This is a genomic window from Arthrobacter sp. Leaf337 (assembly GCF_001423745.1).
In the GTDB taxonomy this organism is placed as follows: domain Bacteria; phylum Actinomycetota; class Actinomycetes; order Actinomycetales; family Micrococcaceae; genus Arthrobacter.
Window position 1 is genome coordinate 115,344 of the sequence record NZ_LMPC01000027.1, and the last position, 54,521, is coordinate 169,864.

Sequence of the window (54,521 nt, forward strand, 5' to 3'; positions counted from 1 at the left end):
GCGGGTGGAGTCGCGCAAGGCACCCCGCCGGCCCACGCAGCAGCGGGTCCGTCCCGGCGTGCTGCGCCTGCTGGACGGTATGACCGGAGTGGTGGCCATTGTGCAGAACGGCCGGTCCGACGTGCTGGCAGCCAACCTGCTGGGCCGCGCGCTGTACTCGGAGGTGTTCGACTCCCCCGCATCATCCGGTCCGGACACTCCCGGCCGGCTGCCGAACCAGGCGCGCTACCTCTTCCTCGATCCGCGCGCAGCTGACCTGTACCCAGATTGGCGGGCGATCGCGGCCACCACAGTCGCGATGCTCCGGCTGGAAACGGGGCGGAACCCCCACGACCGGGCGCTGAACGAGCTGGTCGGTGAGCTGACCACCCGCAGCGGACTGTTCGCCGCGTTGTGGGCAGGGCACGACGTGCGGATCCACACCACCGGAACCAAGCGCTTCCACCACCCGGTGGCCGGGGACCTGTCCCTGCAGTTCGAAACCCTGCACCTCCCCGGCGACGAGGGACAGACCCTGTTCACCTTCACCGCGGAGCCGGGCTCCGCCTCCGAAAACGCGCTGGCATTCCTCGCCAGCTGGGCGGCACCGCCCGCCGACACAACCACCAAACCCGAAACATCCACACGGAAAGACAGCACAACACAATGACTGAACAGCACGACACCACCACCGCGAACACCACCGCCGGGAACAGCACCGCCGGGAAAAAGGTCTGGTTCATCACCGGCGCCGGCCGCGGCATGGGCACCGACATCGCAAAGGCGGCGCTAGCTGCCGGCCACGCCGTGGTCGCCACCGGCCGCAACCCCGAAAAGGTCACCCAGGCCGTTGGCGAAAACGTGCATCTGCTGGCCGTCAAGCTCGACGTCACCGACCCCGCCGACGCCGTGGCCGCCATCCAGGCAGCAGTGGACCACTTCGGCCGGATCGACGTCCTTGTGAACAACGCCGGCAACTTCTACGCCGGGTTCTTCGAGGAAATCACCCCGAAGGACTTCCGGGCACAGATCGAAACCACCATGTTCGGGCCCATGAACGTCACCCGCGCGGCCCTGCCGGTGATGCGGGCGCAGCGCTCGGGCCTGGTGGTCACCATCTCGTCGACGGCAGGCATCGCGGGCGGGGAGTTCCTGTCCGCATACGCTGCCTCGAAGTTCGGCGTCGAGGGCTGGGCGGAGTCCCTGGCGCCTGAGGTGGCCCCGTTCGGCATCCGCACCATGATCGTGGAACCCGGGTTCTTCCGCACCGAACTGCTCACCCCGGAATCGACAAGCTACGCCGAATCCACCATTGGGGACTACGCCGAGCGCACCGAACAGACCGTGGCCGCGTGGAAGGGCATGAACGGGCTGCAGGGCGGCGATCCGGCCAAGCTCGCCGACGCCCTCATCCAACTGGCCGAACAGGATGAACCGCCGCTGCGCTTCGCGGCCGGAGCCGACGCCGTCGGCGTGTTCGAGGCCCGGGCCAAGGCTCTCCAGGACCAGGCCGACGCCCACCGCGAACTGTCCAGCAACCTCGCCCACGCGTAGGAAGTGAGAGAGCGTCCCGGGAAAGGCAACCAGAAGTGAGAGAGCGTCCCGGTTAGGAAGCGGAATGCACGACGGCGGCGGTCGCCTCCGCGATGGCGCGCTCCTCGTCGGTGGGAACCACCAGGACGGGGATCAGCGACTCTGGCGTGGAAATCACGCGGGGTTCCTTGGACCGCTCACTGTTCAGCCCGGCGTCGAGCTCTATGCCCAGCGCCCCCAGCTTGTCCCCCACCAGCGTGCGGAACTGGTGTGAGTTCTCGCCGATGCCGGCGGTGAACACCAGCGCCTTCGCCCCGCCGACGGCCACGTGGTAGCCGCCGATGTACTTGGCCAGCCGGTAGGACGCGACGGCGAGCGCCGTGGCCGCGCGGGCATCGCCGGCTTCGGAGGCCTCCACCACGGAACGCATGTCGTTGTTTCCTGCGAGGCCCTTGAGCCCGGATTCGCGGTTGAGCAGGGAGTCGATGTCCTCCGTGGACCAGCCGGCCCGGCCCAGGAACACGAGGATGGACGGGTCCAGGTCGCCCGAGCGTGTGCCCATCACCAGGCCCTCCAGCGGGGTGAAGCCCATGGAGGTGTCCACGGACTTGCCGCCGCGGATGGCCGTGACGGAGGCGCCGTTCCCCAGGTGGGCGATGATGCCGTCGAACTCTTCCACCGGAAGGTCCAGCAGCGCTGCCGCCTGGTGCGAGACATACTCGTGCGAGGTGCCGTGGAAGCCGTAGCGGCGGATTCCGTGGTTGGTGTACAACGAGTCCGGCACCGCGTAGCGCCATGCGAGCTCGGGCAGGGTGCGGTGGAAGGCGGTGTCGAACACGGCAACCTGCGGCATGTCCGGCCACTTCTTGGCGATGGCGCGGATGCCCAGGACGTTGGCCGGGTTGTGGAGCGGGGCCAGCGGGTTGAGCCGCTCGATGGCGCGGGTGATCTCGTTGTCGATCAGCACCGGCTCGCCGAACCGCTCACCGCCGTGCACCACGCGGTGGCCGACGGCGTCCAGCTTCCGGTCCCCCAGCACCTCGTGGATGGCGGCGTCCACCTGCTCCAGCGCCTCGGCATGGTCGCGCGGGCCCTCGATCTCGCCGTCGCCTTCACCGCCGTTGCCCATGCCGATCTTTTCGATCAGCCCCTCGGTCAGGACACTGTGGGATGCCACGTCCCGCACCTGGTACTTGAGCGAGGACGAACCGGAGTTGATGACGAGGACGAGCACTGGGCCTCCTAAGCCGTAGCTGCTGCGGTGGTCGGTGGAAGTTCGATCGTAGCGCCATTGCGTCAGCCGCGGCGGGCGCTTAGAGTCGGCGGACCAATGGGACAACGCACGGAGGGCTTTTCCATGACTGACAGCACCACCCAGCCGGACAGCACCGGGGACAGCACCGCACCGGAGAGCGCGGGACCTGCGGGCAACGCGCCGGACACCGGGTCAAAAAAGAAGGATCCCACGGGCATTGAGGGCGCGAACCCGGCCCTGGACGATACAGGGAACGTCAAGGCCGCCGAGGTGGGCGAGTCCCCCGAGCCGCCCGAGAACGTGGAGGACCTGGACCTCACCCCCGCCGGCTTGGCCGATGAGCTGGCCAAGCCGGAAGACCCGGACAGCCCGGCCGAGCCGGAAAACAGCTGACCGGAGAACAGCTGACCGGACAACAGCTAGCTACGCGTGCGCGGCCGCGGCTGCCGGTTCGGCGGCCGGTTCCACTGACTGCGCCTGCACGGCCGTGATGGCCACCGTGTTCACGATGTCCTCCACGGTGCAGCCGCGGGAGAGGTCGTTCACCGGCTTGCGGAGCCCCTGCAGGACGGGCCCGACGGCGACCGCCCCCGAGGACTGCTGCACCGCCTTGTAGGTGTTGTTGCCGGTGTTGAGGTCCGGGAAGATGAACACGGTGGCCTGCCCGGCGACGGACGAGCCCGGCATCTTGGACTGCGCGATCGCGGCGTCCACGGCGGCGTCGTACTGGATGGGGCCTTCGACGGCGAGGTCCGGGCGGCGTGCCTTCACCACTTCGGTGGCCTGCCGGACTTTGTCCACCGCCTCCCCGGTCCCCGATCCGCCGGTGGAGTAGGACAGCATGGCCACGCGCGGTTCCACGCCGAACTGCGTGGCGGTCTCCGCTGAGGCCAGCGCGATGTCCGCCAGCTGTTCGGCGTTCGGATCCGGGTTGACGGCACAGTCGCCGTACACCAGCACCCGGTCCGGCATCAGCATCAGGAACACCGAGGAGACGATCTTCACGCCGTCGCGGGTCTTCACGAACTCGAGCGCCGGGCGGATGGTGTGGGCGGTGGTGTGCGCGGCGCCGGACACCATGCCGTCCACCACGCCCAGCTGGACCATCATGGTGCCGAAGTAGCTGCCGTCCAGCATGACCTCCAGTGCCCGGGCCAGGTCCACGCCCTTGTGCGCACGCAGCTCCGCGTACTTCTCGGCGAACTGCTGGCGCAGCTCGGACGTGGCGGGATCCACGATCTTCATGCCCGACAGGTCGATGCCCTGCGTGGAAGCCAGTTCGCGGACGTCCGACTCGTTGCCCAGGATGGTGAGGTCGCAGACGTCCCGCCGGTGCAGGATTTCCGCGGCGCGCAGGATCCGCACGTCGTTCCCCTCGGGCAGCACGATGTGCCGGCGCTGCAGCCGTGCCCGTTCGATCAGGTCGTGCAGGAACCGCAGCGGCGTCATCCGCTCCAGCCGCGGCAGGTGCAGGCGCTCCACCAGCTCGGCCTCGTCCACCCGTTTGGCCCACAGCCCGACGGCGGAGGCCACCTTGCGGCGGTGCCCGGACCAGATTTCGCTGCGGACCTCGGAAACGCGCTTGGCGGTGGTGTAGGTATCGTCCGGGCTGGCGAACACGGGGAACGGCGCCTGAGCCAGCAGTGAGTAAATGTTGGGGTCCGGGGCCAGGCCGCCGGTGAGGATCAGCGCAGACGGCACCGGGAATTCGGGCGAGAACGACGACGCCAGGCACGCGACCATCACGTCCGCACGGTCACCCGGGACGATCACCAGGGCGCCGTCGTCGAGCACGTGCAAAAAGTTGGCCACACTCATGGCCGCCACCTTGATGGAGTGGACGTCGCGTTCCATGTCCTGCCGCCCGGCCACCTGGCGGATCCCCAGGGCCGTGGCCACCTCGCCGGTGGTGGGCCGGGCAATGTCCTCCAGCTCCGGGAAGACGTATACGGGCCTACCGGAAGCGCCGGGCTTCACGGCGGCAACGATTCCGTCCACGTCCTCCGGGTCGGCACGGTTCACCATGATGGCCAGCAGGCTGCAGCGTTCCGCCGCCAGTTCCTTGCGGGCAACCTCGACGGCGTCAGCCGCCTCCGCGACGGTGCGCCCCTTAGCGCCCACCACGGCCACGATCGAGGCGGCCAGGTTGTTGGCGAGGCGTGCGTTGAGGTCGAATTCGACGGCGGCATCCTGGCCGGTGAGGTCGGTGCCCTCCACGATCACCACATCGCAGTGGCGGGACATGTCGGCGAAGATCTCCACGCAGCGGGCGTCAATCTCCGCCCGGTTTCCCTCCGCCAGCAGGGAGCGGACCTCGGCGAACGTCAGGCCGCCGCGGCAGCGGTCGTCGTCGAGGTCGAACCGGGCTTTCATCAGGGCCACCATGGGGTCCGAGGCGGCGTCAGCGCCGTGGACCACGGGTTTGAAGAAGCCGATGCGGTCCGCGTGCCGGTGCAGCGTGTCCGCAAGCCCCAGCGCTATCAGCGACTTACCGGATCCCGGTGTGGTCGCGCTGACGTAAATCCCCTTGGCCATGATCCGCCCTTAGGTAGTGACGTGGTGGTGCTCCGTCCCTCCATACTTCCACGGTCAGGACCGCTGGACATCCCTGCTCTGGGGTTGCGGCTCGGAGGCCGTGCGGACCGGCGCCCCGGGCTGCCCCTGGGCCGGCCCGACGGCGAGCTCACGGATGTGTTCGGTGGCGGCCCAGCTGGCCAGCAGCCGCAGCCGTTCATCCGACGGCGATCCCGGCACGGCCGGGTAGACGGTCAGCCTGAAACCGGGGTCCTCGGCGAGATCCATGGCTTCGTACGTGAGCTCGAGCTCCCCCACCACCGGGTGGTGGAACATCTTGGTGCCGGCGTAGTGGCGGCGGACGTTGTGGGCTGCCCAGCGGGTGCGGAATTCTTCGCTGCGCGTGGACAGTTCCCCTACGAGGTCCGCCAGGCGTTTGTCGAAGGGGTTCTGGCCGCTGTAGGTCCGCAGAAGGGCCACGTTGGTGTTGGCGGCCAGATCCCAGTTGGGGTAGAAGTCCCGGGCTTTGGGATCAAGGAAGATGAACCGGGAGTGGTTGGCAGGCCGGGCGGGACTGCGGTACATCTCGGAGTACAGGGCATAGCCGAGCTGGTTGGCCGCCACAATGTCCATGTGCTGGTTGCCGATGAAGGCCGGCGCTGCCGTGATGGCGTCCAGCATGAACTGAAGGGGCGGGCGAACGGTCCCGCTCTGGAGGGGCCGCTGCTTGGTCCTGCTGGACGCGCTGGAGGCCCTGGCAAGGTTGTAAAGGTGGTCACGTTCCGCTTCGTCCAGCTTCAGGGCCCTGGCGATGGCGTCGAGGACACTTTCGGAAGTCCCGGACAGGTTCCCGCGCTCGAGCTTCGTGTAATAGTCCACACTGACCCCGGCGAGCATGGCGACTTCTTCGCGGCGCAGGCCGGGAACCCGGCGTCGTCCGCCAAAAAGCGTGAGTCCGGCCATTTCCGGAGAGATCTTGGCGCGCCTTGAGGCGAGGAACTCCCTCACCGCCATCCTGTTATCCACTCGTTCACGCTACACCGGGGCGGCGGGTCCTAGGGAGGTACTGCCAGAACCCGGATAAGGAGAGCCGTGGCTTGGAAGGGCGCGGCCGGGTTGAATGGAAAACCAAGCCCATCACCACTGGAACGGAGCCAGCATGACCGCCACCGGCGCCCCTGCACACGCCACTGCACCCGGACCTGCTCCCGCACCCAGACAGGCCGTCGGCCGGCCGCTTGCGGTGGTACTCGGGCTGTTGACAATCTTCGGTCCGATTTCCATGGACCTCTACCTGCCGGTCCTCCCGGCCCTCACCGCGGAGCTCCGCAGCACAACGTCCGTGGCGCAGCTGACCATCACGGCGTGCCTGCTCGGCCTGGCCATCGGGCAGGTGGTGGCCGGGCCCATGTAGGACCGCTTCGGCCGCCGGAAGCCACTGATCATCGGAGTGATCGCCTACACGGTCACCTCGGTGCTGTGCGCGCTCAGCCCCACGGTCGAAACCCTCATCCTCGCCCGGTTCGTCCAGGGCCTCGCCGGCGCTGTGGGCATTGTTATCGCGCAGGCCGCCGGCCGGGACGTCTACTCGGGCGGGAAGCTGATCCGCTACTACGGCCGCCTCACCGTGCTCGGCGGGCTGGCCGCCATCATCGGCCCCGTGATCGGCGGCCAGCTCGCGGCCGTCACGGACTGGCGCGGGGTGTTCCTTTTCCTCGCCGCAGTAGGTGTGGCCATCCTCGTCGCGTCCCTGGTGATCTTCCGGGAGACCCTCCCGCAGGCCCGGCGCCTCACCGGCGGCCTTTCCCACACCCTCAATGACTTCCGCCGGCTCCTGGCGGACCGGATGTTCGTCGGCGCCGTCCTGATCACGGGCTTCACCTACTCGGCGATCTTCGCCTACCTGAGCGGGGCAACGTACATCCTCCAGGGCATGTACGGGCTCTCCCCGCAGGGGTACTCGTTCGCCTTCGGACTGAACTCCCTGGGCTTCGTGATCTTCGGGTTTATCTCCGGCCGGCTGGCCGAGCACTGGTCCGAACGGGGAACCCTCGCCGTAGGCCTGGCCATGGCGCTCGCCGGCGCCCTGGGCCTGCTGGCCACGGCGCTCCTGCACCTGCCGCTGATCGCGATCATCCTGTCCCTGTTCACTATGGTCAGCGGTGTCGCCGTGACCAGCCCGCCGGCCACCTCGCTTGCGCTCAAGGAGTACCCCGACATCGCCGGCACGGCCTCCTCGCTCTTGGGCCTGGCCCGGTTTTCCTTCGGCGGCCTGGCGGCACCCCTGGTAGGCATCGGCGGGGCCAACGATCCGGTGCCTTTCGGCATCGTCGCGGCCGCCGCCGCAGCAGCGGCCGCACTCTGCCTGGGACTGGTCCGCCAGCGTCGAACGGTCAGCGGCGCGGGCGGGCCTGGCTGAGCTGCTGGATGAAGCGCCCCAGCGCGGTGACCTCCGAAGGGTTGTCAGCAAGTGCCACGAGGCCGCATGCAACACTGGCGAGTTTGATGTTGCTGCTGTTGCTGTAGGCGGTCAGCAGTTGGAAGGCCTCATCCGATCCGATCCCGAGCCGGCCCATGAGGATGCCCTCGGCTTTCGCGATGGTGCTCCGGGTAGCCATTGCGCCGCGGACGGCTTCGCGCGCGGCCAGCTCCGTCTCCCGTTGGATTGTTGACGTCAGGTCCAGCATGACTCCCGAGATCGTCGACACCTTGCCGGCCTCGTCCAGCGCTGCCTCCCCCGCCGTCAGCACTTTGCGCTCGCGGGACGCGGCATCGATCAGGCGATGGTAGATGGCAACATGACCGCCATGTGCGAACAGTTCGTTGCTGACCTCTTGGATTCGCGGCAGGTCAGCAGGGTGCTTGTGCGCCATCGTCAGCTCCATTGTTGGAACGACGTCACCGCGGCGGTAGCCGTGGATGCTGTAAACCTCGTCCGACCACGTCATGGCCCGGGATTTGGCATCAAAAACAAACGTCCCGGCCAACAAGTTTGACGCCCCCAAAGCACTTGAGTACGTCCGCGCCTGCCCCAAAATTCCGCTCATGGCGTCCCCTGTCATGGGTCGGCTTCCCCCGCCTCCGATCGTACGCCGATCGCGCCTGATTCCTAAGGTTCAGCCCTCACCGGCGGAAAACTGATATTCCCATTCCAGTTCGGGATCAGCGAGGCTATGCTCAGCAGACGCATGATCAGGAGGCTCCGTGAACCCGTTCAAATTCCTGGCGGCCCTGCCGCAGCCCGTGAAGACCTTTTACATCCTGTTCTTCATCGTTTTTATGGTCACCTTCGTCTCAGTTCCCCTGGGCGCCAGGGATGTTACCCGCTGGGCGTCCGGTGCCCTCGGCGCCGTGGCCATCCTCCTTGGGCTGAGCCTGCTGACGAATCTGAACGGATCCGCAACCGCCATGTCGAAGTACCTGAAGGAATCCAAACCGATGGGCGTCGACTACTCCGGATCGTTTCTGGCCAGTCCCGCATATGCCCGGTTCTTCGGCGGATTCTTCGCCGTTGTCGGCGGGATGTTCGTGTTCACGTCCTTGACCAGTTCCGAGATGTGGGGCAGTTAGCCGGACCGGAAAGCACCCCCAAACGCCCTCGCACTACCGCCGGAAACACCAGCGGCTCTTGACAGCATGCCCCAAAATGGGATTACCTAATGAACATTCGGTAAATAAAGCTGGAGGCAATGACGCATGGCTGAAGCAACACTCTCCGGGGCCACCCACCCCATCCTTGAAAACGACTATGCCTCTGAATGGATGGGCATCGAAGTCCTCAAAGTGGACGACGGTCACGCCACCATCCGCATGACCCTCCGGCAGGAAATGCTCAACGGCTTCGGCATGGCCCACGGCGGAATGATCTTCGCCTTCGGCGATACCGCATTTGCCCTGGCCTGCAACCCGGCGGGCCCGCCTGCCGGCACGGCGGGAGCCGACGGCGACACGATCACCGTGGCATCCGGCGTCGACATCAATTTCCTCAAGCCGGCCTTCACCGGCCAGGTGATCACCGCCGTCGCCAACCGACGCGCCCATGCCGGCCGCAGCGGACTCTACGACGTCCAGATTTACGCCGCAGACCCCCACACCGCCGCAGGCACCAACACCGACGCCCCCGCAGGCACGAACGCCGGCACTGCCGCCGGCAGCGCTAATGATGAAACCCCGGGCGAGCTCATCGCCGAGTTCCGCGGCCGCAGCCGCACCATCTCCAAGAAATAGAAACAGGGACCCCCAGATGACCCTCCACGCCACTGAACCAGCAGCTGCCACCGACGCCGTGCTGGACCGCGAAGAAACGATATCCCGCGACGAGCTGGAGGCATTGCAGCTGAGCCGCCTCCAGCACACGGTCGCCTACGCCTATGACCGCGTGCCACTGTACAAGCGCAAGTTCGACGAGGCCGGCGTCCACCCCACCGACCTCCGCGAACTGGCCGACCTGGGCAAGTTCCCCTTCACCACCAAGGAAGACCTCCGCCTGGAGTACCCCTTCGGCATGTTCGCCGTGCCGCAGCACGAGGTGGCCCGCATCCACGCCAGCTCCGGCACCACCGGCCGCGCGACGGTGGTGGGCTACACCAAGAAGGACCTCGCCGACTGGGCCAAGCTGGTGGCACGTTCCCTCCGCGCCTCCGGCGTCCGCCCGGGCATGAAGGTCCACAACGCCTACGGCTACGGCCTGTTCACCGGCGGCATGGGCGCCCACGCCGGCGCCGAGGCCCTGGGCTGCACGGTCATCCCGATCTCGGGCGGCCAGACCGAACGCCAGATCACCCTCATCCAGGACTTCAAGCCCGACGCGATCCTGGCCACCCCCACCTACCTGCTGACCATCGCCGACGCGATGATGAAGCAGGGCATCGACCCGGCCTCCACGTCCCTCAAGTACGCCGTGCTGGGGGCTGAGCCGTGGACCGAGGAAATGCGCCACGAGCTCGAAACCACCATGAACATCAAGGCCTGCGACATCTACGGCCTGTCCGAGGTCATGGGCCCCGGCGTGGCCGGTGAAGCCGTGGAAACCCAGGACGGCAGCCACATCTGGGAGGACCACTTCCGCCCCGAGGTCATCGACGCATTCGACCCCACGAAGGTCCTGGGCGACGGCGAACACGGGGAACTGGTGTTCACCTCGCTCACTAAGGAAGCGCTGCCCATCATCCGGTACCGCACCAAGGACCTCACCCGCTTGCTCCCCGGCACCGCCCGCCCCGCGCACCGCCGCATGGGCCGCATCACCGGCCGCAGCGACGACATGATCATCCTGCGGGGTGTGAACCTGTTCCCCTCGCAGATCGAGGAAATCGCGCTGCGCATCCCCGAGCTCAGCCCGCACTTCCAGCTGGAACTGACCCGGCCCGAGGGCCAGCGGATGGACCAGCTCACGGTTAAGATCGAACGCCGGGAATCCGTCTCAGTAGAGGGCGTGGCCTCGGCCGCCAAGGTCCTGCAGCAGCAGATCAAGATCCACGTCGGGTCCTCCTGCACCGTCAACGTCGTCGAGCCCGGGTCGCTGGAGCGCTCAAACGGCAAACTCCGCCGGATCTACGACCTGCGCCCGAAGGCATAGCGCGAACGTACACTTGCGGCCCCACCGGGCAGCAGCCACGAAGGGTCCGGGTCCCCCCGGGCCCTTTTGGCGTGCCCGGGCCACCGGCTCCTACTGGCCCATCGCCGTGTACATGATGGTCATCGTCGGCATTTCGCTGGTCCAGGCGATCAAGGCCCCGGAGACGAAAGACCGCGACCTGACCCTGGAGGAGAACGCCAGCTAGGGCGGCGCTCACCCTTCATAAAGCGCCCGACGTCGGAAGGTCACCGACATGGGGAAGGTCCCCGGCTGCTGCAGCCGGGGACCATCCTTTTACGGGAGGCATTCAGTGCACTACTGCCAATGCGCGACAGCGCTGTGACGTGCCGATGGCTAACCGCCAGCCGGGCAGCCCAACGTGCCTGATCCCGTCCCGATCCTTGAAACTTTTGAGCCAGAACCGGCTCCGCGCCGATAGTTCCTCTACAAGCTTTCTAGCACCGGGGCACGGCGCAGGCAAGGGATTTCTGGTCCATGACACCGATTGCGCCTAATAACCGAACGTTCATGAGAAAATAGCCGGTATGTCCACAACTGATGCACCCACCAAGCGCGGCCGCCCCGGATACGACCAGCAGTCGGTGCTGCAGATCGCCGTCGAGGTCTTCAACCGCCACGGCTACGACGCCACGTCCATGGGCATCCTTGCCGAAAACCTTGGTATTTCCAAGTCGGCCATCTACCATCACGTCCCGTCCAAGGGCGACCTCCTCAAGCTCGCCCTGGAAGAGGCGCTGGGCGGACTGGAGGCCATCCTCGAGCAGCCGCAGGCCCAGACCGGAACGGCCGAGGCCCGGCTGGAGTTCGTGCTCAGGCGGACGATCTCCGTGCTGGTGGAACGGCTTCCGTTCGTCACGCTGCTGCTGCGCCTGCGCGGCAACACGGACATCGAGCGTGACGCCATGGAACGCCGCCGCACCTTCGACCACAAGGTGGCTGCCCTGATCTCCGCCGCCCGCGATGAAGGTTCCCTGCGCGCGGACATCGATCCCCGTACGGTTACGCGCCTCCTGTTCGGCACCATCAACTCGATCGTCGAATGGTACAAGCCCGGCGGCTCGCTCTCCCCCGAAAAGCTGGCCGACGACGTCATCACAATGGCATTCAAGGGGCTCAGCGCGCCACGCTGACGCTGTTCTCGCCCACATTCTCCCGGCGGCTGCGAGGGCAGTCATTGACGCCGGGAATGGCGGCGACCACCCTGTAGTCATGGCCACGAAGTTATCCGAAGTCATCTTCGGCACGTTCCCCCAATTGCGTTACCAGCCCACTCCCAAACGGGTCCGGGCCATGGTGGACGGGAACGCCGTCGTCGACACTTTGTATGCGCTCCTGGTGTGGGAGCCCAGGCGCGTTACTCCCATGTATGCCGTGCCCGAGGTGGACCTTCAAGCCGAACTCGCGCCACCGAAGCAGCAGCCGGGCCAGATTGCGGAACACGGTTTCAGGCTCGGCCGGGACGGACCGCATGGATTGGATCCGCGCACGGGTTTCGGCCGCCACACAGCGGACGGTGAGGAGTTCGACGTCGTGACCTCCGGGGCGAGGCTGCCCCGTGCGGCCTTCCGGCCGGCCGACCCCGACCTCGCCGGACACGTGGTGCTGGATTTCAACGCCTTCGAATGGCTGGAGGACGACGAGGAGATCATCGGCCACCCCCGTGATCCGTTCCACCGCGTAGACATCCGGGCGTCGTCTCTCACCGTTGAAGTGAGGCTCGACGACGTCACGCTGGCCACCACGAACGCCGCCCAACTGCTGTACGAGACCATGCTGCCGGTGCGCTACTACATCCCGCCCGCGGACGTCCTCCTGGACATCATGGAGCCCAGCCCCAAGAAGACGGTGTGTCCGTACAAGGGGACGGCGAGCTACTGGACCTACCCGCACTCCGAAACCGGGCGGAACATCGCTTGGATGTACGACCAGCGGTTCCGCGATGCCGCCCAGATCCACGGGCTGGTGAGTTTCTTCAACGAACGGGTGGACGTGACGGTGGACGGCGTCAGGCAGGAGCGGCCGGTTACACCGTGGTCCGCGACGCCGCCGGAATCGCCGTGAGGCCGAGTGGTCCTTGATCACCCTGAAGCAGGCAAAAAGATAGGGCGTCCCGCTGAGCCGGGACGCCGGTCCTCTTCGCCCTGGCCGGCTTGGTCACCGGCAGGGCCACAGGGCTAGAGCTGGTACTCCGCCTGCTGAATGCCGAGGGTTTCGTGAACGCAGAGAATATTGTTCTCGGTGTCCATGAACCATGCGCATTTTTCGGAATCGGTAGTACAAATGTGGTGTTCGCCAGTCTTCAGATCAGGGCGATCGTAATCCTGGAACCGGACGCCGCGGGCTTCCATTTCATCAACGGTCCGCTCGATGTCCCTGACCTCAAAGCTCAGCGTGGTGTGCTCGGAGTGCCTGCCATCCTTCACTGGCATCAGCTGCAGCATGGGGCCGTCGCCGCTGCCAAACAATTCGCTTCCGTCATCTGCCACGCCGCGATGAGGCAGTCCGAGTGTTTCCGCGTAAAAACGACGGGCGCGCTCTTTGTCATCCACGGGCAGGACGGTTGTGGCTGTGTTCAATACTAGGGTCATTTCGCCACCTCCTACGCAAAAAATTCTACGCCGGGGCAGGGCGGAAAGATCTTACGAAACCCTCTCTCACATCCTGCCGCCCAAACCCTGACGCTCTCTCACCGGTGAACTGGTCCACCGGGGTGAGAGAGCGTCGGCGGAAAGGGCGCAAGAAGTGAGAGAGCGTCCGGGGTGGGGACTACTTTTCGAGGCTGTTACTTTTCGACGCTGCTACTTTTCGACGAGGGTGAGGACGTCGTAGGTGGCTACGATTTCGTCGTTCTGGTTGGTGAGGACGGCGTCCCAGGCCACCTCACCGTACTCGTCGGTCTCGCGGGGGGTGATCTTCTTGGCGGTCAGGGTGACGCGGATCGAGTCGCCGGCGGCCACCGGGGTGATGAAGCGCAGGTTCTCCAGGCCGTAGTTTGCCAGCACCGGGCCCGGAGCAGGCTCCACGAACAGCCCGGCGCCCCAGGCCAGCAGCAGGTAGCCGTGCGCCACGATGCCCGGGAAGAACGGGTTGGCCTCCGCAGCCTCCTGGTTGGTGTGGGCGTAGAAGGTGTCGCCGGTGGAGTTGGCGAACTTGGTGATCTCCTCGAGGGTGACTTCCCGCAGCCCGGAGCGGACCGCATCGCCGATGTGCAGGGTGCTCAGGTGCTTCCGGAACGGGTGCTGGCCTTCGGTCTCCAGCGTGAAGTTGCGGTCCGCGCCGGTGTGCCAGAGGCCCGTGACGGCGGTGAGCATGTTGGGCGAGCCCTGGATGGCGGTGCGCTGCATGTGGTGCATCACCGAACGGATGCCGCCCAGTTCCTCGCCGCCGCCGGCGCGGCCCGGGCCGCCGTGGACCAGGTGCGGCACCGGTGAACCGTGGCCGGTGGAGCTGCGGGCGTCCTCGCGGTTGAGCATCAGGACGCGGCCGTGGTGGGCGGCGATCCCGGTGACGAGTTCGCGGGCAACCTCGGGATCGTTGGTGCACACCGAGGCCACCAGCGAGCCGCCACCGCGGGCGGCGAGGCGCACGGCGTCGGCCAGGTCGGTGTAGCCGATCACCGACGAAACAGGACCGAAGGCCTCCAGGGAGTGGACTTCCTCAGCTTCGGCGTCCGCCCAGCTGAGCAGCACCGGGGACATAAAGGCACCGTCTTCGACGACGGCCACTCCCCCGTCCGCTTTGGTCACCTTGGGCGAATCGAGCGTGCCGTACGCGAGCTCGCCGCCGGCGTCGAGCATTGCCTGGACAGCGGCCCGGACGTCGGCCAGCTGCTCAAGGGAGGCGAGCGCACCCATGGTGACGCCCTCGGCGCGGGGATCACCCAGCACCACGCGTTCCTCAATGCGGGCACCCACGGCGGCAACGACGTCGGATACCAGTTCGCGGGGCACGATGGTGCGGCGGATGGACGTGCACTTCTGGCCGGCTTTGACGGTCATTTCGGTGACCACGGACTTGATGAAGGCGTCGAACTCCGGCGTGCCCTTGACCGCGTCCGGGCCCAGGATGGCGGCGTTGAGGGAGTCGGTCTCCGAGGTGAAGCGGACGCCGCCCTTCACCACGTTCGGGTGCGACTTCAGCGAGTTGGCGGTGGAGGCGGACCCGGTGAAGGCGACGAGGTCGCGGTAGTCGAGGTGGTCCAGGAGCGTGCGGGCCGATCCGGAGATGAGCTGCAGCGAGCCCTTGGGCAGGATGTTGGACTCCACAATGGCCTTGACCACGGCCGCAGCCACGTAGCCCGTGGGAGTCGCCGGCTTGACGATGGTGGGGACGCCGGCGATGAACGCGGGCGCAAACTTCTCCAGCATGCCCCACACCGGGAAGTTGAAGGCGTTAATCTGGACGGCGACGCCAGGGATACGGGTGAAGATGTGCTCACCGGCAAAGGAACCGTCCCGGGAGAGCACCTCCATGGGACCGTCCACCACCACCTGCGAGTTGGGCAGCTCGCGGCGGCCCTTGGAGCTGAAGGTGAAGAGCACGCCGATGCCGCCGTCGATGTCCACCATGGAGTCGATCTTGGTGGCGCCGGTCTGGGCGGACAGCTCGTAGAAGTGCTCGCGGCGGGCGTTCAGGTACTGGGCCAGTTCCTTGAGCTTCAGGGCGCGCTGGTGGAAGGTCAGCGTGCCGAGTTCCGTCTGGCCGGTGGTGCGTCCGTAGTCCACGACGTCGGCAAGGTCCAGTCCCTCGGTGCTCACCTTGGCGAGGAGCTCGCCGGTGCTGGCGTCCAGGACGGGGACTGCGGAAGCCGCGGCGGCGGCGTCGGGCGTCCACCAGGCGTCCCGGACGAAACTGGGAACGGTCTCCACAGTGTCCAGCGAGGATTTCGGAGCAGTTGCAGTGGTGGTCATCGTTGACGGGTCCTTCCAGCGGGGGCAAGATCATCACGGCCAGTGCATTACTGACCGTCCGTTCGGTAATATGTCTACAGTACATGAATGTGCCGTGCTGCACACTAGCCTGTTGCACACTGGGAAGACCCGACGAAAGAGAAGTGGCCCATGCAGCCCGAAACCGGCAGCGCCGAACTGTGGAAGATCACGCTCGGCGAACTCGACGAGAAGATGGGCGTGAAAATCGTCGAGGAATCCGTGGAGCGCGTTGTTGCCACGATGCCCGTCGAGGGCAACCGGCAGTCGTTCGGGCTGCTGCACGGCGGCGCCTCACTGGCCGTGGGCGAGGCCGTGGGGTCCTGGGCCGCCGTGATCCACGCCAGCACCCTGGGCAAGACTGCCGTGGGGGTGGATGTGTCCGCCACGCACCACAAATCAGCGCGCGAAGGCCAGATCACCATCACGGCCACGCCCATCCACCTGGGCGGAACGCTGACCACGCATGAAGTACTGCTCACCAACGAGGCCGGCCAGCGCCTGTGCACCCTCCGGATCACGAACCTGCTGCTGGACCGGAAAGGCCGTGCAGGGACGGACCGGAAGGGCCGCGCGGAAAAAACTTCATGACTTTGCATCCAAAGAGGGGCTCCCGCCGGTAGTAAAGGCGTAAGCACAAACACAGCCCGACACCGGGCGTCCCTCTGAGGAGTTTGAAATGCGCAAAACAACCTACGCCGCCGGAGCACTGTCGCTCCTGGCTGCACTGACCTTCGCGACCCCCGCCCAGGCCGGCGGCTGGAACCACGACGATGCCCCCGCGAAGCTCTCGGTCCTGCACGGCGTGCCCGGCCTGACCGTGGACGTGTGGGTGGACGGGAACCTCACCCTGGATGACTTCACTCCAGGAACCCTCGCGGGCCCGCTGGAGCTCGCGGCCGGCGAGTACGAAATCGCGGTCACCGCCGCGGACGCCACCAGCGCCGACAACCCGGTGATCGGGCCGGTGGACGTTGAACTCGACAGCGGCGGCAACTACACCGCGGTGGCCCACCTCGATGCCGACGGCGGCCCCACGGCCACGCTGTTCACCAACGACACCAAGGCTCCCCGCAACGACAACAAGGGCAAACTGACGGTGAGGCACGTAGCCGCGGCGCCCGCCGTCGACGTCCTGGCCGGCGGAACGGCAGTGATCGAGGAACTCAGCAATCCGGACGAGGCAACCCTGAAGCTCGAGGCCGGCACCGTTTCCGCGTCGGTTGCCGCGGCCGGGACCACCGATCCGGTGATCGGGCCGGCTGACGTGACCGTCGAGGCCGGCAAGAACACAATCGTCTACGCCTGGGGCAGCCTGGCCGACGGCACCCTGGACGTGGCCGTCCAGGTCGTTGACTCCGAGGACCGTGGCTGCGGCCGCGGCTGACGCATCCCCGAGTAGCAACGCATCGCTAATATCCATCACCGGCGGGGCCGCCTGAACGGGCGGCCCCGCCGGTGTGCTTCAGAGCGCTCCGCCCGCCGCTTCCGGCGTTCCGGAGTCATGGCCTGCGCCGCCATGGCCGCCGCCGTGCCCGTGGTGGCCGCCGCCCCCGCCGCCGTGCCCGCCGCCGGCGTCCCCTACCCGCTCACGGGCCAGGAACATCTCGACGTCGAACATGTTGTCCGCCCGGCGAGCGACGTTCAGGAGCGTGGACATGGATGCGACCTCTTCCACCTGTTCCTTGAGGAACCAGAGCATGAACTGTTCGCCCAGGGGGTCGTTTTCCGCCCGGGCCGCGGCAAAGAGTTCCTTGATGCGGTCCGTGACTTCAATTTCCTGGGCCAGGGCAAGGACCAGGGGTTCTTCCGCCGAGGTGAAATCATTCCTGACCGGCTCAACTCCCGGAATCGAGATCCTGATGCCGCGGTCCAGGATGTACCGGACCATCATCATCGCGTGGTTCCGTTCCTCGAGCGACTGCCGGTAGAAGTGCTTCGCAAGCCTGGGCAAGTCCTGCCCGTCAAACCACGCGGCGATGGCGATGTACTGCTGGGATGCCGCGAACTCGTTGCCCACCTGTTTGGCGAGCAGGTCATTGAATGCTGTGGTGCTCATGGGGCTCTCCTGGAATCGGGGTTCAGGGCTGAGGACCTGCGGCACGGAGGCTCTGCTGGGCCCGGGGCTGCCGGAGGGCCTTCTTTGAGCTTGCTCCGCTGCGGCGGCGGCGGTCAAGACCCCGCTCCCTGGCGGGCTCCCAGGCGGAGGCTCCGGCCCGCTCTCTGGCGGACCGTCAGCGGGCACGGCATAATGTGGTTCCACAGGTCTCACTGCCGCTCGAAGGAGCCATCGATGACGCCTGCCGGCCCGCATGATTGGGACGCCGCTCTCGATCATGCGTTCGCGTCCGGCAAAGAAGCGGCTCTCGCCGAGGCCTACCGGCGCCTGAGTCCGCTGGTGTACACCCTGGCGCTGAGGTCGCTGGGGGAACGCTCAGCGGCCGACGACGTCACGCAGGAAGTCTTTATCCGCGCCTGGAAATCGCGCGCCAGTTACCGGCCGGAAGCCGCCCGCCTGCCCGCCTGGCTGGTGGGGATCACCCGCAACGCGATTTCCGATGCACTGTCCGCGCGGATGCGCCGGCAGGAGCTGGAACACGCCGCCGGGCAGTTCGTGGGTGACGACCGGGTGGCCGGGCCGCCGGCAGCCGACGTGGAAGCCGTGGCCGACCGCATAACCTTGGAGGAAGAGCTGGACCGGTTGGGCGATCCACAGAAGGCGATCATGAAGCTGGCGTTCTACGAGGACCTCACGCACGACCAGATTTCGTCGCGCCTTCAACTGCCCCTTGGTACGGTCAAGAGCCACATCCGGCGCAGCCTCTCCCGGATGCGGACCCGCCTGGAGGTGGGCCATGAAGCATCTTGACGACGAGCAGCTGAGCCTGATGGCCCTGGGCGAACCCGCCCTGACCCCCGCCGAGGCGGACCACCTCGCGTTCTGCAGTGAATGTTCCGGCACCCTCGCGGCCCTGGAACGCACCGTGCGCGCCGCCACGGTGGATCCCGCCCGGGTGGAACTGGCCACGCCCGGCCCGCGCAACTGGGCAGCCATCCATCAGGCCCTGGGCCTCTCCCCCGAACAGGCGGAGGACCCGTTGAGCCGGCAGGGCGCCGCGGGCAGCACGACGACGACGGCGGGCTCCGCGACGCCGCTCACCCCTCCGACGCCGCTCCGTCCCCGGACCGAAGGCACGGCGGCAGGCTCCGCAGGAGAGGCTGGTTCCGCTGGATCCGGGTCCCCTCGGACCGGCGCGGGTGCCCGGCGCTGGGTGGCGATGGCAGCCGCCGCAGGGATCGTAGTGGGCGCGGCCGCAGTGTGGGCCGGCTACAACGTCCTCGGTCAGGGCCCGCAAGCGGGTCCCTCACCCTCGCCCACTGCTCCCCAGCCCGTGGTCATCGCCCAGGCTCCGCTGCAGCCGCTGGCGTCCTACACGTCCACCGGCAAGGCCCTGGTGGAGGAGCTTCCGGACGGCACGCGACAGCTGGTGGTCCAGCTCTCCGACGGCCAGATCAGCGGGTTCCGGGAGGTCTGGGTGATCTCGCCGGACCTGTCCAAGCTCGTCAGCCTTGGCGTGCTGGACGGTGAGCCCGGCGTTTTCGCCCTCCCCGCCGGACTCGACCTCGCGGAATATCCCATCGTGGATGTGTCCAACGAGCCGTTCGACGGCAACCCCGCGCACTCTTCGGACAGCATCGCCCGTGGTGAACTGGCCGCGGAAAACTAAGCCGCACGCCGTCGTGCCTTACACCCGTTCTCCCGTGCAATGAAGGGCCGATCGGCCCGGAAGTGGAACGGCCGGGACTGCTACGTTTGCTGTGCCGAGCGACGAAACACCGCCTGCACTAACCGGCAAGACCGGAAGGGAACAACCATGCTCTCAGACACTGCATCTCCTGTCATCAAGGCGACGCTGCCTGTAGTTGGCGAGCACATCGAGGAGATTGCCAAGCGGTTCTACAAGCACATGTTCGAGGCGCGTCCGGACCTCCAGGACGGCCTTTTCAACCGGGGGAACCAGGCGGACGGCCGGCAGCAGCAGGCGTTGGCGGGGTCCATTGCCGCGTTCGCCGGGTTCCTGGTGGACAAACCCGATCAGCTTCCGGACCATCTGCTGTCCCGGATCGCCCACAAGCACGTCTCGCTGGGCCTGGCCCCGGACCAGTACCAGGTGGTCCACGACCATCTGATGTGGTCCATTGTGGACGTGCTCGGAGATGCCGTGACTCCCGACGTGGCCGCCGCCTGGGATGAGGTCTACTGGCTCATGGCCAACATGCTCATCAACAAGGAACGCGGCCTCTACAACGCCGTGCACCTCTCGCCCGAGACGATCTGGCGGACCTGGCGCGTAGCCCGGCGGATCCAGGAAACCGACGACGTGGTCACGTTCATCGTGGAACGGACCGACGAGCGGGACGTCAAGCCTTCCCTGCCGGGGCAGTACGTCACCATCAAGATGCTGATGCACGACGGCGTGCACCAGCCGAGGCAGTACAGCCTCACGAAGGCCGACGACGGCCACCACCGGCAGTTCGCGGTGAAGCGCGTCCATGGATTGCCGACACCCGACGGCGAGATGTCCAACCTGCTCCACAACGAGATCCATGAGGGTGACGAGGTGGTCCTCTCGGCACCGTTCGGTGACGTGGTCCTCGAATACACCGACCGGCCGGTGGTCCTGGCCAGCGCGGGCATCGGCATCACCCCGATGGCCGGCATGCTGTCCCATCTGGTGAAGTCCGGCTCCCAGCGCCAGGTCGTGCTCCTTCACGCGGATGACACGCCGTCGTCGTTCCCGCTGCGGGCCCAGGTCACCGAGGACCTGGCGAAGCTAACGGACGGGTCGTTGAACACCTGGTTCCTCGAGCCCGGTGATTCATCCGCCGCTTCCGGAACCGAAAGTGCGCCGGCGTTCAAGGGGTTCATGGATGTCAACGCGGTGGAACTGCCGGACGACGCCGAATATTACCTCTGCGGCCCCCTGCCCTTCCTGAAGTCCGTCCGGAGTTCGCTGGTTGCCCGGGGTGTACCGGCCAAGGACATCCAGTACGAGGTCTTCGGTCCGGACCTCTGGCTGGCCGACTTCCAATAGCTTGGAAGACGGCTGCGGGACGGCTCAGCGGCGGGAGCGCCGCCTGGCAAGGACCAGCGCGGCGCCGCCGAGCAGCAGTACGCCTGCCCCGACGCCGGCCGCAGTGAGCAGGCCGTCGGCGCCGGTGGCCGGCAGCTGACCCGAAACGCCCGCCGGGGTGATCGCGGCGGGAACAATCACGGGCGCCGGGTCAACCACGAAGGTGAGGTTCACCGGCGCCGAGGCCACGCCGTCGACCGTCTGGCTGACTGCAAGCGTGTGGGCTCCGGCCCCGAGCCCGGCCGGAACCGGCGAGCTCCACGTGCCATCCGCTGCGGTCTGCACTGCTGCGGCGCCGTCCACTGTGACGGTCACCGCCGCGCCCTTCAGCGCTGAACCGGTGATCCGCTGGGGAACCGCGTCGTGGGCGAAATGCTGGCCGTTCTGGATGTTCGCAACCGCGGGCGACGGCGGCACTACCGTGAACGTCCGGCTCGCCGCCGGGCTGTCGGCGGCGCCGCCGGCGGTCTGCACTGCCGTGACGGTGAACGAGCCGAACCTTGCGGGACCGGTGACGGGTACAGTCCAGGTGCCGTCGGGCCCCACCACCGCCTCCCCGGTGGCGTCACCGGAGAGCTCCACCCTGGCACCGGGAGTTCCGGTCCCTGCAATGCGCTCGAGTGCCGTGAGTGCTGCGGCCTCTCCGGGCGTCGAAATGACGGGTGCCGGCAGCTCGGCCGGCAGCACCGTGACGTCGAACGAACTGGCGCCGGAATGGCTGAAACCGTTGACGGTTTCCGCGGTAAATTGCAGCCGGCCCGCCGGGGAGGGAGCGGTGAACTGCCACTGTCCCGAGGCGTCCACGGGGACGTCCATCGGCGCCTCGCGGGGCATGGTGATGCGCACCTTCGAGCCAGCCGCTACCGCGGAGGCCGGGGCCGCAGGGACCTGCCCGGTGATGGGCTGGCCGAGCGCCACTCCCGTACCGTCGGCCGGACTCGTGAGTGAGGGTTTGTTGAGGAACAGCTGGAGCTGGACGCCGGGAAGCCGGGTCATGGCGTCCTCCAGGGTGGTGGCCACGGCGAAGTTGTTAATCGGCTGGCCGGGAACCACCTGGTCCCCCGCGGAGTGTGTGCCGACGGCGAAGTTGCCGCTGATCCAGGGTCCGCCGGAGTCGCCGCCGCTGGACTGCACGGAGGTGGACAGGAAACCGCGGAAGGCCCGGAGGTCGGCCGGATCCTTGGTGAACCCGCCCACGACGTAGATGCCCACCTCGTCCACGGTGCCGCAGGACCAGCCGGCGGTACGGCCGGAGCGGCAGACTGCCTGCCCCGGCGACGGCGAGGCGGTTCCGATGATCTTCACGGCCGTGGATCCGGGATCCGTGGGTGCGTCCCAGCGGCTGGCCGCGGGCTGGACCTCGACGCCGGGCCGGATGCCCTCAATGACCGCGATGTCCGTGCCCACGTTTCCGGGGTTGGCTTCGTCGCCGGTGATCCAGGAGTTGCCCGGGCCGCCGAACTGGCTGAAGCCCAGGGTGCCGAGCAGGTTGTTTGCCGGTGATGCCGGACGCTCCACGTTTGCCGTGGTAACGGTGCCGTCTTCGGTGCAGTGGCCTGCGGTGAGGACCAGCGGCTCCCCTTCCGGGCTGTAGGCGCCGTAACCGGCGGAGCAGATGACACCGGTGTTGAGGACATAGCCCTGTCCGCCGAAGAAGTCCTCCTCCGGCGCTAGCGGTGCGCCCTGCTCCAGCCGGACGTTGGTGTAGCGCGCCACGAATTCCGACGGCGAGGGCGAAGCCGCTGGGGTTCCGGGAGCCACGGTGTTCGCCAGGGTGCCGCCGGCCTCCGGCTGGTTGGTGCCGCCGGTGCGGATCACGAAGCTGCCGTTGGCGTAGGCCACTGCCTGAAGGCCTTCGGCACCCACCTCGCGGACGTAGTCCTTGAACAGCTGGTCGGTGCTGGCCGCGACACGTTCCGGGGCGGCCGGCTCAGGCTGCGCAGCGGCGACAGTCTGCGCGGATGCCGCAGTCGTCGTGGCAGCCACCAGCACAAAATCGCCAGGTCCGGCCGCATTCAGTTCAGCCACCCGGGCTTCAAGCTCGGGGCCGCCCCCTTCGACCACAATCCGGCCGTCGTTCAAGCTGATCCCCACATAGCCGGGCAACGCACGCAGGGACGCAACGGCGTCGGCCGCGCGTTTGCCCTGGTCACCGGCCGCGTTGAACTGTTCCAGCGTCATGCCCAGGTCGCGGAGAACGGCCTCCGTCAGGCCTGCGTCGCTGATGACCGGTGCGGAACCGCCCGGGGCGGGCGCTGCCGTGGCAGGCGCCGACGTCGAAACGGGCGCTGAAACGGGTGCGGAAACCGTAGGATCGGGGACCGGCGTACCGGACTCCGCGACGGCGGGAACCGCGAGGAAGGTGGCGCCGAACGCCAGGGAAGCCGTTGCGGCCAGTCCCAGGGCGCGGTTGAACGGATGCCGGCCGGAATGATGCGTCAAGGTGTCCCCCATAGTGTGTTCACGTCGTCACCCTGCTTGCCAGCCGCGACAGGATGGCAGCCAACTCGGCCGGGGTGATCCCGTGCCGCAACAGGTAGTTTCGGGTATCCAGGCCCCGGACGAATTTCAGGGCTCCGCCGCCGCGTTTCTCCAGTAGAGGCACCAAAGTGTCCTCATCCAGGTAGCGCTCATGTTTGTGGGGCGGACCGACTGTCCGGTGGCGTTCGTTGATGCCCCGCATGGCAGCCTGGTAGCCGGCCACGATCTCGTGGTCTCCGGCACCGGTGAGATCCTGGAGCATGGCGGCGATCATTCCGCTGCGGTCCCGCCCGGCCGAGCAGTGGATCACTACGCCGGCGGGGGCCGCGGCTATCGCCCTAAAGACGGCCGCAAGTTTGTCCGGGAACAGCCGGGCGTTGGCCGCGTAGCACGCCGGATCGTTCAAGTAGGGGAAACATAGTTCTTTGAACTCCGGGTGGTGCGGGTCCTCGGTGGGGGCGTGCACCACGTCGAACGACGCCAGCACCTCCGCGCTCACCTCGGGGTCGGTGTCCCTCAGCCCTTGTTCCGACGGGTTCCGGAGGTCGATCACGGTGCGGACACCGTCGTCGTACGCCTGTTTCCAGCCCGACTCGGTGACCCATTCCCGGCGCCCCATGCGGAAGACGCTGCCCGAAATGCGCCAGGCATTCACGGCTCCGTCCCAGTGCACGGGCTGTCCAGGCTGTTCCATCCAGACAGCTAACCACAGACCCCCGACATCCGGCACGCGTAACGGCTGAAGATTAGAGTGGCGTCCGGCAATAAACGGGTACTCCGGCCCGTGTCCGGCGGGCAGGCGTCAGCGTAGCGTTGGGCGTACTTGCGGCCTGGCCGCGGCCCGTGGCTCCGCAGCCCCGGTGCACAGTTCAGAACAAAGGGGAAACTGATGAGTGACCGGAAATTACGACGGCGGCGCGCGGCATTCGCGGCCGGTTTGGCAACACTGGCGCTGGCTCTGGGGCTGGCGGTGCCGGCTGAAGCCGCCCGCCCGACTGCCTACGTTGCATTGGGCGATTCATACGCCGCCGGGGTGGGAGGGGGCTCGTATCAGGATCTGGATTGCTACCGCAGCGAGAACGGTTACCCAGCCGAAGCAGACGAGAGCAAGTCCGTCCTTCTGGCCGCCAATGCGGCCTGTAGCGGCGCGACCATAGCGGATGTCACTACGAAACAGTTGAAGAGACTGAACACCGGCATCACTCTCGTGACCATCACTGCCGGTGGAAACGACATCAATTCAACGGCCGTCCTCTTCACCTGCGTGCCTGACCCAGCATCCATTCAATGTGCTGAGGCCTTTGGATCGGCCGTCGCCATGATCGGCCAGGTCGAAGGCCGCGTGGTTGACATGGTGGAGGCCGTGCGTGCTCAAGCCCCCGAAGCGAAAATAGTCCTCACGGGCTATCCGTATCTGTTCGACCCCAGTAAGGGCACGACGCCGCAGGAAGTTGTTTTTATGACGACCGTCAATACTGCAATCACTGAGCTCAACGGAGCCATAGCCAGGGCGGCAGACACGTCTGAAGCAGAATTTGTCGACGTAACAGATGAATTCGCCCCCCACGCCTCAAACTCCCCTGTTCCGTGGATCAACGGCCCGGAAGCGGGCACAACCGAGGCCTTCCACCCCAATGCAGCCGGGTACCTGGGCTACTACAAAGCCTTGGACGCGGCGAACGCCTACGCGACGCCCGCCACGCCCTAGCGCTGCTTGGCCAGCCTGAACTCCAGGCTGGCCCGGACCATGGGCCACTCGTGCTCCAGGATCGAGAACACCACGGTGTCCCGGAGCTGGCCGTCGGCTGTCCTGGAGTGGCTGCGCAGCACGCCGTCCTGCTTGGCTCCGAGCCGCGCAATCGCTTCGCGGGACTGGTGGTTGAGCCAGTGTGTCCGGAACTCGACCGCCGGGCACCCCAGCGTTTCAAAGGCGTGCCGCAGGAGCAGCAGCTTGGAGTCCGGGTTGGTCCCTGTGCCGTGCGAAGAAGCCGCGTTCCAGGTGGAGCCGATCTCCACGCGGGGAGTGGCGGCGTCGATATTCATGTACGTGGTCATCCCGATCACGCGGCCGGGACCGCCGGTGGCCGGGTCGATCAGGCGCGCGGTGAACGGGAGCATGGCGCCCAGCTCCTGGAGTCCGAGCCGGCGGTCGATCTCTGCAGCCATGCCCTCCGGGGTGGGCACGCTCGTGTACCAGAGCTTCCAGAGCTCACCGTCCCGGGCAGCCTCCACCAGGCCGTCGTGATGCGCGTGGCTCAACGGCTCGAGGACGACGTGTTGACCGGTCAGCGTGATGGGTTCAATGGAAGTCACCGCACCATCCTAGGGCGCAGCGGCTAGGCTGTCGGCATGATCACAGTAGCGGGAACCGTCAGCTCTCCCCTCCGGGCAGAGGAAGCCTTCACCTACCTGTCAGCGTTCGAGAACACCGCCGAATGGGATCCCGGGACCCCCGTGGTCAAGAAGCTCTCCGAGGGTCCCGTCGCCGTGGGCCACCGGTACCACGCCGAAGCCGAATTCCGGGGCAAGCGGCAAACGCTCATCTACGAGGTGGTGGAGCTGACCCGGAACCACATCAAGCTGCGGGGCGAAAACAAAACGGTGATTTCCGAGGACTCCATCGACGTCTCGTCCGACGGGACCGGCTGCACGGTGAAGTACACAGCGGAGTTCCAGCTCAAAGGTGCCCTGAGGATCATCGAACCGTTCATGAAGCCGGCATTCATGTCACTGCGGGACCCCGCCTTGGACGGCCTGAAGTCCGCGCTCGACGCGCGGGCCGGGCACTAGGCCGGGCACTAGGCAGCCGGGCGCTCAGCCGCCCACGCCAGGCGGGAACGCCGCCGTCGGGCGCTAGGCCGGCCAGTCGAAGAAGCCCTTGCCGGTCTTCCGTCCCAGTTCGCCGCGGGCCACTTTGTCGCGCAGGATCTGCGGCGGCGCAAAGCGCTCCCCCAGGGTCGACTGCAGGTATTCCGCGATGCCCAGCCGGACGTCCAGGCCCACGATATCCGTGGTCCGCAGCGGTCCGGTGGGGTGCTTGTAGCCCAGCACCATGGCGTTGTCGATGTCTTCGGCGGACGCAACGCCTTCCTCCACCATGCGCATCGCTTCCAGGGCAATGGCCACGCCCAGGCGTGAAGAGGCAAAACCGGGAGCATCATTGACGACGACGGCGGTCTTGCCGAGCGCCTCAACCCACCTTTTCGCTGCGGTAGCCAGCTCCGGTGACGTCCGCTCGCCAAGCACCACTTCGATCAGCGTGGACGCCGGAACCGGGTTGAAGAAATGCAGGCCCAGGAAGTTCCCCGGACGCTTAAGCTCTTGGGCCAGTCCGTTGACGGACAGCGAGGACGTGTTGGAGGCGAGGTAGGCGTCTGCGGCGAGGCGCTCCTCGATTCCGCGCAGGGATGCCACTTTCAGGTCCCAGTCCTCCGGAACGGCTTCCACCACCAGCTGGCGGTCCTTGAAGTCGTCGTAGTCAACAGTGACGGAGAGCCTGGAGACCATCTCGTCCAGGTTGCCGTCGGTGGCGCCGCGCTCGATGCTCTTGGCCGCGGCGGACTCCACACGTTCCCGGGCTGCTTCGGCCGAGGCTTCGTCCCGTTCCACCACCAGGACGTTGGCACCGTTGATCAGGAAGGCGTGGGCGATGCCCGCCCCCATCCGGCCGCCGCCGAGGACGCCCACAGTTGCGGGAAGGCCCGCCGGAAGTACGGAATTGCCCATGGTTACTTCGTCCCGTCTGATTGGTCTGAATTCTTGGCTGTTTTCTTATCTGTTTTCTTATCCAGGAAAGCCTGCATCCGGTCGAACTTCGCCTGGGATTCGAAAAGGATCCCCTGTGCCAGCTGGTCGATCAGCGGGTGCGCCTCGGCCGGTGCGTGGAACACGGATTTGGTGATCCGCACGGCCAGAGGATCCTGTCGCGCAATACGGTCGGCGAGGCTGTGGGCGCCGTCCATCAGCACCGGTGCCTCGTGGATCTCGGTGATGAGGTTGACGGCGAGGGCCTGCTCAGCACGCAGCACCAGGCCGGCCAGCAGGATCTGCTTGGCAACGGGTTCGCCCACCAGTTCCTTCAGCCGCCAGCTTGCGCCGGCCGCGGCGAGGATGCCCAGGCCGGTCTCCGGATTGCCGATGCGCACGCCGGGCGTGCCGATCCGGAAGTCCGCGGCGTAGGCGAGCTCCGCGCCGCCGCCCAGGCAGTAGCCGTCCAGGGCCGCAATGACGGGCATGGGCAGCTTGGCGATCCGGACGAAGATCGTGGAGTTGATGCCTTGGAGGGCGTCGTCCCGGCGCCGTTCACGCAGCTGGGCGATGTCCGCACCCGAGGCGAACACACCGTCTGTGCCGGCGATGATGAGCACCTTGGGGTTCTGCTCAAGCGCGGCGCAGACGGCGTGGAGTTCGTCCACCATCTGCTGGTCGATGGCGTTCCGGACTTCGGGGCGGTTGAGGAGCACCACCACGCGGTCGTCACGCTCCTCGACGAGGAGGGTTTTGAAGTCAGTGGTGCTCAAGTGTCCGTTCGCGCTTTCCGGGGCCGCCATTACACGCGCTCCAGCAGCATCGCGGTGCCCTGGCCGACGCCGATGCACATGGTGGCGAGGCCCATCTTGGCGTCCTCGCGTTCCATCCGGCCCAGCAGGGTGATGGCGATCCGTGAGCCGCTGGAACCGAGCGGATGCCCCAGACTGATGGCGCCGCCGTCGCGGTTCACGATCTCCGGGTCCAGACCGAGCCGGCGCATGCTGGCCAGCGACTGGGTGGCAAAGGCTTCGTTGAGTTCGACGGCGCCGAGGTCGCCCACGCTGTAGCCGCTCCGGCCCAGCACCTTCTGGGTGGCGGGGACGGGGCCGATGCCCATGATCTCTGGTTCGCAGCCGGCGGAGGCGCCGTCCACGATGCGGGCCCGCGGGGTGAGGCCGAGCTTCTGGATGGCCGCTTCGGACGCGACGATGATGGCGGAGGCGCCGTCGTTCAGCGTGGAGGAGTTGCCTGCGGTGACGATCGAGCCGCCCTTGACCACGGGGCGGAGCCCGGCGAGGACGTCCATGGTGGTGCCGGCACGGGGGCCTTCATCGGTGTCCACCACCGTTTCGCCCTTGCGGGTCTTGACCGTCACGGGGACGATTTCGTCCTTGAACCGGCCGGCGGCGATGGCCGCGAGCGAGCGTTCGTGCGAGCGGACGGCGAAGGCGTCGGCGTCTTCGCGGGAGATGCCGTCAACGCGGCCCACTTCCTCGGCCGTTTCAGGCATGGAGTAGGTCATTTTGCCGTCGCGGGACAGCTCGCCCTTCTGGAACAGCGGGTTGGCGAAGCGCCAGCCGATGGAGGTGTCGAAGATGGCGCCGGGCTTGGCGAAGGCCGTCTGCGGCTTTTCCTGCACCCAGGGCGCCCGGCTCATCGACTCCACGCCGCCGGCGATCACGATGTCCGCAGCGCCGGACTTGATCATCTGGCTGGCCATGATGATGGCGCTCAGGCCGGAGGCGCACAACCGGTTAACGGTGATGCCGGGGATGTGGAGGGGCAGGCCCGCGAGCAGGGTGGCCATGCGGGCCACGTTGCGGTTTTCCTCTCCGGCGCCGTTGGCGTTGCCGAGGATTACCTCGTCGATCGAATCGGGGTCAAGGCCTGCGCGGGTGACCGCTTCGCGGACCACGAGGGCGGCAAGGTCGTCCGGGCGCACAGCGGAAAGCGCTCCTCCATAGCGGCCCACCGGTGTCCGGGCACCGCCCACCAGAAATGCCTGCGGTCCTGCTACTGCTGAGGCCATGGAAACACCCTTCACGCGATTAACGGCAATGTCATCTGCGGCGGCCAGAGCTCGGGGCTCAATTTACCGACCGTTCGTTCTATAAAGATTACACTGCGGCCGCAAGGGGTCAACCGGGTTACGCAGTAACCCGCCCCCGCCCCTCCGGAGGCTAGAGAACGGTGACGCCGAGATGCGCTGCCAGGAGCGGGGCCAGCAGGCTCAGCTGGTAGTCGTCGATCACCACGCCGGCCAGGCTCTCGAGTCCATTGATGGTCCGGAAGTCGGTGCCGCGCAGGTCGAAGTCCTTGAGCTTCGCGCCGGCAAGGTCGAGGGTGCCGATAGTGCAGTTCTTCAGCGCCACCCTGGTACCCGTCACGGAGCCCAGGTCCAGCTCGTTGATGATGCAGTCGCTGATCTGCACGTCGGTCAGCCTGGAGCCGCGGAGGTTGACGTAGTCCAGTTTTCCGCCGTCGATCCGTACCGAGGTCCAGCCACTCTCGTACAGCTCCGCGGAACCCCACCGGGGATTGCCGATCTCTACATCACGCAGCGTGGCCCGCGCGGCGGTAAACACCGGGGCGTAGACGTCGGCAAGGATGCAGTCCCGGAACGTCGCACCGCGCAGCTGCGTCTCGTTGAATGAGGCCCCTTCGAATTCACACTCGGCGAAGTCCGTGCCGCTCAGTTCAAGGCCGTCAGCGTCGGCTCGGCTGAACCTGAGGCCGTCATACCGCTCACCCCGCTGGAAGTCCGGGGCGGGTTCATCCCTGAGCTCCTCGAGCCTCACCGCTGAAAGCCGGGGCGCTGTCACCCTGGGCGCTTTTCCTGCGGCCAGCCTGCCCGCCATCAGAGGGACTCGGCCTTGGCCGCAATGTCGGCAAGGTCCTTGGCGAGCGCCTTCCGGGTAATGCTCATGCCGATCTTGCCGAAGAGGGCCATCATGACCTTGCTCAGGACGGTGGGTTTGACCACCTGGGCGCCAAACGTCAGCGTAAGGTCCGTCCCGCCGTCGCGCTCGGCAAGAATAAACCGCGTGGTGTAATCCGCGCCGCCCTGGAGCGCCTTGACGGTAGTGGTGCCGGCCCTGGCGGACGACGGCGGTTCGGCCTGGGAAACCCACATTTCCACAGTCTCGGCCCGGCCCATCATGGTGCGGGTTTCCTTCCACCGTGTGCCTTCGCCGTACCCTCCCTCGCTGAGCATCTGGACAGAGTCGACTCCTGAGAGGGTGGCAGCGGAGCCCGGGATGTCCGAGATCACGGCCCACACTTTGTCCGGGCGGGCATTGACGTGACGCGTGAGGGTGGTCTTGTGGTCCATGCCTTCGAGCCTATCCGGCATCGCCGACAACCGTCACGGGCGACGCCGACCGGACCGTCCCACCTGGTGGATTCACTTCTTGAATTAGTAAGCATGCTTTGTGTTATGGTGAAACCGCTTAGTTTTTTAACCGGCAACGAGAGGTGGAATACACCATGGGTATCGGCGACAAAATTCAGAACGAAGCAGAGCACCTCGGCGGCAAGGCCAAGGAAGCGGCCGGCAACGCCACGGACAATGACCGTCTGCGCGCAGAGGGTCAGAAGGACCAAGTTGTTGCTGACGCCAAGAAAGTTGGCGAAAACGTGAAGGACGAGTTCAAAAGAGACTAGAGCATCCCAGGCGGTGGCTTCGGCCGCTGCCGCGGGCAACGCGGCGGGCATTCCTTTGGGGGATGCCCGCCGTTTTTGTGAGATTCTCGGGTGGATAGCAACCGCCAACGGAAGGTCCGCCCCCATGACGATTATCGACCTCAGCGGGCCCGGCACTCCAGGGGGCTCCCGCAACCTCCGCGGATACCTGGCGGAACCCGCAGGAACGGGCCCGTTTCCCGCCGTCGTGATGATCCATGAAGCGTTCGGCCTCAACGATATTGCACGACGCCAAGCGGACCGGCTGGCAGCCGCCGGGTACCTAACCCTGGCGGTGGACCTCTTCAGCGACGGCGGAGCGCGGCGCTGCCTGGTCTCCACCATGCGCTCGCTCCTGTCCGGCTCGGGCAAAGCCTTCGCGGACCTGGCCGCAGCGCGGGACTGGCTGGAAGAGTCGGGACGCACCAACGGCAAGATCGGGGTCATCGGCTTCTGCATGGGCGGCGGCTTCGCACTGCTGATCGCCAAGGACGGTTTCGACGCCGCGGCCGTCAATTACGGCAGGCTGCCCAGGAACCCGGAAGAAGCGCTGCTCGGCGCCTGCCCCGTGGTGGGCAATTTCGGCAAGGCGGACCGCTCCCTGCCCGGCGCAGCGGCGAAATTGGAAACCGCGCTGGACAAGCTGGGCATCGAGCACGACATCAAGGAATTCGACGGCGCCGGACACGCGTTCATGAACGACGCCGAGGAAGGCCCCCGTCTGCTGCGGCCGCTGTTCCGGGTCATGGGCGTCAAGCCGGACCCGGAAGCTGCGGTGGAAGCCTGGCAGCGGATCGAAGACCACTTCGCCCGGCACCTGAGGACTAGGACCTGAAGGACTGACCCCCGGGCGCTCACACCCGGGAACGACGACGGCGGCGGCCACCGTGGAAGGTGACCGCCGCCGTCGTCGTACTGCCTTGGTGACAAGCGTTAGCTGAAGAGCTCGCTCTTCGGTTCGTTGTTCCTGACCTTCTGCCAGCCGAGCCACAGCACCAGGGCGAAGAACGGGATGGTGGCCAGGGTCCAGAGGCCGAGGTGGAAGACCTCGCCGGTCTTGCTGGTCATGGTGTCGAAACCGATCAGCACCGTGATGGCCAGCAGGGCAACCAGGCCGGCCCAGCTGCTCCAGGTTCCGCCCGGCGCGGGCAGCGAGGAGACCTTGCCCTTCTTCTTGCGCAGCGCGATCTGGCTGGCGAAGATGGCACCCCAGGTGAAGATCACGCCGATCGACGCCGAGTTGAGCGCCAGGTCGAAGGCGTGCGAGCCGCCCAGCCAGATGTTGAGCAGAATGCCCACGAGGTACACCGCACCGATGGCCAGGATGGCGGCGTACGGCACGTGGCTCTTGGACATCCGGGTCAGCCACTCCGGGGCGTGGCCGTTGTTGGCCATGGTGCGGAAGATCCGGCCGATCGAGTACAGGCCCGAGTTGCAGGAGGACAGGGCGGCGGTGATGACGATCATGTTCATGACGTCGCCCATCCAGCCGAGGCCCATCTGGCCGAACACGGTGACGAACGGCGAGGTGCCGGCCACGTACTGGTCAGACGGCAGCAGCATGGCCAGGAGGGTCACGGAACCGACGTAGAAGACGACGATGCGGAACACGACGGCGCGGATCGCCTTGGGGACTTCCTTGGCAGGGTCCTGCATTTCGCCGGCCGTGATGCCGACGAGTTCAATGCCGTTGTAGGCGAAGATCACCGCGTTCAGGACCAGGATCATAACGAGCGCACCCTTGGGGAACATTCCGCCTTCGGCCGCGAAGAGGTTGTTGACCGATGCGTGGCCGTCGCCCACCTGGGCGTTGGTGACCACCATGAAGGTGCCCACGGCCAGGAAGATGAGGATGGCGCCGACCTTGAGGCAGGAGGCCCAGAATTCGAATTCGCCGAACGCCTTGACACTCAGGAGGTTGACGCCTACCAGCAGCAGCAGCGCTGCGATGGCGGACAGTTCAACGGGCACGTTGGGGAAGAAGAACTGGAAATACAATCCGATCGCGATGAGCTCGGCGATGCCGGTCATGGCCCAGTTGATGAAATACATCCAGCCGGACAGGTACGCGCCCTTTTTGCCGAACATTTCGCCGGCATAGCTGACGAAGGAACCCGATGTCTGGCGGTACATGATGAGCTCGCCGAGGGCACGCATCAGCAGGTACGCGATGACACCCGCGATGGCGTAGGAGAAGATCAGCGCGGGGCCGGTGGAGGCCAGCCGTCCGCCGGCGCCCATGAAGAGGCCGACACCGATGGCGCCGCCCATGGCGATCATGGTGACCTGGCGGCCGCTCAGGGACTTCTTATAGCCCTCGGCGCTGAGGGTGGAGTCGACGACGGTGGATTGCACCGTCGGGCTCTCGAGTTCTGTGGGGGTACTTTGTGGCACAACTGTTCCTTGTGGGTCGGGGGATGGCCGGCTCAGGAACGCGGAGTTTTCGTACAGATAATTCGGGTTTATCCCCCGTTTGGGGCAATTATCCGGACAAAACTCACAAGGCGTCGAAGTTCGCGCGGCCTCCCCAGTTTACAAGGCCCGCAGAACCATCAGTGACGCAGACAACAGCTGGAAGGAGTTATGCCGAACTAATTCCCCTACCTGGAGGATGTTCGCAGAATAATATTCTGGTGGTTGTCGATTTGGACGTCATAGCTGGTCAGAGGTTCGGCGCCGGTGGTGGAGCAGCCGGTGTCCAGCTCAAAGGCATTCTGGTGCAGCGGGCAGATCACCACACTCTGGTCGATGGTGCCGTCCGCGATCGGACCGCCCTTGTGCGGGCAGACAGCGGACAGCGCCCGCAGGCTGCCGTCGCGGAGCCGGAACACCGCCACCTGTTCGCCGTCGACGCCGAACGCCCGGCCCTCCCCGAACGGCACCTGCTCGACGGGGCCGAGGTTGAATCCCGCGCTCATCGGACCGGGACCTGTGGCAGCACCGTGAGCGGCAGCGAGGTGCGGAACTGTCCGGGCGTGAGCGGATCGTCGCGTTCGGTCCAGGGATCCACGTAGCTGTCCACGGAAGCCTGCATGGCGGCGTCCAGCCCGGCTGCAAGGCCCTCGGCATCGTCCACCACCACTGCCCGGATGTGGTCGATGCCCACCCGCGGCACGAACGCGTAGGTGCGCTCCAGCCAGTTGGCCTTCTCCCGGTAGTACTGCATGAACCGGCCGGTCAGCACCTTGACCTCCTCAGGGTCGTCAACGGTGGCCAGCAAGTCGCCCTTGCGGATGTGGGCGCCGGCTGCTCCCCCGACATAGATTTCCCAGCGGCCGCCTTCCACGGCAACCACACCGACGTCCTTGACGAGCGACTCGGCGCAGTTCCGGGGGCAGCCGGACACCGCCAGCTTAAGTTTGGCCGGCGCCTCGATTCCCTGGAACCGTGACTCGATGTCGATGCCGAGCCTGGTGGAATCGCCGGTTCCGTAGCGGCAGAAGTCCTTGCCCACGCATGTCTTGACCGTGCGGAAGCTCTTCCCGTAGGCGTAGCCGGACGGCATGTCCAGGTCCGCCCAGACCTGCGGCAGGTCCTCCTTGGGCACTCCCAGCAGGTCGATGCGCTGCCCGCCGGTCAGCTTGATCAGCGGAATGTTGTGCTTTTCGGCGACGTCGGCAATCCGGCGCAGCTGCTGCACGGAGGTCACGCCGCCCTTCATCTGCGGCACCACGGAGAACGTGCCGTCACGCTGGATGTTGGCGTGGACGCGGTCGTTGATGAACCGCGCGTCCCGCTCGTCGATGTACTGGTCCCCGAGCATCATCTTCATCAGCGACGCCAGGCCCATCTTGGATTTCGCATCCTCCGCGCTGCCCGGCGCCAGCGCAGCGAACACAGAAGACACAGAGCGGAGCCCCTGCTTGCGGATGGCCGCCATCAGCGAGGGCTTGTCCAACGGGATGCCCGGGACGTAGTAGCTGGCGGCGGGGTCCTCCTCCACCGCGCCGTCAGCTGCCCATTCCACCACCTGCTTCACCAGCAGCTTGCAGGAACCGCAGCCCTTGCCGGCCCTGGTGGCGTCCATGGCTCCGGCCACGGTGTTGCACCCGCCTTTGACCACATCCACCAGGGATTTCTTGCTGACGCCGTTGCAGTTGCAGACCTGCGCGTCGTCGCCGAGCTCGGCCACGCCCTGTTCCTCCGCGGGGCCGCCCAGATCGAACATCAGCGAGATCCGCTCCTCCGGCAGCGGCAGCCCCTTGTCGAAGGCCTGGGTCAGGTAGGCCACCTTGCGGCTGTCACCGAGGAGGGTGGCGCCCACCATCTTGTTGTCCCGGATGACGATGGACTTGAACACCCCGCGGCTGGGCTCGGAGAACACGATGTGCTCGTCCGTCTCCCGTTCGGGGCCCTGCAGGCCCATGGAGGCGACTTCGACGCCGGCAACCTTGAGTTTGGTGGCGATCCGGGAGCCGAGGTAGGCCGCGGCGGAGTCCGCGCCCGTGACGTGGTTGGCGAGCACCACGGCCTGCTCCCACAGCGGCGCCACCAGCCCGTAGACCTCCCCTCGGTGCTGGACGCATTCGCCCACGGCGTAGATGTCGTCCTCGTCCACCACGCGCAGCTGGTCATCCACCACAATGGCGCGTTCCACATGCAGTCCGCTCAGGACGGCGATATCCACGTTGGGGCGGATGCCGGCGGCCACCACCACCATGTCGCAGTCGATGTCCGGCCGGTCCCGCAGCCGGACGCCGGTGACCTTGTCCGTGCCCAGGACCGCTGTGGTGCGGCTCCCGGTGTGCACCCGGATGCCCAGGGCCTCGACGCTCCGGCGGAGGATCGCTCCGCCGTCGGGCCCCATCTGGGCGTTCATGAGGTGCCCGCCGGAGTGCACGACGTCGACGTCGATGCCGTGGCTCTGGAGCCCGCGCGCGGCTTCGAGCCCCAACAGTCCGCCGCCGATGACGACGGCCCTGCGGCGCCTGTCCGAGGGATGGTCTTCCACCTGCGCGTGCTTCACCATGTTGCGGGTGTCATCGATGGTGCGGAAGGTGAAGACGCCGGGCTTGATGGACCCGCTGGGGGTGTAGAGGCCGTCCATCGGCGGCATGAACGACTGGCTGCCGGTGGCAATGATCAGCACGTCATAGGGAACCACGTGGCCGTTGTTGGCGAAGACGTACTTGGTGAACCGGTCGATCCGTTCCACCCGGACTCCGGCGTGCAGCGTGATGTTGTTGTCCTGGTACCAGTGCAGGGAGTTCAGGAAGATGTCCGCATCGCTTTCCTCGCCGGAGAGGACGTGGCTGAGCATGATCCGGTTGTAGTTGCCGTAGGGCTCGTCGCCGAACATGGTGATGGTGAACTGCTCGGCCCCGCCGCGCGCCAGGATCTCCTCCACCGCCCTGGCACCGGCCATGCCGTTGCCGATCACTACCAGCCGGCGGCGGGCGTCCGGTGTTCCCGGCGGCCGCTTGCCTTTCACCGCGGGAACGGGCCCGGGCATCCTGTGCTGTCCTTTGTGCTGGGACTGGGGCTGCGTCTTGTCGGTGACGGCGGTCATCAGTGTTCCACCATGCCCAGGTCGATCACGACGAAGCCCGCCACGCCCTCGGCCGCCAGCAGGAACACCTCAATCACCGAGCCGCCCTCAATGTCCTCCACCACGCGGAGCGGCACATGGACGTCGCTCTTGGCGCCGATGGGGAAATACCGCATGGGCACGCCGTCCCGCATCAGGACCACGGTGATCAGCTCGGAACTGGAGTTCCCGCCCCGGAAGTAGAGGGTCTGGTTGATGATTCCGTCCGGAACAAAGTGGGCAAGCTCCCGGTGGATGGGAGCGGGCTTGTCGAGGCCCGCTCCTTCAAAGGGGAAAACGCCCTGCAGGAAAAGGTTCTTGGTGATCACGGGAGGGATCCTTTCGGCCGGCTGGGTAGGCCCGGCGGCTGAGCGCGCGGGTGCTACTTGAGCGTGGGAATCACTGACTCCCTTCCATCCTGCTCCGCAGTTGTTTCGGCCCGGCGCGTGCGGAGTAACGATCCTTTAACGCAAACCTCACCGTTTTCCGGGCTGCTGCCGCGCCCCGCCGCTGGACGGGAAGCTACACCAGCGCGCCGTCCAGCATGGAGTACCGCAGCCAGCTCCCGCCGGCGCCCTCCCGTGCGGCGCATTTGTTGAACCACTCCCCCAGGGCACGGTCGTGGCTCACCATGATCAGCGTTCCGCCGAATTCCGAAAGGGCCGCTTCCAGCTGCTCCACCAGCACCGGGGCCAGGTGGTTGGTGGGTTCGTCCACCAGCATGGTTCCGAAGCCGCCCAGCAGCAGCCGGGCCAGGGCAAGCCTGCGCTGCTGCCCCGCGGAAAGGCTGCCCACGGGCACGTGGAATTCGGTGGTCCGGAAGAGGCCCAGCCGCAGCAAGGCCTCCGCATGTTCGTCGATGTTCCCGCCCAGGCCTGACACGAATGCCGGAAGAAGGCGCTGCCCCGGGCGGCGCGGCGGCTCCAGTTCCTGTTGCAGATAGCCGATCCGGCCGTGCCGCACCACCGTGCCCGCGTCCGGTTCCAGTGTTCCGGCGAGGACGGACAGCAGCGTGGATTTGCCGGCGCCGTTGGGGCCCGTGATCAGGATCTTCCGGCCGGCCTCCACCCGGAAATCAGTTCGTTCAAGCCGGCCGTGAACTTCCACGCCGAGGGCTTCCAGGGCGGGGGTTTCGCTTGCACCGGAGCCTTCGGTCGCGCCGGGGCCGTCGGTGGCACCGGGGACTTCCACAGCGGGACCGGCGTTCGCGCCGGATCCGTCCTGCAGGTCCACCGCCAGCTTCAGGGGTACGGGCGGGCGGTCCACCGGGTTGGCCTCGAGCCGGCGGAGCCGCTCCTGGGCGTTGCGGACCTTGCTGCTCGCCGCCTGCTGCCAGGTGCCGGCCTTGAAGTCGAAGCCCATCTTGTCGCCGTCGCGCCGGCGGGCGTAGCCCATTTTCCCGGCCACGGTGTCCGCCTGGAGGCGCTCGGCAGCCATCGCATCGAGCCAGCCCCGGTGCTGCTGCACCCAGCGTTCACGCTCGGCTGCCTTCTCCCGCAGGTACCCTTCGTAACCATTCCCGTAGCGGTTGACGGCGCACCGTTCGGCGTCCACTTCGATGACGGAAACGGCCACCTTGCGCAGCAGCGCCCGGTCATGGGAAACCACGACGACGGTACCCCGGTGGGCGGCCAGCCGCGCCTCGAGCCAGGCCGTACCGCTCGTGTCCAAATGGTTGGTGGGCTCGTCCAGCAGGAGGATGTCCGCGGGATCAGCAAGCACACAGGCCAGCGCCACCCGGTGCTGCTCCCCGCCGGAGAGCGAACCCAGCGTCCGCTGCCGGTCCAGTCCGCCCAGGCCCAGGCGGTCCAGTGCCGCTTCCACGCGCGATTCCGCGGCGTAGCCTTCGCGGAGCTGGTATTCGGTCTGCAGGTTGCCGTAGCGCTCCAGCTGTTCCTCGTCCGCATCGGCCAGGCCGGATTCCAGGCTGTCCAGCTCGGCCTCGACGGCGCGGAGTGACGCCAGTGCCTCGTCGATGGCGTCTCCTACTGTGAACGATGCCGGCAGGCCGGTGGTCTGGGCAAGGTAGCCGATGCGGCCGTGGCTTTGGGCGGTGCCCTCGTTCGGCGGCTCGAGCCCGGCCAGGATCCGAAGCAGCGTTGATTTGCCGGCTCCGTTTTCGCCGACGACGGCCACGTGCTCACCGGCGCCAATCGTGAGGTCCACGGCGGTGAAGAGCCGGCGGTCACCATAGCCATGGGTGACGCCGGTCAGGGAAAGATGTTCAGTCAAGGGAATGTCCTAGCGGGTCCGCAGTGTATGGCTGTCGCCGATATTAGTGCCGGGAATTGTGTGCGGGAATGCAGCCGGATCGAAGGGCTGCGCTTAGGACTTCATCGGTCCAGACTGCCGGGCGGAGGCATGACAGTCAAGCAGTGACACCACAATGACACCATGAATCGCCAAAAGGGTATTGACGTGACACCATGGTGACGCCATGATGGTGTCATGCAATTGACTCAGTACGTCGCCGCCGTCCAGTCCCAGCTGGACGTTGCCGCGGAAGCCGGCGGCCCGGACGCCCGCGCACTCAGCGAGCGCCTCACGGCCACCCTGGAATCAACGGTCAGGCTTGTCCTGCTGGAAGCACTCTCCGACGCTGCCAGCGAGATCACCCTCGAGCTGGCCCCGGCCTCGGTGGAGGTCCGGCTGCGGGGCCGCGATCCCGAGTTCGTGGTGACCAACCCGCCCGCCGCCAACGACTTCGAGACGGTGGTTGAGCGGCCAAGCCAGCAAGGCCGGCAACCCACGGAAGATTTCGACGGCGCCAGCACCTCCCGCACGACACTCCGTCTTCCGGATCACCTCAAGCAGCAGGTGGAAGAGGCAGCCGGCCTCGAAGGCCTGTCCGTGAACTCCTGGTTGATCCGGGCTGTCGCGGACGCTCTCGCCGGCCAATCAACACAACGCACCGTTCGCCGGGATCCCGGCGGGCAGAACTTCACAGGATGGGCACGCTAATGAAGACGTTCGAGACACCGCAGCCAATCGCCGTCGTGGTTGATGTTTCCATCCGGGCAGATATCTGGATCGTCGCCGGCAACCGCGCGGACACCGTGGTCAACGTCCAGCCGCGCAGTGCTACCCGCGCCCTGGACGTCAAAGTGGCCGAGCAGACCACAGTGGAGTATTCGGAGGGTCGCCTCCAGGTCCGGTTGCGGCCCCTGCGCCGGTACGCCTGGTTCAGTGACGGCGGCGCAGTGGACATCACTGTTGAAGTCCCCATCGGCTGCAGCCTCGAGCTGAAGTCCGGCATGGGTGACCTCCATTGCGAGGGCGAATTCAGCTCCGCCGAGCTCTCTACCGACATGGGCCACGTCCGGATGGACCACTGCACGGATCTGCGCGTCCACACCGGCATGGGCGACGTGACAGTGGAACGCGTCGCTGGCCGGGCCGAAATCAAGACCGGATCAGGCAAGGTCCGCATCCGGGAAATCGACGGAACGGCCAGCGTCAAGAACGGCAACGGCAGTACGCACATCGTTGACGCGGCCGGTGAGCTCCGCGTGAGTGCCGCCAACGGAGACGTAGCCATTGAACGGGCGGGTGCAGCCACAACCATCAAGGCCTCCAACGGAGATATCAGCGTCGGCGAGGTGGCTCGCGGGACCCTCACCCTCCAGTCCGCCGCGGGCTCACTGGCCATCGGAGTCCGCGAAGGCAGCGCGGCGTGGCTGGACCTCAGCACCAAATACGGGCGCGTCCGCAACGGACTCGACGCCGCCGCCGGGCCGGGCGATACGGACGCGAAGGTGGAGATCCGGGCCCGCAGTGCCTACGGCGACATCACCGTCCGGCGCTCCCCCGTACCCACCGTGTAAGTACCTGACAGGCAGAAACCCAGCGAAGGAGGAACCATGGCTAGCACCACCCCTGCGGCCGTTTCAGTGGCCGGGCTGCGCAAGGCATATGGCAGCAAGGAAGTCCTTAACGGCGTTGACCTCGCCGTTCCGGCGGGAACCGTGTTCGCCCTCCTCGGCCCGAACGGCGCCGGCAAAACCACCATCGTCCACATCCTGTCCACGTTGATCCGCGCCGACGGCGGGGAGGTCGCGGTGGGAGGTTTCGACGTCGGGCGCCAGGCCGACGAGGTGCGCGGGAAGATCGGGCTGACCGGGCAGTTCTCGGCCGTGGACGGCCTGCTCACGGGCGAGGAAAACCTGGCCCTGATGGGCAGGCTCCGGCACCTCCAGCCGGCCGAGCTCAAGCGCCGCACGGCAGAGCTTCTGGAAACGTTCGACCTTGTTGCGGCAGCCAAGCAGCCCCTTGCCACGTACTCGGGCGGCATGCGGCGGCGGCTGGATTTGGCCATGACCCTCATAGGCGATCCCGAGATCATTTTCCTGGACGAACCGACCACGGGCCTGGATCCCCGGAGCCGCCGCGCCATGTGGGAGATCATCCAGGGACTCGTGGCCCGCGGCCTCACCATCTTCCTGACCACCCAGTACTTGGACGAAGCAGACCAGCTTGCCGACACCATCGCGGTACTGGACCAGGGCCGGATCGTGGCCCAGGGCACCCCCGCCGAGCTGAAGCGGCTCGTCCCGGGCGGGCACATCCGCCTCACGTTCGGTGACCTGGCCGCTTTGGAGCGGGCCGCCGTCGTGCTCGATCCAAGCAACCGCGACGACGACGCCCTCACCCTGGACGTCGCCGGCGACGACGGCGTCCGGTCCTTGAAGGACGTGCTGGACCGTCTGGAGCGCGCCGCCGTGGATGTGGCCGACCTGTCAGTCCACACGCCCAACCTGGACGACGTCTTCCTCGCCCTGACCAGCCAGAAGGAGAACGCACGATGAGCACCGTCAGCTATGCAGCCAGTGACGCGGCAACCATGCTGCGCCGGAACCTCAAACACGTGCTCCGCTACCCCTCGATCCCGCTGTTCGTCGCGGGGACCCCGATCATATTCCTGTTGCTCTTCGTGTACGTCCTCGGCGGGACGCTGGGCTCGGGACTGGGCGGCGGCAGGGATGACTACCTTGCGTACATTGTGCCGGGCGTGCTGATGCTCACCCTCACCGGGGGTGCGACGGGAACCGCCATCTCGGTGTCCACGGACATGACCGAAGGCATCGTGGCCCGTTTCCGCACCATGGCAATCTCCAGGGGCGCCGTTCTCACCGGCCATGTCCTGGGCAGCCTCATCCAAACCATGGCCGCCATGCTGCTGGTGGCGGCCGTGGCGGTGCTGATCGGCTTCCGGCCCACAGGTTCCCCGGCAGGCTGGCTCGGAGCCCTGGGCGTGCTGACGCTCATCGCATTCTCCGTGACCTGGTTGTCCGTGGCCATGGGCATCAACGCCAAGAGCGTCGAAACAGCAAGCAACCAGCCCATGATTTTCCTGCTGCTGCCGTTCCTGGGCAGCGGCTTCGTGCCGACGGAGTCCATGCCAGACGCGTTGCGCTGGTTCGCCGACGTGCAGCCGTTCACGCCGTTCATCGAAGCCGTCCGCGGGCTTCTGATGGGCACACCCGTGGAGGCCGGCACCATGCTTGCCGCGCTTGCCTGGTGCGCAGTGTTCAGCGTGGGCGGGTATGTGTGGGCGCTGTGGCTTTACAACCGCAAGTCCGTCCGGGCCTAGCCGGCCGCGTGCGGGCCTGGGGCGCACCGCCCCAGGCACGCGCCGCCGTCGTACACCTCAGGCGGCGAGTGCCACTGCCTTCCGGCGGCGGGCCTTCGCCAGCCGGGTGCCAATCAGCCCCTGGCGCGGGCTGAACAGGTAGACGACGGCGAAGATGGCACCCTGGGTGAGCACCACCATGGCACCGGAGGCGGTGTCCAGGTAGTAGCTGAGGTAGATGCCGGCGATCGAGCACACGGCGGAGACCACCGGGGCGATCACCAGCATGCGGGAGAACCGGTCCGTCAGCAGGTACGCCGTGGCCCCGGGGATGATCAGCATGGCCACCACCAGCACCACCCCGACCGTCTGCAGGGCCACCACGGAGGTCAGCGCGAGGAGCCCCAGCAGCAGCGCCCCCAGCCGTTTCGGCGACAGCCCGATGGCGTGGGCGTGCGTGGGATCGAAGGCGTACAGCGTAAGGTCGCGGCGCTTGAGGATCAGGATGGCGAACGCCACCACACCCAGCACCAGGACCTGGATGAGGTCCGGGATGCTGACGCCGAGCAGGTTGCCGAAGATGATGTGGTTCAGGTCGGTCTGGCTGGGCGTGACGGAGATGAGCACCAGGCCCAGGGCGAACAGCGAGGTGAACACGATGCCGATCGCCGCGTCCTCCTTCACCCGGCTGGTGTTCCGGACCACCCCGATCAGGGTGACGGCGATCAGCGCGAACACCAGCGCCCCCAGGGCAAACGGCGCGCCCACGATGTAGGCCAGCACGACGCCGGGCAGCACGGCGTGGGACACGGCGTCGCCCATGAGCGACCAGCCGATCAGCACCAGCCAGCAGCTCAGCACGGCGCAGACAATGGCGGCGAGCGCGGTGGTGATGATGGCGCGCACCATGAAGTCGTAGCTCAAAGGTTCCAGCAGGATGTCGAAGAGGTCCATGGCTTAGCTCCAGTCCTGTTGCTTGGAAAGGCGGCGCTCCGGGCCAACATCAAGCACCGGGCCGACATCAAGGTCCGGGACGTCCCGGGCCGGAAGGTCCCGGTTGAGGACGTCCAGGCCGAAGGCCATGGCCAGGTGCTCGGGCTGCAGGACCACTTCGGGCGGCCCGTGCATCAGGACCTTGCGCATCAGCAGCACGGCTTCGTCGCACAGCTGCGGCAGGGCGTGGAGGTCGTGCGTGGAGATGAGGATGGTGCAGCCGTCCGAGGCAAGTTCCCGCAGCAGGCGGGTGATGGTGGCTTCGGAGCGCTTGTCCACCCCGGCGAACGGCTCGTCCAGGAGCATCATGGTGGCGCCCTGGGCGATGCCCCGGGCCACGAACGCGCGCTTCTTCTGGCCGCCGGACAGCTGGCCGATCTGCCGGTTCGCGAACTCGGACAGTTCCACCCGGTCCAGGGCGAGGTCGACGGCGGCGCGGTCCGCCTTGGAGGGGCGCCGGGTGAACCCCTGGTGCCCGTAGCGGCCCATCATCACCACGTCGCGGACGGACAGCGGGAACTGCCAGTCCACGTCCTCGCTCTGCGGGACGTAGCCGATTCCCCCCTCCTTGCGCGCCTTGGCAGGTGACTGGCCATTGATGAGGACGCGGCCGGCGTCGGGCTTGATCATTCCCATGATCACCTTGAACAGCGTGGACTTGCCCGAGCCGTTCATGCCGATCAGGCCGCAGATCCGGGCCGTGTCCAGGCTGAGCGATGCTGCGTCCAGCGCCAGGACTTCGCCGTAGTGGACGGTGACGTTTTCAACGAGGATGGCCGGTTGTCGGCTCATGATGCCGCTCCCGCAGTGGCAGTAACCAGTGCTTCGGTGATGAGTTTGGAGTCGTGCCGGATGAGGTCCAGATACGTGGGCACGGGGCCGTCCGCCTCGGACAGCGAGTCAACGTAGAGCACGCCGCCGAATTTCGCACCCGTGGCTCCCACCACCTGGCGCATGGGGGCGTCGGACACCGTGGACTCACAGAAGACGGCCGGGACCTTGTTGGCCTTGACGAATTCGATGGCCCGGGCGATCTGCTGCGGCGTGGCCTGCTGTTCGGCGTTGACTGCCCAGATGTACACCTCCTTGAGGCCGGCGTCGCGGGTCAGGTAGGAGAAGGCACCTTCGCAGGTCACCAGGGCACGCTGCGCCGCGGGGACGGTTGCGAGCTTCTGCACCATCTCGTCCTTCACCGCCTGCAGTTTGGCCTTGTAGGCCGCACCGTTCGCCTCGAACGTGGCGGCATTCTCCGGATCAAGCTCTGAGAACGCCTTCACCATGTTGTCCACGTAGATCTGCACGTTTACCGGCGACATCCAGGCGTGCGGATTCGGCTTGCCCTGGTAGGAGTCCTCGCTGATGGACATGACCTTCACGCCCTCGCTCACCACGGCGTGCGGGACATCCAGGCCCTCGACGAACTGGGCAAACCAGGCTTCCAGGTTCAGGCCGTTGTCCAGGATCAGGTCCGCTTTCGAAGCCTTCCGGATGTCGCCGGGCGTGGGCTCGTAGCCGTGGATTTCGGCGCCGGCCTTGGTGATGGATTCGACCTGCAGCTTGTCCCCTGCCACGTTCTGGGCGACGTCGGCCAGCACGGTGAAAGTGGTCAGCACCACGGGCTTCTCATCGCCGGGTCCCTGGCCCGGGGCGGCACCCCCGCACGCGGCCAGTGACAGGAAGAGTAAAGCGGCGACGACGGCGGCTCCGGCAGAGCGAAGGAAACCGGTTCGGCGGACTACTTTGGCGCACCGAAACAGAAATTTAGGCATACCGAATATTCTACCGGGCGCCGTAACGCCACTGCAACGCCGGGCCCCCGCTCCACCCAACTGACTCGCACTTAACGTCGTCATTTGCCGTTTTCACGACGTCAGCTGCCAGTCAGTTGGGGAAGCTAGGCTGGACACATGGGAACAGCTGTCCGCAATTCCCCGGCGCCACGGCCGGAGCTCTACCGTTTTTCCGTGCTCGACTACACCACCGTGGGGCTCTACGTGGCCGTCGCGGCACTCTTTGCCGTAGCCGGACCGCTGCTGCAGCCGTTGCTGCTGCAGCTGTCCCCGGACCCCACCGTGGCCGTGTACTCGGTCAACCTGCTGTTCTACGGCGGCGTGGGGATCCTGGCCGTGGCCGCTGCCCGCCATGTCGCCGCCCGCGACCTCCGGGTGCTGGCCACCAGGCCGTGGTTCACGCTGATCATGATCCCGGTGGCAGTGGTGGCCATGCTGATCCTGACCGCCATCCTGGTGGCCCTCACCGGACCCGTGCAGGGCTCCGCCAACCAGGCCAACGTGCAGGCACTCGTGCAACACGTGCCGCCGTGGCTGATCGTGCCCCTGCTGGTCATTGTGGGCCCGTTCGTGGAGGAGTACATCTTCCGCCACCTGCTGATCGGCAAGCTGAGCCGGCGCGTCAACATCTGGGTATGCTGCGTCCTGTCCACTTTCCTCTTCGCAGCACTGCACATCGTGGGCCAGGAAACGCTGACCCTGCCCGTTCTGATGCCATATCTCGCCATGGGCGCCACGCTGGTGTTCGTCTACGTGTGGACCGGGAAGAACCTGATGTTCTCCTACTTTGTGCACGCCGCAAAGAACCTGTTGGCCGTAGTGTTCATCTACGCCATCCCGCCCGAACTGATGGAGCAGCTGCAGCAGGTCCAGCCCTAGCAGTCGCAACGCTCCCCCTACCGCCGCACGCGCCGCCGTCGTACTTTTGGGTAATGGGACTCAACATTCAGATCGTCATCGACTGCAAGAACCCGCACGAGCTCGCCGACTGGTGGGCGGAAACCCTGGACTGGGCCGTGGAGCCTCACGACGAGGCCTTCATCCGGTCCATGATCGAGCAGGGGTACGCCACCGAAGCCGAGACCAAAACCCACAAGGGCAAGCTGGTCTGGGAGGCCGGCGCCGCAATCCGGCCGGTGGAAGAGCTCGACGTCAAGGCGCCGGAGCGCCGCCTGCTGTTCCAGACCGCGCCCGAGGAAAAGACCGTCAAGAACCGGGTGCACTGGGATGTCCGCCTTGCCGGCAGGGACAAGGACGAGGTGCGCAAAGAGCTGGAGGCACGCGGCGCAACCTTCCTCTGGACGGCCAGCCAGGGGCCGCACGAATGGCACACCATGGCGGACCCCGAAGGCAACGAGTTCTGCATCAGCTGAGGCGATTACTAGACTCGGTCTGTGAGCAACGTATTTCCAGCCAAGGTATCCGACGTCTTTGACCCCTCCCGGTGGCGCACCGTGGCCGGCTTCGACGACTTCCAGGACATGACCTACCACCGGCAGGTGGAGCGGGATTCGGACGGCGCGGTGCTGCGCGACCTGCCCACGGTCCGGATCGCCTTCAACCGCCCGGAAGTCCGCAACGCCTTCCGCCCCGGCACAGTGGACGAGCTCTACCGGGCCATGGACCACGCCCGCATGACCCCCAACGTGGCCACCGTGCTGCTGACCGGCAACGGGCCCTCGCCCAAGGACGGCGGGCACTCGTTCTGCTCGGGAGGCGACCAGCGGATCCGGGGGCGTGACGGGTACCGCTATGCAGAGGGCGAGACCAAGGAGACCATCGACCCCGCCCGTGCCGGCAGGCTGCACATCCTGGAAGTCCAGCGGCTCATGCGCACCATGCCCAAGGTGGTCATCGCCGTCGTCAACGGCTGGGCGGCCGGCGGGGGACACTCGCTGCACGTGGTCTCTGACCTCACCATCGCCTCGCGCCAGCACGGCAAGTTCAAGCAGACGGACGCCACCGTGGGAAGTTTCGACGCCGGCTACGGCTCGGCGCTGCTGGCCCGCCAGATCGGGCAGAAGGCCGCCCGCGAGATCTTCTTCCTGGCCCGCGAATACTCGGCCGAGGACATGGTCCGGATGGGCGCAGTCAACGAAGCCGTGGACCACGAACGCCTTGAGGAAGTCGCCCTGGAGTACGCGGCGGACATCGCCCGGCAGTCGCCGCAGGCCATCCGCATGCTCAAGTTCGCCTTCAACCTGGCCGACGACGGCCTGGCCGGACAGCAGGTGTTCGCCGGCGAAGCGACCCGGCTGGCTTACATGACGGACGAGGCCGTGGAGGGCAAGGAAGCCTTCCTCGAGAAGCGCGACCCCGACTGGTCCCAGTTCCCGTACTACTTCTAAAGCCCGCCCAACTGACGAAGGCAGCCTCCGTGACCTCCCAGCCGCTGAACACTGAACCTGCAAACACCGAGCCGCCCAACACCGAGCCTCCCAACATCGAGCCCGCGCTCAAGGCGCTGGCGGACGCCCTCCACGGCGAGGGTCCCGCCGTCGAGCTTTCCGCCGACGCCGACGGCAATCTGGTGGTCTCCGCGGTGGAAACGCCGGGCTTCGAGGACGCCGCCGTGGTGGTCCGGACCTCCGGTTCCACCGGTGCCCCCAAGGCGACGGTCCTCACGGTGGAGGCCCTGGCGGCGTCCTCCGTGGCAACCGCCTTCGCACTCAAAGGCGAAGGCCAGTGGCTGCTGGCCCTGCCCGTGCAGTACGTGGCCGGCGTGCAGGTCCTGGTGCGCTCCCTTTTCGCCGGCACGCGGCCGTGGGCCATGGACCTCTCCGGCGGTTTCACGCCGGAAGCCTTCACCGCGGCCGCCCAGGAGCTCACGGACAAGATCCGGTTCACGTCCCTGGTACCCACCCAGCTGCAGCGGCTGCTGGACTCGCCATCGGCCGAAACGCTGGCCGCCCTCCGCCGCTTCAACGGAATCCTGCTCGGCGGCGGCCCCGCCACACCTGAACTGCTCGCCGCAGCCCGGGACGCCGGCGCGCGGGTGATCACCACCTATGGCTCCGCGGAAACCTGCGGCGGCTGCGTGTACGACGGCTTCCCGCTCGAGGACGTCCTTGCACGGGTCGACGGGGACGGCAGGATCCTGCTGGGCGGCGCCACCCTGGCCGCCGGCTACCTCGGCGACCCCGCCCTCACTGCGGACGCCTTCTTCGAGGAGGACGGGGTCCGCTGGTACCGCACCAGCGACCTCGGCTCCATCGACGCCACCGGGAAGCTCACCGTGCTGGGCCGCGCCGACGACGTCATCATCACCGGAGGCGTCAAGGTATCCGCCACGCACGTGCAGGCCGAGCTGGAGAAGCTCGACGGCGTGCTGGCGGCTTTCGTGGCCGGCGTCCCGTCAGCGGAGTGGGGACAGGCAGTGGCGGCCTACGTCGCCGTGGACGACGCCACGCCCGCCGGCATCGAAGGCTTCACCGCGAAGCGGCACGATGCCCTGGGTGCCCTCGGCGCCCTGGCGCCCAAAACAGTCCTGGCTGCCGGAGACCTCATGATGCTGCCCAACGGCAAACCTGACCGCCTCGGCATGACCGTTCTGCTGGACGCCCTGCATCAGGGAAAATAGAAAAGCTCTTCCCAAGCTGAACCGAACAACGAACCAATCGGAGTACTGACCGTGGCTACAGCCGCACAATGGATCCAAGGCGCCCGACCGCGCACCCTGCCGGCTGCCATCGCACCGGTCCTGATCGGCACCGCAGCGGCCTTCGAGCTGGACGCGTTCAAGCCCGTCAACGCCATCCTGGCCGCGCTGGTGGCCCTGCTGCTGCAGGTGGGCGTGAACTACGCCAACGACTACTCGGACGGCATCCGGGGTACGGACGAGGACCGTGTGGGCCCGCTCCGCCTGGTGGGCTCCGGTGCTGCGAAGCCGGAGATGGTGAAGCGCGCCGCGTTCGCCGCGTTCGGGCTGGCGATGCTGTTCGGCCTGGTGCTGGTGCTCATCACGCAGGCATGGTGGCTGATCCTGGTGGGTCTCGGCTGCGTCCTGGCGGCCTGGGGGTACACCGGCGGCAAGAACCCCTACGGCTACATGGGCCTGGGCGACGTGTTCGTGTTTGTGTTCTTCGGCCTGGTGGCCACCCTTGGCACCACCTACACGCAGGCGGGGCAGGTCAGCCTGCCTGCCATCATCGGCGCAATCGGCACCGGGCTGATCGCGTGCGCGCTCCTGATGGCAAACAACGTCCGGGACATCCCCACGGACATGCAGGCAGGCAAGAAGACCCTGGCCGTGCGGCTGGGTGACAAGCACGCCCGTGAAAGCTACGTCCTGATGCTTGCCGTGGCCATCCTGCTGGTGATTGTCCTGGCACCGGCGCGCCCGTGGATGCTCATCGTGCTGCTCCTGATCCCGGCCAGCCTGATGCCCTCATGGCTGATGATCAACGGCCGGAAGCGCAAGAGCCTGATCCCGGTCCTGAAGCAGACGGGCATGATCAACCTGGGCTACAGCGTGCTGTTCTCGCTGGGCCTCGTGCTAAGCCACGGGCTCTAAGCGTCCTCGCCTCTAAGCTTCCGTGCCTCTAAGCATCCTTGCGGGGAACTTCCGTGCGGGGGATTTCTGAGCGGACGGTGATGTCCGGGTTGGCATCCACCAGGGTGTCCTCGGCGTCGGCGTCTTCAACCTCGCCGGCGGTCCGGATGGGCTTGGCCCGGCCGGAGAACCGCTCATGCAGGGTGGCCGTGGCGGCGTCGCGCTGCTTCTGGAAGAACAGGTAGCTGATCGCGAAAGCAATGAGGCCGGCACAGACCGCAGCGAGCAGGATTCCGATTTGGAGGAAGCTGAACAGCACGAACAGCGGCACAAACAGTGCCAGACGGATCAGGGAGTATTTCATAAAGGCCACAGTCCAAGTTTAGCCGTCCGCCGCCCGGCGCCCGGACGCTAGACTGGTGGTATGCCCCGTGTATTGGTCGCCGTTGCCGTTCTTGCCATATTCGTCTATGGCCTCGTGGACGTGATCCGGACTGACAAGCACCTCACCAGGGGTATCTCCAAGACGGCCTGGATCGTGGTGATGGTTGTCCTCCCGGTAGTGGGAGCGGCACTTTGGTTCATCATCGGCCGGCCACGTGGAAGCAGCCCCGCCCCGCAGTCGTACACCCACACCACGGCGCCGGATGACGACCCCGATTTCCTGCGCAACCTGGAAATCCGCCGTCGCAACCAGGCCGAAGCGGACCGCCTGAAGAAGCTCAAGGATGAACTCCAGGCCAAGGAACGCCAGGTCAATGGCAGCGCTGCCGGCGGCGCCGAGGGCAAGGGAAAGCCGAACGGCACCCATCGGGGCGACAAGCACACCGAGGAATCACACCACCCCGAGACCGACGCGCACGGCACCGACGAGGTCAAGTAGCGCCGTTCGCGGTTGAGTAACGCCTCGGGGAAGTAACTCGGCCCGGGGTCAGACAACGGTCGACCGCCGCTCAATCAGCACGGTGTCGCGCCACTGCCCGGCGCAGGGGCCATGGGCCATGAGGGCGATGCGCCGCCGTCGTCCAACAACGGTGTAACCGTTGGCGAGGTGGAGCCTGAGGCTGGCTTCGTTTTCGGGAAAGACACTGGCCTGGATCGTCCAGATCCCGCCGGCCTCCGTGGAATCCGCCAGCGCCTGAAGCAGCAACCCGCCTACGCCCATGCCGCGGGCGTCCGCCGCCACGTAGACGGAGTGCTCCACAACCCCGGCGTAGGCCGGGCGGGAGGACACGGCCGAGACCGCCGCCCAGCCAAGGATTCGGTGTGCCGGCGTTTCGCACACCAGCCGGTGCGGAAGCAGCCGCGATGTGTTGAACCATTCCCAGTCCGGCGCCTCGGATTCAAAGGTTGCGTGACCGGTCTCAATGCCTTCGCGGTAGATCCGCTGGACGTCCGGCCAGTCAGCGCCCGTCATGGCGCGGATCGTGAGGCCCGTTGCCGACTGCGGGTTCACAGGCTCTCGAGGAGTCCGGCCGTCTGTTCCAGCGCGCCCGGGACCAGGGAGTAATAAGCCCACGTGCCGCGCTTCTCGCGGTGCAACAGCCCGGCCTCCACCAGGATTTTCAGGTGGTGGGACACGGTGGGCTGGCCCAGGTCCAGCGGTTCAGTGAGGTCGCAGACGCAGGACTCACCCGAGTCGCCCGCCTTGACGATGGACAGCAGTCGCAACCTGTTCGGGTCGGCAAGGGCCTTGAAGACCAGGGCCCGCTGCTGGGCCTCGTCAGCGCTCAGCGCCGGCTTCACCGACGGGACGCAGCATGAGGCGTCCACCGGAGCTTCGACGATCTGCAGAGAGTTCATAGACCAATTATGCACATAGATTGACATCCATCGATATAGGTGGGGATACTCTCTATATCGATCCTCATCAATTTATCTTTTTGGTTCCATCGGGACAAAGACCGGCCGGCGCCGTCGGGCCCTTGATTGAAGGCCCCGTCCTTGTTGCACTTGTTTACGCAGCGTTGCGGCACAGCGCTTACGAACCACTACCCAGGAGACCACATGACCGCCGAAGTAAGCACCGAACAGCTGATCATCATCGGTTCCGGCCCCGCCGGCTACACCGCTGCGATCTACGCCGCCCGAGCCGGCCTGAAGCCCCTGGTTCTGGCCGGCTCGGTAACGGCCGGCGGCGCCCTGATGAACACCACCGAGGTGGAGAACTTCCCGGGTTTCCCATCCGGCATCCAGGGCCCGGAACTCATGGACGGCCTGCAGGAGCAGGCGCAGCGGTTCGGCGCGCAGGTGATGTTCGACGACGTCACTGAAGTGACACTGTCCGGGCACCTCAAGCGCGTGGTCACCGGCGCCGGCGACACCTACGAGGCACCCGCCGTCATCCTGGCCACCGGCTCCGCCTACAAGGAACTCGGCCTGCCCGAGGAGAAGAAGCTCAGCGGCCACGGCGTCTCCTGGTGCGCCACCTGCGACGGCTTCTTCTTCCGCGACCAGGACATCGTCGTCGTCGGCGGCGGGGACTCCGCCATGGAGGAGGCCACGTTCCTGACCCGCTTCGCCCGGACGGTCACGGTGGTGGTCCGCAAGGGTGAACTCCGGGCCTCCCGCATCATGGCCCAGCGCGCCAAGGACAACCCCAAGATCAGCTTCGCCTGGCACTCCGCGGTGACCGCAATCCACGGGGACCCCAAAGTCACCGGAATCACGCTCACGGACACCCGGACCGGCGAAACCCGCGAGCAGGCCGCCACGGGCATCTTTGTGGCGATCGGACACGTGCCGCGGACGGAACTCGTCGAGGGCCAGGTTGAGCTCGACGCCGAGGGCTACATCAAGGTGGACTCCCCCACCACGGTCACCAACCTGACGGGCGTCTTCGCCTGCGGCGACGCCGTGGACCACCGCTACCGCCAGGCCATCACCGCCGCCGGGACCGGCTGCGCCGCCGCACTGGATGCGGAGCGGTACCTGGCCGCCCTGGATGATGCGGACAGCATCGCGACGGCCTTGGTCGAGGAACCAACCCACGCCTAGGGATTCGCTGAATAGAACTTCCCAACAGGAGGGAGGTGAGCTGTATGGATACCGGATGCTGCACCGACAACGGCTGGTGCGAGGACGAATCCTGCACGGATCAGGACTGCTGCTAGCCGCCCTCCCCGCCCGCCACCTTCCACCTTGCTTGCGAACCGCCACACGAACTGATGAAAGAGGACACCTTGGATTCGACGTCGAACCTTCCCGTCGCTGTGATCGGCGCCGGCCCCGTAGGCCTGGCCGCTGCCGCCCATCTCCTGGAACGCGGCCTGGAGCCGCTGATCTTCGAGGCCGGTACGACGGCGGGAGCCGCCATCGGGCAATGGCGCCACATCCGGCTGTTCTCACCGTGGCGGTTCAACCTCGACGCCGCCGCCGTCCGCCTGCTCGAAGCCTCCGGCTGGGAATCACCCCGGCCCACGGCCCTCCCCTACGGCGGCCAGCTGATTGATGATTACCTCGCACCGCTCGCCGCGCTCCCGGCCATCGCTTCCCGGCTGGAGACCGGTGCCCGGGTGGTCGCGGTGACCCGGTCCGGCATGGACAAGACCCACACCCGGAACCGGGACACCGCACAGTTCGTGGTGCGGGTGGAAGGTGCGGGCGGAGAGGTCCGCGACCACACCGTGGCCGCCGTCATTGACGCCTCCGGCACGTGGTCAATCCGCAATCCGCTCGGCATCTCGGGCCTGCCCGCCATCGGCGAAGAGACCGCCGCGGACCGGATCTCCTCGCCGCTGCCCGACGTCACCGGCCGGGACCGCGCCTCCTTCGCCGGCCGCCGTGCCCTGGTGGTCGGGGCAGGGCACTCAGCCGCCAACACGCTCATCAGCCTCGCGGACCTCGCCAAGGCGGAACCCGAAACCCGGATCCTGTGGGCCGTCCGCGGCGCCTCCGCCGAGAAGGTCTACGGTGGCGGCGAAGCCGACGGACTGCCCGCCCGAGGCCAGCTCGGCAGCCGGCTGCGCCGCCTGGTCGAGGCCGGCACCATCGAACTGCACACCGGCTTCGGTATTTCCTCCCTCAAGTCGCTGGACTCGCACGTCACCGTGGCAGCCGTTGACGGACGCACCCTGGACGCCGACATCGTGGTGCCCTGCACCGGCTTTCGCCCGGACCTGGATATCCTGCGCGAACTCCGGCTCGAACTGGACCCTGCCGTGGAGGCGCCCCGCCGGCTTGGCCCGCTGATCGACCCCGAATTCCACTCCTGCGGCACCGTGCCCCCGCACGGCGCCAGGCTCCTGGCACACCCGGACAAGGACTTCTACATCGTCGGCATGAAGTCCTACGGCCGGGCCCCCACTTTCCTGCTCGCCACCGGCTACGAACAGGTCCGGTCGGTGGTGGCAGCCCTCGCCGGGGACCGCGAAGCCTCGGACACCGTCCAGCTCGAACTCCCGGAGACCGGCGTCTGTTCCTCCGACGCCGGCACCAGCTGCGACGTCCCCGCCACAGCCGCCGCGGACACCGAATCCGGCTGCTGCGCCGCTCCGGAGCCCGTGCTGGTCGGCTTCCCCACCGGGCTCTCCCACGGCCGCTCCGGCATCAACTAACGCCCGCTTTGACCCCGCAGGCATCACCGCTCACGAAGGAACCAACACCCCTATGACCCAGGAACCCAGCAGTACACCGAAGATCCCGGCCGTCCTCTTCGTCTGCAGCAAGAACGGGGGCAAGTCCCAGCTTGCCGCCGGACTGATGAAGCAGCTGGCCGGCGGGACCGTCGCCGTCTACTCCGCCGGCACCAAGCCGGGGAAGTCACTGAACCCGCAGTCCGTGGAGTCGCTGGCCGAACTCGGGATCGACATCACCGGAGAACACCCGAAACCGGTCACCGAAGAAGTCGTGGACGCAGTGGACGCCGTCATCGTCCTGGGCACCGAAGCGAAACTCGAACCCCGCGAAGGCACCCGGTTCGAGGTCTGGGAAACGGACGAGCCTTCCGAACGCGGCATCGAAGGCATGGAACGCATGCGCCTGGTCCGGGACGACATCAATGCCCGCGTCCGGAAGCTATATGCGGAGCTGACCGGGAACTAGGCGTGCCCGCCCCGGCCGACGCCCCGGCCCTGGTTGCGGAGGGTGCACCCCGCGGCGGCCTCGCCGCCCTGTGCATCACCCAGACCACCGGCTGGGGCATCCTCTACTACGCCCTGCCAGCCGCCGTCCTGCCGATCTCGGGGGACACCGGCTGGGAGCCGGCGCTGGTCACGGGAGCTTTTTCGGCCGGGCTCCTCGTGTCCGCCGGCGCCGGCATCCTCGTCGGCCGCGCCCTGGACAACACCGGCCCCC

The 54,521-nt window shown here is 66.8% G+C and carries 59 protein-coding genes (2 of these 59 cut by a window edge); 33 read left to right on the forward strand and 26 right to left on the reverse strand.

Features of this window, described 5'->3' with window-relative positions:
- Both ASF98_RS17835 and ASF98_RS17840 read left to right on the forward strand, forming a co-directional pair.
- On the forward strand, positions 1-649 hold the 3' portion of the coding sequence (locus ASF98_RS17835; RefSeq protein ID WP_055804628.1) for a helix-turn-helix transcriptional regulator. It extends 290 nt beyond the left edge of the window; 649 of the gene's 939 nt are visible here — the last part of the coding sequence; its start codon lies beyond the left edge, outside the window; it ends in the stop codon at positions 647-649.
- On the forward strand, positions 646-1,533 hold the full coding sequence (locus tag ASF98_RS17840) for an SDR family oxidoreductase (protein ID WP_055804631.1): 888 nt from the start codon (positions 646-648) through the stop codon (positions 1,531-1,533). The genes ASF98_RS17835 and ASF98_RS17840 overlap by 4 nt, the downstream gene beginning before the upstream one ends.
- 52 nt (positions 1,534-1,585) lie before the next feature.
- On the opposite strand, the gene ASF98_RS17845 is transcribed toward ASF98_RS17840, so the two are convergent.
- Positions 1,586-2,746 (reverse strand): acetate kinase, encoded by a 1,161-nt coding sequence (locus tag ASF98_RS17845; RefSeq protein ID WP_055804634.1) that lies wholly within the window; start codon positions 2,744-2,746, stop codon positions 1,586-1,588.
- A 123-nt stretch (positions 2,747-2,869) separates the two neighbouring features.
- On the opposite strand from ASF98_RS17845, the gene ASF98_RS17850 reads away from it, so the two are divergent.
- A complete protein-coding gene (locus tag ASF98_RS17850; RefSeq protein ID WP_055804635.1) occupies positions 2,870-3,160 on the forward strand; it encodes a hypothetical protein in 291 nt (96 codons plus the stop codon).
- A 30-nt stretch (positions 3,161-3,190) separates the two neighbouring features.
- Here ASF98_RS17850 and pta read toward each other — a convergent pair whose 3' ends face one another.
- Positions 3,191-5,302 (reverse strand): phosphate acetyltransferase, encoded by a 2,112-nt coding sequence (gene pta, locus ASF98_RS17855; protein WP_055804641.1) that lies wholly within the window; start codon positions 5,300-5,302, stop codon positions 3,191-3,193.
- 54 nt (positions 5,303-5,356) lie between these two features.
- Positions 5,357-6,307: a helix-turn-helix transcriptional regulator gene (locus ASF98_RS17860; protein ID WP_082506920.1), complete on the reverse strand. Its 951-nt coding sequence runs from the start codon at positions 6,305-6,307 to the stop codon at positions 5,357-5,359.
- 133 nt (positions 6,308-6,440) lie between these two features.
- Between ASF98_RS17860 and ASF98_RS24890 the strand changes: the two genes are divergently transcribed.
- Both ASF98_RS24890 and ASF98_RS17865 read left to right on the forward strand, forming a co-directional pair.
- Positions 6,441-6,695 carry a hypothetical protein gene (locus tag ASF98_RS24890; RefSeq protein ID WP_235506071.1) on the forward strand — a complete coding sequence of 85 codons (255 nt, stop codon included), beginning with the start codon at positions 6,441-6,443 and terminating at the stop codon, positions 6,693-6,695.
- A 36-nt stretch (positions 6,696-6,731) separates the two neighbouring features.
- Positions 6,732-7,700 (forward strand): Bcr/CflA family efflux MFS transporter, encoded by a 969-nt coding sequence (locus tag ASF98_RS17865; protein WP_235506072.1) that lies wholly within the window; start codon positions 6,732-6,734, stop codon positions 7,698-7,700.
- Here the strand turns inward: ASF98_RS17865 and ASF98_RS17870 are convergent.
- The gene (locus ASF98_RS17870; protein WP_235506073.1) at positions 7,675-8,229 is read right to left on the reverse strand and encodes a PAS and ANTAR domain-containing protein; all 555 of its coding nucleotides are present in this window, start codon (positions 8,227-8,229) and stop codon (positions 7,675-7,677) included. The two genes, ASF98_RS17865 and ASF98_RS17870, sit on opposite strands and share 26 nt — an antisense overlap.
- A gap of 256 nt (positions 8,230-8,485) precedes the next feature.
- Between ASF98_RS17870 and ASF98_RS17875 the strand changes: the two genes are divergently transcribed.
- The 5 genes from ASF98_RS17875 to ASF98_RS17900 all read left to right on the forward strand — a co-directional run bounded on the left by ASF98_RS17875 (position 8,486) and on the right by ASF98_RS17900 (position 12,941).
- Complete coding sequence (locus ASF98_RS17875; protein ID WP_055804647.1) at positions 8,486-8,851, forward strand: hypothetical protein; 366 nt, start codon at positions 8,486-8,488, stop codon at positions 8,849-8,851.
- Between the two features lie 126 nt (positions 8,852-8,977).
- Positions 8,978-9,508: a hotdog fold thioesterase gene (locus tag ASF98_RS17880; RefSeq protein WP_055804650.1), complete on the forward strand. Its 531-nt coding sequence runs from the start codon at positions 8,978-8,980 to the stop codon at positions 9,506-9,508.
- A gap of 16 nt (positions 9,509-9,524) precedes the next feature.
- Positions 9,525-10,859, forward strand: coding sequence for a phenylacetate--CoA ligase PaaK (paaK, locus tag ASF98_RS17885; RefSeq protein ID WP_055804653.1), 1,335 nt, complete (start codon positions 9,525-9,527; stop codon positions 10,857-10,859).
- Between the two features lie 545 nt (positions 10,860-11,404).
- Complete coding sequence (locus ASF98_RS17895; RefSeq protein ID WP_055804657.1) at positions 11,405-12,010, forward strand: TetR/AcrR family transcriptional regulator; 606 nt, start codon at positions 11,405-11,407, stop codon at positions 12,008-12,010.
- Positions 12,011-12,089: 79 nt separating this feature from the next.
- Positions 12,090-12,941 carry a DUF427 domain-containing protein gene (locus ASF98_RS17900; protein WP_055804660.1) on the forward strand — a complete coding sequence of 284 codons (852 nt, stop codon included), beginning with the start codon at positions 12,090-12,092 and terminating at the stop codon, positions 12,939-12,941.
- Positions 12,942-13,054: 113 nt separating this feature from the next.
- Here ASF98_RS17900 and ASF98_RS17905 read toward each other — a convergent pair whose 3' ends face one another.
- Positions 13,055-13,468, reverse strand: coding sequence for a VOC family protein (locus tag ASF98_RS17905; protein ID WP_055804662.1), 414 nt, complete (start codon positions 13,466-13,468; stop codon positions 13,055-13,057).
- A gap of 210 nt (positions 13,469-13,678) precedes the next feature.
- Entirely contained in the window at positions 13,679-15,790 is a 2,112-nt protein-coding gene (gene paaZ / locus ASF98_RS17910; protein WP_055804665.1) for a phenylacetic acid degradation bifunctional protein PaaZ, read from the reverse strand.
- 150 nt (positions 15,791-15,940) lie between these two features.
- Between paaZ and ASF98_RS17915 the strand changes: the two genes are divergently transcribed.
- Both ASF98_RS17915 and ASF98_RS17920 read left to right on the forward strand, forming a co-directional pair.
- On the forward strand, positions 15,941-16,399 hold the full coding sequence (locus ASF98_RS17915) for a PaaI family thioesterase (RefSeq protein WP_055804668.1): 459 nt from the start codon (positions 15,941-15,943) through the stop codon (positions 16,397-16,399).
- Between the two features lie 88 nt (positions 16,400-16,487).
- Entirely contained in the window at positions 16,488-17,195 is a 708-nt protein-coding gene (locus ASF98_RS17920; protein WP_055804671.1) for a DUF4397 domain-containing protein, read from the forward strand.
- Positions 17,196-17,273: 78 nt separating this feature from the next.
- On the opposite strand, the gene ASF98_RS17925 is transcribed toward ASF98_RS17920, so the two are convergent.
- Positions 17,274-17,867 carry a ferritin gene (locus ASF98_RS17925; RefSeq protein ID WP_055804674.1) on the reverse strand — a complete coding sequence of 198 codons (594 nt, stop codon included), beginning with the start codon at positions 17,865-17,867 and terminating at the stop codon, positions 17,274-17,276.
- A 234-nt stretch (positions 17,868-18,101) separates the two neighbouring features.
- On the opposite strand from ASF98_RS17925, the gene ASF98_RS17930 reads away from it, so the two are divergent.
- The 3 genes from ASF98_RS17930 to ASF98_RS17940 all read left to right on the forward strand — a co-directional run bounded on the left by ASF98_RS17930 (position 18,102) and on the right by ASF98_RS17940 (position 20,904).
- Positions 18,102-18,677 carry an RNA polymerase sigma factor gene (locus tag ASF98_RS17930; protein ID WP_055804677.1) on the forward strand — a complete coding sequence of 192 codons (576 nt, stop codon included), beginning with the start codon at positions 18,102-18,104 and terminating at the stop codon, positions 18,675-18,677.
- A complete protein-coding gene (locus ASF98_RS17935; RefSeq protein WP_055804678.1) occupies positions 18,664-19,536 on the forward strand; it encodes an anti-sigma factor domain-containing protein in 873 nt (290 codons plus the stop codon). Before ASF98_RS17930 ends, ASF98_RS17935 begins: the two co-directional genes overlap by 14 nt.
- Before the next feature lie 147 nt (positions 19,537-19,683).
- On the forward strand, positions 19,684-20,904 hold the full coding sequence (locus tag ASF98_RS17940; protein WP_055804681.1) for a globin domain-containing protein: 1,221 nt from the start codon (positions 19,684-19,686) through the stop codon (positions 20,902-20,904).
- A gap of 24 nt (positions 20,905-20,928) precedes the next feature.
- Here the strand turns inward: ASF98_RS17940 and ASF98_RS17945 are convergent, their stop codons facing one another.
- Positions 20,929-23,385 (reverse strand): trypsin-like serine protease, encoded by a 2,457-nt coding sequence (locus ASF98_RS17945; RefSeq protein ID WP_055805100.1) that lies wholly within the window; start codon positions 23,383-23,385, stop codon positions 20,929-20,931.
- Between the two features lie 19 nt (positions 23,386-23,404).
- Positions 23,405-24,118, reverse strand: a complete 714-nt coding sequence (locus ASF98_RS17950) for a tyrosine-protein phosphatase (protein WP_055804683.1) — start codon at positions 24,116-24,118, stop codon at positions 23,405-23,407.
- Between the two features lie 195 nt (positions 24,119-24,313).
- Here ASF98_RS17950 and ASF98_RS17955 point away from each other — a divergent pair, with 195 nt between their 5' ends.
- A complete protein-coding gene (locus tag ASF98_RS17955) occupies positions 24,314-25,132 on the forward strand; it encodes an SGNH/GDSL hydrolase family protein (protein WP_082506922.1) in 819 nt (272 codons plus the stop codon).
- On the opposite strand, the gene ASF98_RS17960 is transcribed toward ASF98_RS17955, so the two are convergent.
- Complete coding sequence (locus ASF98_RS17960) at positions 25,129-25,737, reverse strand: GNAT family N-acetyltransferase (RefSeq protein WP_055804688.1); 609 nt, start codon at positions 25,735-25,737, stop codon at positions 25,129-25,131. The genes ASF98_RS17955 and ASF98_RS17960 overlap by 4 nt on opposite strands.
- 36 nt (positions 25,738-25,773) lie before the next feature.
- On the opposite strand from ASF98_RS17960, the gene ASF98_RS17965 reads away from it, so the two are divergent.
- Positions 25,774-26,214, forward strand: coding sequence for an SRPBCC family protein (locus tag ASF98_RS17965; protein ID WP_055804690.1), 441 nt, complete (start codon positions 25,774-25,776; stop codon positions 26,212-26,214).
- A 63-nt stretch (positions 26,215-26,277) separates the two neighbouring features.
- On the opposite strand, the gene ASF98_RS17970 is transcribed toward ASF98_RS17965, so the two are convergent.
- The 5 genes from ASF98_RS17970 to ASF98_RS17990 form a co-directional block, all read right to left on the reverse strand.
- A complete protein-coding gene (locus ASF98_RS17970) occupies positions 26,278-27,150 on the reverse strand; it encodes a 3-hydroxyacyl-CoA dehydrogenase family protein (RefSeq protein ID WP_055804692.1) in 873 nt (290 codons plus the stop codon).
- 2 nt (positions 27,151-27,152) lie between these two features.
- A complete protein-coding gene (locus tag ASF98_RS17975; protein ID WP_055804695.1) occupies positions 27,153-27,974 on the reverse strand; it encodes an enoyl-CoA hydratase/isomerase family protein in 822 nt (273 codons plus the stop codon).
- Positions 27,974-29,203, reverse strand: a complete 1,230-nt coding sequence (locus tag ASF98_RS17980; protein ID WP_055804698.1) for a thiolase family protein — start codon at positions 29,201-29,203, stop codon at positions 27,974-27,976. The genes ASF98_RS17975 and ASF98_RS17980 overlap by 1 nt, the downstream gene beginning before the upstream one ends.
- Positions 29,204-29,354: 151 nt before the next feature.
- Positions 29,355-30,032, reverse strand: a complete 678-nt coding sequence (locus tag ASF98_RS17985) for a pentapeptide repeat-containing protein (RefSeq protein ID WP_200939399.1) — start codon at positions 30,030-30,032, stop codon at positions 29,355-29,357.
- Entirely contained in the window at positions 30,032-30,505 is a 474-nt protein-coding gene (locus tag ASF98_RS17990) for an SRPBCC family protein (protein WP_055804701.1), read from the reverse strand. The genes ASF98_RS17985 and ASF98_RS17990 overlap by 1 nt, the downstream gene beginning before the upstream one ends.
- Positions 30,506-30,660: 155 nt before the next feature.
- Between ASF98_RS17990 and ASF98_RS17995 the strand changes: the two genes are divergently transcribed.
- Positions 30,661-30,837, forward strand: coding sequence for a CsbD family protein (locus tag ASF98_RS17995; RefSeq protein WP_011693098.1), 177 nt, complete (start codon positions 30,661-30,663; stop codon positions 30,835-30,837).
- A 124-nt stretch (positions 30,838-30,961) separates the two neighbouring features.
- The gene (locus ASF98_RS18000; RefSeq protein WP_055804703.1) at positions 30,962-31,690 is read left to right on the forward strand and encodes a dienelactone hydrolase family protein; all 729 of its coding nucleotides are present in this window, start codon (positions 30,962-30,964) and stop codon (positions 31,688-31,690) included.
- A gap of 98 nt (positions 31,691-31,788) precedes the next feature.
- Here the strand turns inward: ASF98_RS18000 and ASF98_RS18005 are convergent, their stop codons facing one another.
- The 5 genes from ASF98_RS18005 to ASF98_RS18025 all read right to left on the reverse strand — a co-directional run bounded on the left by ASF98_RS18005 (position 31,789) and on the right by ASF98_RS18025 (position 38,614).
- The gene (locus ASF98_RS18005) at positions 31,789-33,249 is read right to left on the reverse strand and encodes an amino acid permease (protein ID WP_055804706.1); all 1,461 of its coding nucleotides are present in this window, start codon (positions 33,247-33,249) and stop codon (positions 31,789-31,791) included.
- 206 nt (positions 33,250-33,455) lie between these two features.
- Positions 33,456-33,773 (reverse strand): Rieske (2Fe-2S) protein, encoded by a 318-nt coding sequence (locus ASF98_RS18010; protein ID WP_055804709.1) that lies wholly within the window; start codon positions 33,771-33,773, stop codon positions 33,456-33,458.
- Positions 33,770-36,307 carry a nitrite reductase large subunit NirB gene (gene nirB, locus ASF98_RS18015; protein ID WP_055805105.1) on the reverse strand — a complete coding sequence of 846 codons (2,538 nt, stop codon included), beginning with the start codon at positions 36,305-36,307 and terminating at the stop codon, positions 33,770-33,772. Before nirB ends, ASF98_RS18010 begins: the two co-directional genes overlap by 4 nt.
- Before the next feature lie 56 nt (positions 36,308-36,363).
- Positions 36,364-36,711 (reverse strand): hypothetical protein, encoded by a 348-nt coding sequence (locus ASF98_RS18020; RefSeq protein WP_028270009.1) that lies wholly within the window; start codon positions 36,709-36,711, stop codon positions 36,364-36,366.
- Positions 36,712-36,904: 193 nt separating this feature from the next.
- A complete protein-coding gene (locus ASF98_RS18025; protein WP_055804711.1) occupies positions 36,905-38,614 on the reverse strand; it encodes an ABC-F family ATP-binding cassette domain-containing protein in 1,710 nt (569 codons plus the stop codon).
- Positions 38,615-38,830: 216 nt separating this feature from the next.
- Here ASF98_RS18025 and ASF98_RS18030 point away from each other — a divergent pair, with 216 nt between their 5' ends.
- Genes ASF98_RS18030 through ASF98_RS18045 form a run of 4 tightly spaced genes read left to right on the forward strand, consistent with a single transcriptional unit; the run spans position 38,831 to position 41,972 of the window.
- The gene (locus ASF98_RS18030; protein ID WP_055804713.1) at positions 38,831-39,343 is read left to right on the forward strand and encodes a hypothetical protein; all 513 of its coding nucleotides are present in this window, start codon (positions 38,831-38,833) and stop codon (positions 39,341-39,343) included.
- The gene (locus tag ASF98_RS18035; protein ID WP_055804716.1) at positions 39,343-40,206 is read left to right on the forward strand and encodes a DUF4097 family beta strand repeat-containing protein; all 864 of its coding nucleotides are present in this window, start codon (positions 39,343-39,345) and stop codon (positions 40,204-40,206) included. The genes ASF98_RS18030 and ASF98_RS18035 overlap by 1 nt, the downstream gene beginning before the upstream one ends.
- A gap of 36 nt (positions 40,207-40,242) precedes the next feature.
- Positions 40,243-41,187: an ATP-binding cassette domain-containing protein gene (locus ASF98_RS18040; protein WP_055804719.1), complete on the forward strand. Its 945-nt coding sequence runs from the start codon at positions 40,243-40,245 to the stop codon at positions 41,185-41,187.
- Positions 41,184-41,972 carry an ABC transporter permease gene (locus ASF98_RS18045; RefSeq protein ID WP_055804722.1) on the forward strand — a complete coding sequence of 263 codons (789 nt, stop codon included), beginning with the start codon at positions 41,184-41,186 and terminating at the stop codon, positions 41,970-41,972. The genes ASF98_RS18040 and ASF98_RS18045 overlap by 4 nt, the downstream gene beginning before the upstream one ends.
- A 57-nt stretch (positions 41,973-42,029) precedes the next feature.
- On the opposite strand, the gene ASF98_RS18050 is transcribed toward ASF98_RS18045, so the two are convergent.
- The 3 genes from ASF98_RS18050 to ASF98_RS18060 are packed head-to-tail and all read right to left on the reverse strand — an operon-like array spanning position 42,030 to position 44,713.
- Positions 42,030-42,905, reverse strand: a complete 876-nt coding sequence (locus ASF98_RS18050) for a metal ABC transporter permease (protein ID WP_055804725.1) — start codon at positions 42,903-42,905, stop codon at positions 42,030-42,032.
- 3 nt (positions 42,906-42,908) lie between these two features.
- Positions 42,909-43,736 (reverse strand): metal ABC transporter ATP-binding protein, encoded by an 828-nt coding sequence (locus tag ASF98_RS18055; protein ID WP_055804728.1) that lies wholly within the window; start codon positions 43,734-43,736, stop codon positions 42,909-42,911.
- Complete coding sequence (locus ASF98_RS18060) at positions 43,733-44,713, reverse strand: metal ABC transporter substrate-binding protein (RefSeq protein ID WP_055804729.1); 981 nt, start codon at positions 44,711-44,713, stop codon at positions 43,733-43,735. The genes ASF98_RS18055 and ASF98_RS18060 overlap by 4 nt, the downstream gene beginning before the upstream one ends.
- 138 nt (positions 44,714-44,851) lie before the next feature.
- On the opposite strand from ASF98_RS18060, the gene ASF98_RS18065 reads away from it, so the two are divergent.
- The 5 genes from ASF98_RS18065 to ASF98_RS18085 are packed head-to-tail and all read left to right on the forward strand — an operon-like array spanning position 44,852 to position 49,247.
- Positions 44,852-45,613 carry a CPBP family intramembrane glutamic endopeptidase gene (locus ASF98_RS18065; RefSeq protein ID WP_055804732.1) on the forward strand — a complete coding sequence of 254 codons (762 nt, stop codon included), beginning with the start codon at positions 44,852-44,854 and terminating at the stop codon, positions 45,611-45,613.
- 53 nt (positions 45,614-45,666) lie between these two features.
- Positions 45,667-46,107: a VOC family protein gene (locus tag ASF98_RS18070; RefSeq protein WP_055804735.1), complete on the forward strand. Its 441-nt coding sequence runs from the start codon at positions 45,667-45,669 to the stop codon at positions 46,105-46,107.
- Between the two features lie 21 nt (positions 46,108-46,128).
- Positions 46,129-47,082, forward strand: coding sequence for a 1,4-dihydroxy-2-naphthoyl-CoA synthase (locus tag ASF98_RS18075; RefSeq protein WP_055804738.1), 954 nt, complete (start codon positions 46,129-46,131; stop codon positions 47,080-47,082).
- Between the two features lie 44 nt (positions 47,083-47,126).
- Positions 47,127-48,314 carry an AMP-binding protein gene (locus ASF98_RS18080; protein WP_055805108.1) on the forward strand — a complete coding sequence of 396 codons (1,188 nt, stop codon included), beginning with the start codon at positions 47,127-47,129 and terminating at the stop codon, positions 48,312-48,314.
- A 51-nt stretch (positions 48,315-48,365) separates the two neighbouring features.
- Positions 48,366-49,247, forward strand: coding sequence for a 1,4-dihydroxy-2-naphthoate polyprenyltransferase (locus tag ASF98_RS18085; protein WP_055804742.1), 882 nt, complete (start codon positions 48,366-48,368; stop codon positions 49,245-49,247).
- Positions 49,248-49,275: 28 nt separating this feature from the next.
- Here the strand turns inward: ASF98_RS18085 and ASF98_RS18090 are convergent, their stop codons facing one another.
- Entirely contained in the window at positions 49,276-49,590 is a 315-nt protein-coding gene (locus tag ASF98_RS18090) for a DUF4229 domain-containing protein (protein WP_055804745.1), read from the reverse strand.
- Between the two features lie 60 nt (positions 49,591-49,650).
- On the opposite strand from ASF98_RS18090, the gene ASF98_RS18095 reads away from it, so the two are divergent.
- A complete protein-coding gene (locus tag ASF98_RS18095; RefSeq protein ID WP_055804748.1) occupies positions 49,651-50,109 on the forward strand; it encodes a PLDc N-terminal domain-containing protein in 459 nt (152 codons plus the stop codon).
- Positions 50,110-50,157: 48 nt separating this feature from the next.
- Here the strand turns inward: ASF98_RS18095 and ASF98_RS18100 are convergent, their stop codons facing one another.
- Positions 50,158-50,643 (reverse strand): GNAT family N-acetyltransferase, encoded by a 486-nt coding sequence (locus ASF98_RS18100; RefSeq protein ID WP_055805111.1) that lies wholly within the window; start codon positions 50,641-50,643, stop codon positions 50,158-50,160.
- A gap of 35 nt (positions 50,644-50,678) precedes the next feature.
- Positions 50,679-51,029: an ArsR/SmtB family transcription factor gene (locus tag ASF98_RS18105; protein ID WP_055804751.1), complete on the reverse strand. Its 351-nt coding sequence runs from the start codon at positions 51,027-51,029 to the stop codon at positions 50,679-50,681.
- Positions 51,030-51,233: 204 nt separating this feature from the next.
- Between ASF98_RS18105 and trxB the strand changes: the two genes are divergently transcribed.
- The 4 genes from trxB to ASF98_RS18125 all read left to right on the forward strand — a co-directional run.
- Positions 51,234-52,223 carry a thioredoxin-disulfide reductase gene (gene trxB / locus ASF98_RS18110; protein ID WP_055804754.1) on the forward strand — a complete coding sequence of 330 codons (990 nt, stop codon included), beginning with the start codon at positions 51,234-51,236 and terminating at the stop codon, positions 52,221-52,223.
- A gap of 170 nt (positions 52,224-52,393) precedes the next feature.
- Positions 52,394-53,782, forward strand: coding sequence for an FAD-dependent oxidoreductase (locus ASF98_RS18115; protein ID WP_235506074.1), 1,389 nt, complete (start codon positions 52,394-52,396; stop codon positions 53,780-53,782).
- Positions 53,783-53,834: 52 nt separating this feature from the next.
- A complete protein-coding gene (locus ASF98_RS18120; RefSeq protein WP_055804757.1) occupies positions 53,835-54,269 on the forward strand; it encodes an arsenate-mycothiol transferase ArsC in 435 nt (144 codons plus the stop codon).
- A 2-nt stretch (positions 54,270-54,271) separates the two neighbouring features.
- Positions 54,272-54,521: the start of an MFS transporter gene (locus ASF98_RS18125; RefSeq protein WP_082506923.1), read on the forward strand. It continues 962 nt past the right edge of the window; 250 of the gene's 1,212 nt are visible here — the first part of the coding sequence; the start codon lies at positions 54,272-54,274; the stop codon falls past the right edge of the window.

What these genes read in the sequence shown, in the direction of transcription:
- ASF98_RS17840 (WP_055804631.1), top strand. Translation starts at nt 646, where the DNA reads ATGACTGAACAGCACGACACCACCACCGCGAACACCACCGCCGGGAAC.
- ASF98_RS17850 (WP_055804635.1), top strand. Translation starts at nt 2,870, where the DNA reads ATGACTGACAGCACCACCCAGCCGGACAGCACCGGGGACAGCACCGCA.
- pta (WP_055804641.1), bottom strand. Translation starts at nt 5,302, where the DNA reads ATGGCCAAGGGGATTTACGTCAGCGCGACCACACCGGGATCCGGTAAG.
- ASF98_RS24890 (WP_235506071.1), top strand. Translation starts at nt 6,441, where the DNA reads ATGACCGCCACCGGCGCCCCTGCACACGCCACTGCACCCGGACCTGCT.
- ASF98_RS17870 (WP_235506073.1), bottom strand. Translation starts at nt 8,229, where the DNA reads ATGACGTGGTCGGACGAGGTTTACAGCATCCACGGCTACCGCCGCGGT.
- ASF98_RS17880 (WP_055804650.1), top strand. Translation starts at nt 8,978, where the DNA reads ATGGCTGAAGCAACACTCTCCGGGGCCACCCACCCCATCCTTGAAAAC.
- paaK (WP_055804653.1), top strand. Translation starts at nt 9,525, where the DNA reads ATGACCCTCCACGCCACTGAACCAGCAGCTGCCACCGACGCCGTGCTG.
- ASF98_RS17895 (WP_055804657.1), top strand. Translation starts at nt 11,405, where the DNA reads ATGTCCACAACTGATGCACCCACCAAGCGCGGCCGCCCCGGATACGAC.
- ASF98_RS17900 (WP_055804660.1), top strand. Translation starts at nt 12,090, where the DNA reads ATGGCCACGAAGTTATCCGAAGTCATCTTCGGCACGTTCCCCCAATTG.
- ASF98_RS17905 (WP_055804662.1), bottom strand. Translation starts at nt 13,468, where the DNA reads ATGACCCTAGTATTGAACACAGCCACAACCGTCCTGCCCGTGGATGAC.
- paaZ (WP_055804665.1), bottom strand. Translation starts at nt 15,790, where the DNA reads ATGACCACCACTGCAACTGCTCCGAAATCCTCGCTGGACACTGTGGAG.
- ASF98_RS17915 (WP_055804668.1), top strand. Translation starts at nt 15,941, where the DNA reads ATGCAGCCCGAAACCGGCAGCGCCGAACTGTGGAAGATCACGCTCGGC.
- ASF98_RS17920 (WP_055804671.1), top strand. Translation starts at nt 16,488, where the DNA reads ATGCGCAAAACAACCTACGCCGCCGGAGCACTGTCGCTCCTGGCTGCA.
- ASF98_RS17925 (WP_055804674.1), bottom strand. Translation starts at nt 17,867, where the DNA reads ATGAGCACCACAGCATTCAATGACCTGCTCGCCAAACAGGTGGGCAAC.
- ASF98_RS17930 (WP_055804677.1), top strand. Translation starts at nt 18,102, where the DNA reads ATGACGCCTGCCGGCCCGCATGATTGGGACGCCGCTCTCGATCATGCG.
- ASF98_RS17935 (WP_055804678.1), top strand. Translation starts at nt 18,664, where the DNA reads ATGAAGCATCTTGACGACGAGCAGCTGAGCCTGATGGCCCTGGGCGAA.
- ASF98_RS17940 (WP_055804681.1), top strand. Translation starts at nt 19,684, where the DNA reads ATGCTCTCAGACACTGCATCTCCTGTCATCAAGGCGACGCTGCCTGTA.
- ASF98_RS17950 (WP_055804683.1), bottom strand. Translation starts at nt 24,118, where the DNA reads ATGGAACAGCCTGGACAGCCCGTGCACTGGGACGGAGCCGTGAATGCC.
- ASF98_RS17955 (WP_082506922.1), top strand. Translation starts at nt 24,314, where the DNA reads ATGAGTGACCGGAAATTACGACGGCGGCGCGCGGCATTCGCGGCCGGT.
- ASF98_RS17965 (WP_055804690.1), top strand. Translation starts at nt 25,774, where the DNA reads ATGATCACAGTAGCGGGAACCGTCAGCTCTCCCCTCCGGGCAGAGGAA.
- ASF98_RS17970 (WP_055804692.1), bottom strand. Translation starts at nt 27,150, where the DNA reads ATGGGCAATTCCGTACTTCCGGCGGGCCTTCCCGCAACTGTGGGCGTC.
- ASF98_RS17975 (WP_055804695.1), bottom strand. Translation starts at nt 27,974, where the DNA reads ATGGCGGCCCCGGAAAGCGCGAACGGACACTTGAGCACCACTGACTTC.
- ASF98_RS17980 (WP_055804698.1), bottom strand. Translation starts at nt 29,203, where the DNA reads ATGGCCTCAGCAGTAGCAGGACCGCAGGCATTTCTGGTGGGCGGTGCC.
- ASF98_RS17985 (WP_200939399.1), bottom strand. Translation starts at nt 30,032, where the DNA reads ATGGCGGGCAGGCTGGCCGCAGGAAAAGCGCCCAGGGTGACAGCGCCC.
- ASF98_RS17990 (WP_055804701.1), bottom strand. Translation starts at nt 30,505, where the DNA reads ATGGACCACAAGACCACCCTCACGCGTCACGTCAATGCCCGCCCGGAC.
- ASF98_RS17995 (WP_011693098.1), top strand. Translation starts at nt 30,661, where the DNA reads ATGGGTATCGGCGACAAAATTCAGAACGAAGCAGAGCACCTCGGCGGC.
- ASF98_RS18000 (WP_055804703.1), top strand. Translation starts at nt 30,962, where the DNA reads ATGACGATTATCGACCTCAGCGGGCCCGGCACTCCAGGGGGCTCCCGC.
- ASF98_RS18010 (WP_055804709.1), bottom strand. Translation starts at nt 33,773, where the DNA reads ATGAGCGCGGGATTCAACCTCGGCCCCGTCGAGCAGGTGCCGTTCGGG.
- nirB (WP_055805105.1), bottom strand. Translation starts at nt 36,307, where the DNA reads ATGCCCGGGCCCGTTCCCGCGGTGAAAGGCAAGCGGCCGCCGGGAACA.
- ASF98_RS18030 (WP_055804713.1), top strand. Translation starts at nt 38,831, where the DNA reads ATGCAATTGACTCAGTACGTCGCCGCCGTCCAGTCCCAGCTGGACGTT.
- ASF98_RS18035 (WP_055804716.1), top strand. Translation starts at nt 39,343, where the DNA reads ATGAAGACGTTCGAGACACCGCAGCCAATCGCCGTCGTGGTTGATGTT.
- ASF98_RS18040 (WP_055804719.1), top strand. Translation starts at nt 40,243, where the DNA reads ATGGCTAGCACCACCCCTGCGGCCGTTTCAGTGGCCGGGCTGCGCAAG.
- ASF98_RS18045 (WP_055804722.1), top strand. Translation starts at nt 41,184, where the DNA reads ATGAGCACCGTCAGCTATGCAGCCAGTGACGCGGCAACCATGCTGCGC.
- ASF98_RS18050 (WP_055804725.1), bottom strand. Translation starts at nt 42,905, where the DNA reads ATGGACCTCTTCGACATCCTGCTGGAACCTTTGAGCTACGACTTCATG.
- ASF98_RS18055 (WP_055804728.1), bottom strand. Translation starts at nt 43,736, where the DNA reads ATGAGCCGACAACCGGCCATCCTCGTTGAAAACGTCACCGTCCACTAC.
- ASF98_RS18060 (WP_055804729.1), bottom strand. Translation starts at nt 44,713, where the DNA reads ATGCCTAAATTTCTGTTTCGGTGCGCCAAAGTAGTCCGCCGAACCGGT.
- ASF98_RS18065 (WP_055804732.1), top strand. Translation starts at nt 44,852, where the DNA reads ATGGGAACAGCTGTCCGCAATTCCCCGGCGCCACGGCCGGAGCTCTAC.
- ASF98_RS18070 (WP_055804735.1), top strand. Translation starts at nt 45,667, where the DNA reads ATGGGACTCAACATTCAGATCGTCATCGACTGCAAGAACCCGCACGAG.
- ASF98_RS18090 (WP_055804745.1), bottom strand. Translation starts at nt 49,590, where the DNA reads ATGAAATACTCCCTGATCCGTCTGGCACTGTTTGTGCCGCTGTTCGTG.
- ASF98_RS18095 (WP_055804748.1), top strand. Translation starts at nt 49,651, where the DNA reads ATGCCCCGTGTATTGGTCGCCGTTGCCGTTCTTGCCATATTCGTCTAT.
- ASF98_RS18100 (WP_055805111.1), bottom strand. Translation starts at nt 50,643, where the DNA reads ATGACGGGCGCTGACTGGCCGGACGTCCAGCGGATCTACCGCGAAGGC.
- ASF98_RS18105 (WP_055804751.1), bottom strand. Translation starts at nt 51,029, where the DNA reads ATGAACTCTCTGCAGATCGTCGAAGCTCCGGTGGACGCCTCATGCTGC.
- trxB (WP_055804754.1), top strand. Translation starts at nt 51,234, where the DNA reads ATGACCGCCGAAGTAAGCACCGAACAGCTGATCATCATCGGTTCCGGC.
- ASF98_RS18115 (WP_235506074.1), top strand. Translation starts at nt 52,394, where the DNA reads ATGAAAGAGGACACCTTGGATTCGACGTCGAACCTTCCCGTCGCTGTG.
- ASF98_RS18120 (WP_055804757.1), top strand. Translation starts at nt 53,835, where the DNA reads ATGACCCAGGAACCCAGCAGTACACCGAAGATCCCGGCCGTCCTCTTC.